Source organism: Shewanella gelidii, assembly GCF_014647855.1.
GTDB lineage: Bacteria > Pseudomonadota > Gammaproteobacteria > Enterobacterales > Shewanellaceae > Shewanella > Shewanella gelidii.
Genome location: NZ_BMPZ01000002.1, coordinates 173,014 through 230,684, shown reverse-complemented (window position 1 = coordinate 230,684; position 57,671 = coordinate 173,014). Strand labels below are relative to the sequence as shown.

General features: G+C 43.8%; 51 protein-coding genes (2 of these 51 only partly in view). 23 read left to right on the top strand and 28 right to left on the bottom strand.

Annotation, left to right across the window (positions count from 1 at the left end; all coding sequences use genetic code 11):
• The 3 genes from phoR to IEY18_RS04595 all read right to left on the bottom strand — a co-directional run.
• Positions 1–621: the 5' end (the start) of a phosphate regulon sensor histidine kinase PhoR gene (phoR, locus tag IEY18_RS04605; RefSeq protein WP_188918301.1), read on the bottom strand. Its footprint begins 714 nt before the window's first position; the window shows 621 of its 1,335 coding nt (coding positions 1–621); it begins with the start codon at positions 619–621; its stop codon lies beyond the left edge, outside the window.
• Between the two features lie 58 nt (positions 622–679).
• Complete coding sequence (gene phoB / locus IEY18_RS04600) at positions 680–1,369, bottom strand: phosphate regulon transcriptional regulator PhoB (protein WP_188918299.1); 690 nt, start codon at positions 1,367–1,369, stop codon at positions 680–682.
• A gap of 185 nt (positions 1,370–1,554) precedes the next feature.
• Positions 1,555–2,481 (bottom strand): porin, encoded by a 927-nt coding sequence (locus tag IEY18_RS04595; protein WP_188918297.1) that lies wholly within the window; start codon positions 2,479–2,481, stop codon positions 1,555–1,557.
• Between the two features lie 282 nt (positions 2,482–2,763).
• Between IEY18_RS04595 and rdgC the strand changes: the two genes are divergently transcribed.
• The 6 genes from rdgC (at position 2,764) to IEY18_RS04565 (ending at position 10,799) form a co-directional block, all read left to right on the top strand.
• Entirely contained in the window at positions 2,764–3,675 is a 912-nt protein-coding gene (gene rdgC, locus IEY18_RS04590; RefSeq protein ID WP_188918295.1) for a recombination-associated protein RdgC, read from the top strand.
• Between the two features lie 362 nt (positions 3,676–4,037).
• Positions 4,038–6,212, top strand: coding sequence for a tetratricopeptide repeat protein (locus tag IEY18_RS04585; RefSeq protein WP_188918293.1), 2,175 nt, complete (start codon positions 4,038–4,040; stop codon positions 6,210–6,212).
• 269 nt (positions 6,213–6,481) lie between these two features.
• Entirely contained in the window at positions 6,482–8,038 is a 1,557-nt protein-coding gene (locus IEY18_RS04580; protein ID WP_188918291.1) for a GGDEF domain-containing protein, read from the top strand.
• Positions 8,039–8,217: 179 nt separating this feature from the next.
• Positions 8,218–9,567: a nucleotide 5'-monophosphate nucleosidase PpnN gene (gene ppnN / locus IEY18_RS04575; protein WP_188918289.1), complete on the top strand. Its 1,350-nt coding sequence runs from the start codon at positions 8,218–8,220 to the stop codon at positions 9,565–9,567.
• Positions 9,564–10,328, top strand: a complete 765-nt coding sequence (gene xni, locus IEY18_RS04570) for a flap endonuclease Xni (RefSeq protein ID WP_188918287.1) — start codon at positions 9,564–9,566, stop codon at positions 10,326–10,328. The genes ppnN and xni overlap by 4 nt, the downstream gene beginning before the upstream one ends.
• An 84-nt stretch (positions 10,329–10,412) precedes the next feature.
• Positions 10,413–10,799 carry a DUF3192 domain-containing protein gene (locus IEY18_RS04565; protein WP_188918284.1) on the top strand — a complete coding sequence of 129 codons (387 nt, stop codon included), beginning with the start codon at positions 10,413–10,415 and terminating at the stop codon, positions 10,797–10,799.
• A gap of 75 nt (positions 10,800–10,874) precedes the next feature.
• Here the strand turns inward: IEY18_RS04565 and IEY18_RS04560 are convergent, their stop codons facing one another.
• On the bottom strand, positions 10,875–13,739 hold the full coding sequence (locus IEY18_RS04560) for an alpha/beta hydrolase family protein (protein WP_188918282.1): 2,865 nt from the start codon (positions 13,737–13,739) through the stop codon (positions 10,875–10,877).
• 290 nt (positions 13,740–14,029) lie between these two features.
• Here IEY18_RS04560 and IEY18_RS04555 point away from each other — a divergent pair, with 290 nt between their 5' ends.
• Positions 14,030–15,040, top strand: coding sequence for an isocitrate dehydrogenase (locus IEY18_RS04555; protein ID WP_188918279.1), 1,011 nt, complete (start codon positions 14,030–14,032; stop codon positions 15,038–15,040).
• Between the two features lie 114 nt (positions 15,041–15,154).
• Here IEY18_RS04555 and rlmM read toward each other — a convergent pair whose 3' ends face one another.
• From rlmM to IEY18_RS04535, 4 genes are all read right to left on the bottom strand, one after another.
• The gene (gene rlmM / locus IEY18_RS04550) at positions 15,155–16,243 is read right to left on the bottom strand and encodes a 23S rRNA (cytidine(2498)-2'-O)-methyltransferase RlmM (RefSeq protein WP_188918277.1); all 1,089 of its coding nucleotides are present in this window, start codon (positions 16,241–16,243) and stop codon (positions 15,155–15,157) included.
• A gap of 131 nt (positions 16,244–16,374) precedes the next feature.
• Positions 16,375–16,755: a DUF423 domain-containing protein gene (locus IEY18_RS04545; protein WP_188918275.1), complete on the bottom strand. Its 381-nt coding sequence runs from the start codon at positions 16,753–16,755 to the stop codon at positions 16,375–16,377.
• A complete protein-coding gene (locus IEY18_RS04540; protein ID WP_229779734.1) occupies positions 16,748–17,395 on the bottom strand; it encodes an alpha/beta fold hydrolase in 648 nt (215 codons plus the stop codon). The genes IEY18_RS04545 and IEY18_RS04540 overlap by 8 nt, the downstream gene beginning before the upstream one ends.
• A 45-nt stretch (positions 17,396–17,440) precedes the next feature.
• Complete coding sequence (locus IEY18_RS04535) at positions 17,441–18,352, bottom strand: transcriptional regulator GcvA (RefSeq protein ID WP_188918273.1); 912 nt, start codon at positions 18,350–18,352, stop codon at positions 17,441–17,443.
• A 180-nt stretch (positions 18,353–18,532) separates the two neighbouring features.
• Here IEY18_RS04535 and IEY18_RS04530 point away from each other — a divergent pair, with 180 nt between their 5' ends.
• Positions 18,533–18,763, top strand: a complete 231-nt coding sequence (locus IEY18_RS04530) for a hypothetical protein (RefSeq protein WP_188918271.1) — start codon at positions 18,533–18,535, stop codon at positions 18,761–18,763.
• Between the two features lie 317 nt (positions 18,764–19,080).
• Here the strand turns inward: IEY18_RS04530 and thiI are convergent, their stop codons facing one another.
• The 3 genes from thiI to pomA form a co-directional block, all read right to left on the bottom strand.
• Complete coding sequence (thiI, locus tag IEY18_RS04525) at positions 19,081–20,535, bottom strand: tRNA uracil 4-sulfurtransferase ThiI (RefSeq protein WP_188918269.1); 1,455 nt, start codon at positions 20,533–20,535, stop codon at positions 19,081–19,083.
• Positions 20,536–21,245: 710 nt separating this feature from the next.
• Positions 21,246–22,175 carry a flagellar motor protein MotB gene (locus IEY18_RS04520; protein ID WP_188918267.1) on the bottom strand — a complete coding sequence of 310 codons (930 nt, stop codon included), beginning with the start codon at positions 22,173–22,175 and terminating at the stop codon, positions 21,246–21,248.
• Positions 22,176–22,178: 3 nt separating this feature from the next.
• Complete coding sequence (pomA, locus tag IEY18_RS04515) at positions 22,179–22,946, bottom strand: flagellar motor protein PomA (protein WP_188918265.1); 768 nt, start codon at positions 22,944–22,946, stop codon at positions 22,179–22,181.
• A 305-nt stretch (positions 22,947–23,251) separates the two neighbouring features.
• Between pomA and xseB the strand changes: the two genes are divergently transcribed.
• The 3 genes from xseB to dxs all read left to right on the top strand — a co-directional run bounded on the left by xseB (position 23,252) and on the right by dxs (position 26,557).
• A complete protein-coding gene (xseB, locus tag IEY18_RS04510; RefSeq protein WP_188918262.1) occupies positions 23,252–23,500 on the top strand; it encodes an exodeoxyribonuclease VII small subunit in 249 nt (82 codons plus the stop codon).
• A 261-nt stretch (positions 23,501–23,761) separates the two neighbouring features.
• Complete coding sequence (gene ispA, locus IEY18_RS04505) at positions 23,762–24,643, top strand: (2E,6E)-farnesyl diphosphate synthase (protein WP_188918260.1); 882 nt, start codon at positions 23,762–23,764, stop codon at positions 24,641–24,643.
• 21 nt (positions 24,644–24,664) lie between these two features.
• The gene (dxs, locus tag IEY18_RS04500) at positions 24,665–26,557 is read left to right on the top strand and encodes a 1-deoxy-D-xylulose-5-phosphate synthase (RefSeq protein ID WP_188918258.1); all 1,893 of its coding nucleotides are present in this window, start codon (positions 24,665–24,667) and stop codon (positions 26,555–26,557) included.
• 79 nt (positions 26,558–26,636) lie between these two features.
• Here the strand turns inward: dxs and grpE are convergent, their stop codons facing one another.
• Entirely contained in the window at positions 26,637–27,245 is a 609-nt protein-coding gene (grpE, locus tag IEY18_RS04495; RefSeq protein ID WP_188918256.1) for a nucleotide exchange factor GrpE, read from the bottom strand.
• A 91-nt stretch (positions 27,246–27,336) separates the two neighbouring features.
• On the opposite strand from grpE, the gene nadK reads away from it, so the two are divergent.
• The 6 genes from nadK (at position 27,337) to IEY18_RS04465 (ending at position 36,483) form a co-directional block, all read left to right on the top strand.
• A complete protein-coding gene (gene nadK / locus IEY18_RS04490) occupies positions 27,337–28,215 on the top strand; it encodes an NAD(+) kinase (protein ID WP_188918254.1) in 879 nt (292 codons plus the stop codon).
• Positions 28,216–28,830: 615 nt separating this feature from the next.
• Positions 28,831–30,474, top strand: coding sequence for an L-lactate permease (locus IEY18_RS04485; protein WP_188918252.1), 1,644 nt, complete (start codon positions 28,831–28,833; stop codon positions 30,472–30,474).
• An 87-nt stretch (positions 30,475–30,561) separates the two neighbouring features.
• Positions 30,562–33,366 carry an FAD-binding and (Fe-S)-binding domain-containing protein gene (locus IEY18_RS04480; RefSeq protein WP_188918250.1) on the top strand — a complete coding sequence of 935 codons (2,805 nt, stop codon included), beginning with the start codon at positions 30,562–30,564 and terminating at the stop codon, positions 33,364–33,366.
• A 410-nt stretch (positions 33,367–33,776) separates the two neighbouring features.
• The gene (locus IEY18_RS04475) at positions 33,777–34,520 is read left to right on the top strand and encodes a (Fe-S)-binding protein (protein WP_188918248.1); all 744 of its coding nucleotides are present in this window, start codon (positions 33,777–33,779) and stop codon (positions 34,518–34,520) included.
• 12 nt (positions 34,521–34,532) lie between these two features.
• Positions 34,533–35,912 (top strand): lactate utilization protein B, encoded by a 1,380-nt coding sequence (locus IEY18_RS04470; RefSeq protein ID WP_188918246.1) that lies wholly within the window; start codon positions 34,533–34,535, stop codon positions 35,910–35,912.
• 1 nt (position 35,913) lies between these two features.
• A complete protein-coding gene (locus IEY18_RS04465) occupies positions 35,914–36,483 on the top strand; it encodes a LutC/YkgG family protein (RefSeq protein ID WP_188918244.1) in 570 nt (189 codons plus the stop codon).
• Between the two features lie 85 nt (positions 36,484–36,568).
• Here the strand turns inward: IEY18_RS04465 and IEY18_RS04460 are convergent, their stop codons facing one another.
• The 4 genes from IEY18_RS04460 to IEY18_RS04445 form a co-directional block, all read right to left on the bottom strand.
• Positions 36,569–37,672 (bottom strand): energy transducer TonB, encoded by a 1,104-nt coding sequence (locus IEY18_RS04460; protein ID WP_188918242.1) that lies wholly within the window; start codon positions 37,670–37,672, stop codon positions 36,569–36,571.
• 134 nt (positions 37,673–37,806) lie between these two features.
• Positions 37,807–38,253, bottom strand: a complete 447-nt coding sequence (locus IEY18_RS04455; RefSeq protein WP_188918239.1) for a bacteriohemerythrin — start codon at positions 38,251–38,253, stop codon at positions 37,807–37,809.
• A 96-nt stretch (positions 38,254–38,349) separates the two neighbouring features.
• Positions 38,350–39,669 (bottom strand): DEAD/DEAH box helicase, encoded by a 1,320-nt coding sequence (locus tag IEY18_RS04450; protein WP_188918237.1) that lies wholly within the window; start codon positions 39,667–39,669, stop codon positions 38,350–38,352.
• Positions 39,670–39,794: 125 nt separating this feature from the next.
• Positions 39,795–42,827 (bottom strand): EAL domain-containing protein, encoded by a 3,033-nt coding sequence (locus IEY18_RS04445; protein ID WP_188918235.1) that lies wholly within the window; start codon positions 42,825–42,827, stop codon positions 39,795–39,797.
• 677 nt (positions 42,828–43,504) lie between these two features.
• On the opposite strand from IEY18_RS04445, the gene yiaY reads away from it, so the two are divergent.
• Positions 43,505–44,653: an L-threonine dehydrogenase gene (gene yiaY / locus IEY18_RS04440; RefSeq protein ID WP_188918233.1), complete on the top strand. Its 1,149-nt coding sequence runs from the start codon at positions 43,505–43,507 to the stop codon at positions 44,651–44,653.
• A 441-nt stretch (positions 44,654–45,094) separates the two neighbouring features.
• A complete protein-coding gene (locus tag IEY18_RS04435; protein ID WP_188918231.1) occupies positions 45,095–45,460 on the top strand; it encodes a cytoplasmic protein in 366 nt (121 codons plus the stop codon).
• A 136-nt stretch (positions 45,461–45,596) separates the two neighbouring features.
• On the opposite strand, the gene IEY18_RS04430 is transcribed toward IEY18_RS04435, so the two are convergent.
• The 9 genes from IEY18_RS04430 to IEY18_RS04390 form a co-directional block, all read right to left on the bottom strand.
• Positions 45,597–45,965, bottom strand: a complete 369-nt coding sequence (locus IEY18_RS04430) for an acyl-CoA thioesterase (RefSeq protein ID WP_188918229.1) — start codon at positions 45,963–45,965, stop codon at positions 45,597–45,599.
• A 267-nt stretch (positions 45,966–46,232) separates the two neighbouring features.
• Positions 46,233–46,640 (bottom strand): hypothetical protein, encoded by a 408-nt coding sequence (locus IEY18_RS04425; RefSeq protein ID WP_188918227.1) that lies wholly within the window; start codon positions 46,638–46,640, stop codon positions 46,233–46,235.
• 177 nt (positions 46,641–46,817) lie between these two features.
• Positions 46,818–47,492 (bottom strand): hypothetical protein, encoded by a 675-nt coding sequence (locus IEY18_RS04420; protein WP_188918225.1) that lies wholly within the window; start codon positions 47,490–47,492, stop codon positions 46,818–46,820.
• A gap of 125 nt (positions 47,493–47,617) precedes the next feature.
• Positions 47,618–47,761: a hypothetical protein gene (locus IEY18_RS04415; protein WP_188918223.1), complete on the bottom strand. Its 144-nt coding sequence runs from the start codon at positions 47,759–47,761 to the stop codon at positions 47,618–47,620.
• A 377-nt stretch (positions 47,762–48,138) separates the two neighbouring features.
• Positions 48,139–49,155: a low-specificity L-threonine aldolase gene (gene ltaE, locus IEY18_RS04410; protein ID WP_188918221.1), complete on the bottom strand. Its 1,017-nt coding sequence runs from the start codon at positions 49,153–49,155 to the stop codon at positions 48,139–48,141.
• 84 nt (positions 49,156–49,239) lie between these two features.
• Positions 49,240–50,067: a mechanosensitive ion channel family protein gene (locus IEY18_RS04405; protein WP_188918220.1), complete on the bottom strand. Its 828-nt coding sequence runs from the start codon at positions 50,065–50,067 to the stop codon at positions 49,240–49,242.
• A 23-nt stretch (positions 50,068–50,090) separates the two neighbouring features.
• The gene (locus IEY18_RS04400; RefSeq protein ID WP_188918218.1) at positions 50,091–50,642 is read right to left on the bottom strand and encodes an OmpA family protein; all 552 of its coding nucleotides are present in this window, start codon (positions 50,640–50,642) and stop codon (positions 50,091–50,093) included.
• Positions 50,643–51,065: 423 nt separating this feature from the next.
• On the bottom strand, positions 51,066–51,524 hold the full coding sequence (locus IEY18_RS04395) for a DUF924 family protein (protein WP_188918217.1): 459 nt from the start codon (positions 51,522–51,524) through the stop codon (positions 51,066–51,068).
• A 208-nt stretch (positions 51,525–51,732) separates the two neighbouring features.
• Complete coding sequence (locus tag IEY18_RS04390; RefSeq protein ID WP_188918215.1) at positions 51,733–52,293, bottom strand: DUF4136 domain-containing protein; 561 nt, start codon at positions 52,291–52,293, stop codon at positions 51,733–51,735.
• A 242-nt stretch (positions 52,294–52,535) separates the two neighbouring features.
• Here IEY18_RS04390 and yciH point away from each other — a divergent pair, with 242 nt between their 5' ends.
• Genes yciH through ruvX form a run of 3 tightly spaced genes read left to right on the top strand, consistent with a single transcriptional unit; the run spans position 52,536 to position 53,941 of the window.
• Positions 52,536–52,865: a stress response translation initiation inhibitor YciH gene (yciH, locus tag IEY18_RS04385; protein ID WP_188918213.1), complete on the top strand. Its 330-nt coding sequence runs from the start codon at positions 52,536–52,538 to the stop codon at positions 52,863–52,865.
• Between the two features lie 24 nt (positions 52,866–52,889).
• On the top strand, positions 52,890–53,465 hold the full coding sequence (locus IEY18_RS04380; RefSeq protein ID WP_188918211.1) for a YqgE/AlgH family protein: 576 nt from the start codon (positions 52,890–52,892) through the stop codon (positions 53,463–53,465).
• A 56-nt stretch (positions 53,466–53,521) separates the two neighbouring features.
• Positions 53,522–53,941: a Holliday junction resolvase RuvX gene (gene ruvX / locus IEY18_RS04375; RefSeq protein WP_188918209.1), complete on the top strand. Its 420-nt coding sequence runs from the start codon at positions 53,522–53,524 to the stop codon at positions 53,939–53,941.
• 135 nt (positions 53,942–54,076) lie between these two features.
• Here the strand turns inward: ruvX and hemH are convergent, their stop codons facing one another.
• The 3 genes from hemH to IEY18_RS04360 form a co-directional block, all read right to left on the bottom strand.
• The gene (gene hemH / locus IEY18_RS04370) at positions 54,077–55,090 is read right to left on the bottom strand and encodes a ferrochelatase (RefSeq protein WP_188918206.1); all 1,014 of its coding nucleotides are present in this window, start codon (positions 55,088–55,090) and stop codon (positions 54,077–54,079) included.
• 314 nt (positions 55,091–55,404) lie between these two features.
• Positions 55,405–56,517 carry a PilT/PilU family type 4a pilus ATPase gene (locus tag IEY18_RS04365; protein ID WP_188918204.1) on the bottom strand — a complete coding sequence of 371 codons (1,113 nt, stop codon included), beginning with the start codon at positions 56,515–56,517 and terminating at the stop codon, positions 55,405–55,407.
• Between the two features lie 9 nt (positions 56,518–56,526).
• The gene (locus IEY18_RS04360; protein ID WP_188918202.1) at positions 56,527–57,564 is read right to left on the bottom strand and encodes a type IV pilus twitching motility protein PilT; all 1,038 of its coding nucleotides are present in this window, start codon (positions 57,562–57,564) and stop codon (positions 56,527–56,529) included.
• Positions 57,565–57,599: 35 nt separating this feature from the next.
• Between IEY18_RS04360 and IEY18_RS04355 the strand changes: the two genes are divergently transcribed.
• A protein-coding gene (locus tag IEY18_RS04355; RefSeq protein ID WP_188918200.1) for a YggS family pyridoxal phosphate-dependent enzyme crosses the window boundary here: on the top strand, positions 57,600–57,671 show its beginning. The gene runs 618 nt beyond the window's last position; the window shows 72 of its 690 coding nt (coding positions 1–72); its start codon is at positions 57,600–57,602; the stop codon falls past the right edge of the window.

Here is a 57,671-nt window from a genome sequence, read left to right as displayed (position 1 = left end):
TTTGCGCATCCCTTCCAATTGTTGAATTCGCGTCACATCTCGAGCGATGAGCAAGGTCTGCCGATCGCCATAGGGCATCAGCCGAATTTCTAATACGTGCAGTTCAGATACCGGCGAAACTAACTCTAAAGGCTCTTGATAGTCAGCACCTTTTAGGTACGCAGAAAAATCAGGGTGGCGGATCAGGTTATCGATACGTTGACCATTATCCTGCGGCCAAACTAAACCAAGAAGTAATTGAGCGAGGCGATTACACCAGACAATATTGTATTCCGAATCTAGAACCACGGCCGCGTCAGGTAAAGCTTCAGCCCCTTGTCGAAAGCGACCTAAGAGACGGGCAAGCTGGCCGACTTTTTTACGGTTTTTACCTTGCAGGCGATAAATCCCGTTAAAAATACCTTCCCAGCTCCCCTGCCCTTGTGGTGGCGTCAGGCGTTTATCTCGCCACAGCCAAAAATTCAACCTTGCAAGCTGCCTGTAGTGCCAAAGAATTAAGAAAATACAGCCGAAAAATAATGTCCAAGCAACTTCGTCGACTAAAAAGCCAACCCCTAGACAACAGAGCAAATATAGGAACAGTCGCGTGTAAAGCCTATACGCAGAATATGAGTCAAACATTTTGTATCCAAAAAGGTGTGAAAAACATCAGCCACCGAATGCGGCTGATGAACAGCACCTATACTCGTGTCGAGAAGCGATAACCGGCGCCGCGCACGGTTTGAATATGCCGATCATGACCTGTAGCTTCAACCGCCTTTCTTAAACGACGAATATGTACATCCACAGTACGATCCTCAACATAAACATTGGTGCCCCAAACATTATCAAGTAACTGTTCGCGACTGTAAACACGCTCAGGATGTGTCATAAAGAAATGTAGCAAGCGAAACTCTGTTGGCCCCATTTCAAGAACACTCTCACCCACACTGACTCGATGGCTAACGGGATCTAACATTAACCCTTGTACATCAATTGTTTCTTCCAATCGTGTCGGCGCACTTCGACGAATAACCGCCTTAATTCGAGCAACTAACTCTTTGGGTGAAAAAGGTTTGGTCATATAATCATCGGCGCCAACTTCAAGCCCTTTGACTTTATCCTCTTCCTCACCACGTGCTGTGAGCATAATGATTGGAATTTGGCGGGTAAATTCATCTTGTTTCATTCTTTTCGCAAGCTGAATCCCACTCCCTCCAGGGAACATCCAGTCAAGCAAAACGAGGTCTGGATACGGTTCATTGAGCAGCGTCAACGCTGAGTCAAAATCTTCAGCTGCACAAGTTGAAAACCCGTGCTGTTCAAGTACAAAAGTTAACATCTCTCGGATTGCTAACTCATCTTCGACAATCATTATCCGTGCGGTCATATGCGGTTACTTGTTAATGAATTCAACACTACCATTATTGGACATTTTTATTACAGAATTATGATCATGATAACCCAAGCTATCAACTGATGCGTTCAAGAAAATAAATTTACCAACAAAATGGTACGAAAAAGGAGGCAAAACGCCTCCTTTATTATTTCAATTCTAAATGGCTATCGGGTCATTTAGAATTTGTGTTCGATACCAACGCCAACGAACTTATCATCGTCTTGCGCGCCTTCTTCAGAACGGCTGGTATAGAATGCAAATAATTTCGTTGGCTTGCCTAGCTTGTAATCAGCACCAACTGACCATGAGTCACCTTTATCTTCCATATCTTGGAATTGGCCTTTAAGAACGACAGCGTCAATTTTATATGCTGCACTCACTAGGAAACCGTTAATGCTGTCGCCACCAGAAACTTTTTCTTGAGTTTGGTACATGCCGCCTAGTTTTACACCAGCAACTTTACCTTGAACCGTTGCACGAACAATGTCATAACCAGCAACTTCAGAATCCATCGCTACAGCGGCATAAATGCTCGTTTTCTTTAGCTTCTTATCGCCGTACATCGCAGCAATACTATAACCAGCATCGCCAGATTGCTTTGCATTTGCTTCAGCTGCGTAAGTTACACCAAGCTTCACGCCACTCATTGAAGGTGTCACGTAAGTGAAAGTTTGCTCAAGGCGGTTATCACCTTTAAATAAGCTTTTTAAGTCACCCGCTAAATCACCAAACTGGTCAACTTTACCTTGAGACAGCTTCAACACTGTATCTTGACGACCAACAGAAGCCGCACCGAAGTTACCTTTTAAACCAACATACTGGCTACGAGCTTTGAAGTTTTCTTTCGCATCATCGCTTGTGTCAACTTCATATTCGATTTTGTAAAAAGCTTCTAAATCATTACCGAGGTCAAATGCACCTTTCACACCAAGGCGAGAAGCATTGCTTTGAATTGTTGTTTCTGACTCACCAGCGACATCATTCGACTGTGCTGTTACATTAAGCTTGCCGTAAACTGTAATAGGATCAGCAGCATAAGCAGAAGATAGAGTAACTGTAGCTAATGCAGAAGCTAGTAGAGACTTGCAAAAAACATTCATCATTTAATCCTTTCGACGTATTGTTCGTCTTAGTTGTTGGTTCGGAACGATGCGAAGTTTGCATGGGAAATATTGCAGAATTATTTCACTCATTCATAAACCAATCACTACCGCGAAGAATAAGCGTTTTTTGGACACAAAAAACCTTTTAAATCAAAGATTACAGCCTGCAAAAAACCTATGTTACAGTTTCATGAATTGTACTCATTGATTTCAAATGCAGGCGGTTTACCTTCGCCCTTGGATACCGTAAACTGCCGTTTTTAATTTTGAAGGGCAGCCAACATGTGGTTTAAGAACCTTACGATTTACCGTTTCAACAAACCTTTCTCTGTGGATACCGAATCCCTTGAAGCTGCACTCGAAGCGTTTCAATTCTCGCCTTGCTCAAGCCAAGATATTAGTAAGTTTGGTTTTTCCAATGCACTTGGAAAAATTGGCCTGTCTTTAGTGCATAGTGCTGATAATCGCCATCTAATTTGTGCCACCAAAGAAGAGAAAATTCTGCCGGCACAAGTCATCAAAGAAGCAATGGAAGATAAAGTTCAGCAAATTGAAGATGAAGAGAATCGCAAACTCACCAAAAAAGAAAAAGATAGTATTAAAGATGAAATTACTACGACACTTTTGCCTCGCGCATTTTCACGTCGCAGTCAAATTCGAGCGCTCATCATCCCTGAAATTGATATGATTTTGGTCGACAGTACCAGTGCGGCAAAATCGGAAGAGTTACTTGCCCTACTGCGTAAAGCGCTTGGCAGCCTTCCTGTTATTCCATTGAGCTATCAAACCCCCATCGAAACAACATTAACACAATGGTTGATCGCTGGTGCGGCAACTCAACCGTTTGACATGCAAGATGAAGCCGAGCTAAAGGCAGATTCAGATGAAGGCGGTATCGTTAAATTCAAGCAGCAAGATCTGACCGAGCAAGAAGTACTGGCTCACCTCGAAACCGGAAAACAGGTTCATAAACTGGCTGCACAATTTGGACAAACCATCGCACTCCTTTTGCAATCCGATGCGACGGTGAAAAGACTCAAATTTGCCGAGGAGTTTAGAGCAACTAACGATGAAGTGGGTAACGAGGATCCTTTAGCTCGCCTTGATGCTGACTTTGCATTGATGTGTAGCGAGTTAATCGCCTTAATCAATGGACTCGTATGTGTATTTGGTGATATTGAGAGCAACGACTAATTCGCAGTCAAAAATAAAAGCGGTTTGCTATCTCGAGTAAACCGCTTCTTTAAAAACTATCATTTTCGTCGTTAAAACGTACCTTGGCACGCAATCGCCTCACTGCCAAAAAGACAAAACGATTACTCTTAGAAACCCCCGGATAAGCACTAGACTTCCAAGCTATTCACGTAATATCACAAATAACTTAGCCGATTGTGACTCCCGTCCACCAAACAAAACGAGAACGTTATTTAACACCTTGTCATATCTGCTATTATTTGATGGCGTCATGTATATTAACAACGATACAATCGTGCGAAGTTGATTTGCGCTCAGAATAATATCAGTGATTGGTCGCTTTATAATCCAAGGACGAATAAATGTTCAGGTACATTAATATTTCACTGTTGGCATTACTCTTTTTCATGACCAATGCCATAGCGAATCCTGAAGATCAAATTGCTGAAGAAGTGGCGATTCAAGAGTCTCCAGTGGCGTTTTACGACCGTATGATCCACTCCATTTCCTTTCCAATTGCATTTGAAAATCATGAACAATTTAATACGATTGCGAATGAGCTAAGCTATGCACCTGATGTATTGCAACATAAGCTCTTTGTTCTAGCACGCCTAAGTATGAATCATCTGGTCAGAAGAAAATATAAGACAGCCAATACAAAAGATTTGATTCAACAACTAAATATCATTGCAAACAACACCTATGATTTGGCAACAGTCGCGATGCTTAATGGCCGGTATGTTGGCAAAATAGAAAACAACTACGAAAAGGCGATCTCCCATTACAATCAAGCTCTGGGCCAGATCCAGGCTGAGCATGAACTCAAAGCACTGATACTGAAGCATACCATTCACCGTCATTTAGGTATGTTATACATGCTCACTCGGCAACGAGCTCCAGCGCTGAAGCATTTCACCACCTATCGTGACTATGCATACCAACTTCGCGACAATTACCTTATCACTGCAGCAGAAGCTGAGCTCGGCAAGTATTACAACAAAACCGGTCAACTTGCGTTAGCGTTACAGCATTTCAGTGAAGCCTTTCGCTTGGCAAGTTTAACCCAATACCCAAAACAAAAAGCACATTTACAATTGCGACTCGCACAGGTCTACCGCGATCTTGCTCAGTGGCCAGAAGCCATGGAATACGGACAAATGGCGGCAGATAGTTTTCGTACCTTAGAAAGTGAAACTTATGTGTCCAAGTCAATGACGGTTTTGGCAATGGTGCATGCTGAGCAAGGACTATGGCGGCAAGCCATCGACTATTACCTGAATGCACAACAAATTGACGCCAAGCTTGGCAATGTTATCGCGCAAGGGCTCAACTTTCACAACCTTGGCGAATCTCACTCTAAAATTGGCGATATACCAACAGCGCTACAATACTTATTAAAAGCAAACAAAATCTTTAAAGAACGTAACGTCAAACACTATTTGGTCAGTAATGAACTTTTAATCGCTGAAGTCGCAAAGCTAGAGCAAAATTGGGATTTGGTAAAACAGCACGCACAACTTGCTCTTGATATTGCCTTAGAAAAGTCGCTAGCCGAAGAACAAGTACAAGCATTACAGTTTAAGGCCGATGCATATACCGCGCTGCAGGAACATCAGAATGCGATTGAACCCTTGACTCAAATTGTCACGATTCTTTCGCAACAAGGTAAACAACCGCAAGCGCCCAGTAACTATTCCCCCTCGATTTTGGCCGAGCAAAAACTAAAGCTCGACTTAAACGTGATGAAAGGAAAATTAAATAAAGCAAAAGAGCAGCAAGATCTAAAAAGTGCAGCCGTTGCCATTCTCTTAATTATTGGCATTATTTTAGCGATGGTCACATTCCAGCTTTACCAAAGAGCGAGGGAAGCCAGCCAAAACTTAGATAAGAGTAAAGCGACCCAGCAATTAGAGCCTGGCACGGGCCATCCGGGTTATTTGGCCTTTTTAACAGCGCTCGACAACCCTCAGGGTATTAGCGCAACAGCTCTCTTCCAACTAGAAAGTTTGCTCGACTTGGATATTTGCGAAGGCCAAAGTGCAAGTAATGAGAAAAATAGCCATATTGCACAAAGCATTGAGTCAGAATTAAGCGCCAAGTGCTTTGTCATTCGTCCAGGATTATTTGCACTCAACTTATATGGCGAATCACCAACAGAAAAGCTGCTTGAAAAACTGCAAGCGGTTTTGATTGCTCAACAAGTCCAAACACCTGTAGCTTTAGGCTTATTGAAGCTTCCTATTTTTACCAACCTAGATATCAAAGTAGAGCCCGAGTTGCATTTAGAAGCGTTGCAACTTGCCCTTGCTGGTGCAAGTAGCCTTCATCAGAACAAAGCCGATAAAACTCAAAGTTATTATGTTTCATTTCGGACGCTCGATTTTGCGCCATCTGCAGTTTTCTCTCGCCCACTCTATATTCACCTTGAGCAAGCGATTATCCGAGGCCTGATTCGAGTCGACACCAATGGCAATAAAACCTCGATTGTTTGGCAAAAAAACCATAAAAAAATAAAACACAATTTCGAAATAAATTAAATCATTTCAGTACTCTGCCGATAAAGATAGAGACAGCCCGCTATCAGTGTGAAAAACCTAATAGCAACTCACGGTTATCCGTGAAAAGAGAGCGGACGTCGATTTCAGATGACGCGTAATTCTTGTGCAATTGCTACCGAGTGTTATATAAGAACATTTGCACATCAATAAGTTTGAGATACCATTAGCTGTGGCATATATTTTAAGTCAGAACACAGCCTGTCGTGATGGCTAATCAATCAATAAAGTTTAGTAGGAAAGCATCCATCATGAAGGATACAAGCGCGGCGGTTTCACAAATCAGTCTACTAAAGCAGAAGCTCCAAACTGCGCGGACGGCGTTGGCTGAACTTGATGAAGATCGCAATGCAAAACTTCAAACTTTATTGCAATTTATCGGAAATTTAAGCTTAGCTTGTAAAGGTCAAAACCTAGAGTTAGACAATAAACTGGCAAAGTTACGTCACAATCTTAACACCTTTGAACGCATCGACGATGCGATGCTCGATCTCATTGAGTTAGAACGGCTCCTGAAAAGCCAATATAATCATGTATCAACGCAACTTGAAGATAACCGAAACAGTTTAACTAAACTGGTTCGCCAAATTCAGCGTGTAGATTCTGCGCCCGAAAAACAGAAAAAAGAGATCGCATATTTCAAAAAAGAGCTGAACAAGCCTTTTCATACCGTCTGGGAGTTCATCCCTAAAGTTGAACAGTTAATTGGCTTCTATGAAACCGTCTTACAGAACAAAATAGGGCCGGAGTCAAAGCTAAAAGTTTTACCCAAGCACACACAGATGGCTCATGAACTGGCGCAAATGATTTCAGAAATTGAATTTCGTAAAGATCAGCGAGAACAAGTCCTAGCGATCAAATCTTTACTTACGGAAGGACTCAGTCTCGACGGCTTGCTTGAAGCTTATCAAAACATTTTGAGCCTCATGTTAGATAATATCGCACGCGAAAAAAGTGCTTCGCAAGAGTTCTTATTTGCACTCAATGATGCGTTGAGTGCGGTCCGCGAAGTCGTGAGTGACTCATTTAATCAAACCCAAAGAAGTCATCAGCTCAAAACACAGCTAAACAATGAAATTAACACCCGTGTTGATACGGTCGGTGAAGTCATTGTGGATACCCACGATATTCATAGTTTAAAAATGCAAGTGACTGAGCACTTGGCATCCATTCGGGCGGTGCTTGCCCGTAAAGAAGCCCTGGAGCAAAGAGAGCAAGCCATTTTGCGTAAATCCATGGGACAAATGCAAAAAGAGCTAAATGAACTCAGTAACGAAGCAACCAGCTATAAAGAAAAATTGTTTGAGCAACAAAAAATTAATTTACTCGACAACCTTACACAATTGCCAAACCGAACCGCTTTAGAAGAAAGAATGGAGCAAGAGTTTAGGAATTATCAACGGCACAAGCAGCCACTTTGGGTTGCCGTCGCTGACATCGATCATTTTAAATCAATCAATGATAACTTTGGTCACACGACCGGAGATAAAGCCCTGCAAGTCATTGCTATGGCTTTAAAAAATTCATTGCGGGATTCTGAATTTATCGCCCGTTATGGCGGTGAAGAATTTGTAATGTTAATCCCAGATGTCAATGCTGCCGATACAGCACAACTTTTAAACAGAGTAAGAGAGAAAGTAAAAAGCATTCCCTTTATGTTTAAAAATCAGAGAATTACAGTTACAGTATCTATAGGTGCTGCGCAAATTCTAGATAGTGAACTCATTCAAGAAACATTTGAAAGAGCAGACGCAGCGTTGTACAGAGCGAAACATCAAAGTAGAGACAGAGTCATCATTGATGCTTAATTCGAGACTGACACGTAGTACCGTGAATTCGAATCATTAATCACACTAGCGGGGCCACCGCACCAATTTCAATTAACTCACCCATCGATGGCCCTTCTATATCGTGAACTGACTTCCCTTCCACGTCAGTCATCGTCAATTCAAAAGCCAGACTCTCGTTTCAACTTATAGGAGTGTCTATGATCGTTAAAATTGCCCCACGCGGCAGTATGGTTCAACTTTCACAACTTGAAGTTGATCGACTTAAACAAAGTTCCAAAAGTGAAATCTTTCAGCTCTACAGAAATTGCTCATTAGCGGTTCTGGCCTCAGGGCTGCATAGCGATGACTCCAAGGCCCTATTTGAGCAATTCAGCAACTTTAATATTCGAATATTACAGCGAGAGCGCGGCGTTAAAATTGAGCTCCAAAATCCCCCTGAAAAAGCCTTTGTAGACGGCGAAATTATTGCAGGTATTCAGGAACATCTATTTGCAGTACTACGCGATATTATTTATGTGAGTGATAAATACGAAAGCATTAAACATATTAATTTAACCAACTCAAATCACATCACCAATGTCGTATTCGACATTTTAAGAAATGCTCAAGCTTTACCTTTGCTCGATCCCAATATAGTTGTCTGCTGGGGCGGCCATAGTATTAATGCCATTGAATACCAATACACCAAAGATGTTGGCTATCAACTTGGATTGCGCAACTTGGATATCTGCACAGGCTGTGGCCCTGGAGCGATGGCAGGACCAATGAAGGGGGCCACCATAGGCCATGCTAAGCAGCGCATCAGTAATGCGCGCTACATCGGTTTAACTGAGCCAAGTATCATCGCCGCAGAGCCACCGAACCAAATTGTTAATGAACTGGTCATCATGCCGGATATTGAAAAGCGTCTTGAGGCTTTCGTGAGGATGGGTCATGGGATTGTGATTTTCCCAGGTGGTGCTGGTACAGCCGAAGAGTTGCTATTTATTTTGGGCATACTTCTGCATGAAAAGAATAAAAATATTCCTTTTCCACTCATCTTAACCGGGCCAAAAGAAAGCGCTGACTATTTTTACAAAATCGATGAGTTTATTGCTGCAACTCTCGGCGAAGAAGCGCAGGGCAAGTATCAAATCATTATCAATGACCCAGAGCAAGTCGCAAGGACAATGCGCCACGGTATCACGGAAGTGAAGACCTACCGCCGCAAAACGGGTGATGCTTATCAATACCAATGGCAACTAAAAATTGAACCTGAATTTCAGCTACCATTCGATCCAAGCCATGAAATGATGAGCCAGCTAGACCTTAGATTCCAAAATAATAAAGCGTTACTTGCAGCAAACTTGCGTCGTGCTTTTTCTGGTATAGTTGCGGGGAATGTAAAAGCGGAAACCATCAAACTCATTGAGAACAAAGGACCATTTGAATTAACAGGTGACCCTAAATTGATGCAAATGATGGATACCTTGCTTGATGCCTTTGTTAAACAACAAAGAATGAAGCTACCAGGATCGGCCTATGTGCCATGTTATCGGATTAAATGAATAAATTCCTAATCATTGATGGGCTCAACATCGTGCGGCGTATGCATGCCGCACAGCCCAATGAACAAGATACAACAGGGCTCGACACGCGAGTATTATCGGCTTGCCAGAAGTTATTGAAATTCCATCAACCGACCCACGCAGCCATTGTCTGGGATGGCGATGCAGTCTCTTGGCGTAAGAAGCTGTATGAAGATTACAAAAAGGGGCGTAAACCTATGCCGCAAGCTCTGAGCACTGCGTTACCCCAAATCAAAGCACTCTTAGATGAGCATCATTTAAAATCAATTGAAGCAGAGGCGGAAGCGGACGATGTGATTGCGACTTTGGCGACCAAATTGGCCAACACCGCTGGCGAAGCTGTTATCGTTTCAACGGATAAGGGCTTCACGCAGCTTCTACATCCTAGCATCAGTCGCTGGGACTACTTCAATCAATGTCCGATCACAATCGAAGAACAAGAAAACAAACTTAGCGTTCACCGTAGCCAGTTTATTGATTATCTCGCACTTGCCGGTGATAGCGGCAATAAAATACCAGGCATCAATGGCATTGGTCCAAAATCTGCTGCGCAGCTTTTAAAAACCTTTAGCTCACTCTCCGCGCTATATAAGTCATTACACACTCTAGGTGCAAAACAAGCGAAAAAGCTTGAAGAAGGTCGTGATATGGCGCGCTTGAGCTACAAACTCGTACAACTCCAAACCCAGTTACCACTGCGACTTCATCTAAGTCAATTTCGCTTACCAACTAAAGCATAATATTGTGTTACTTTGTTTGGGTTTCACCACCAAATAAAACACGCTATGCTGAGTGAAATGAATCATTCAGAGAATAACGAAACCATGAAATCAAAAGCCCCAATGGTCATCGGTGGCATTTTTGTGTCTTACCTTGTATTCGTTGCCGTTATTATGTTTGTTTACGAACCGACGCCGGAACAAATGGATTGGGACGATAGGCAGGCTTATAACCAAGGAAAACTATCTGAAATTAGCTTAGGCCAAAGCTTAGAGCAAGTTCGAACCCTGTTAGGAACTGCCGACTTTAGCGAAGCAAAAACCAGTGAAAACGCGAATTTGAACGTACTTTTTTATCGTACTCACCGTAGTAAATCAGATGGTAAAACAACTAAAGATGAATGCACGCCACTGCTATTCAAAAATAATCAGCTCATTGCCTGGGGTGAAGATACTTACCAGCAATATTTATCCGCTAAATTTATTCAATAAGCGTATAAGCGATTTACAATTTTAGAATAAAAAGGCCAGCAAATGCTGGCCTTTTTATTTGAACGTCACGGTTATCTAGTTTTGTTTTAGCTCTTGATAAGCTTCCCCTTTCAATAACCAAGCCGGAGCAGGCTCCCCCTTCAAATAGTGGCCAAAATACTCCTGCATTCGCACCGTATAATCGAGCTTATTGGGATACTTTTTCAAATGATGCGGTTCATCTTCATATTGCAAAAAGACCACATCCTTACCGGCACGACGCATTGCCAAATACAACTCAACACCTTGCTCCCAAGGCACTGCATCATCTCTATCTCCAAACATAATCATCATTGGCGTTTTAATTCGCTCAGCATAGAATACTGGCGAGTTTTCAATGTATTTATGTGGTGCTTTCATCAAAGACTCACCAATTCGGCTTTGACCGGTTTCATATTGGAATTGCCTCGCAAGACCAGTACCATGACGAATTCCACTATATGCACTGGTCATATTTGAAACCGGCGCCCCAGTGACGGCAGCTTTAAACATATGCGTCTGTGTCACAGCAAAAGCGGTTTGATAACCGCCCCAAGAGTGGCCTTGTATACCTATAGCATTGGCCTTCGCAACGCCCATATCAATAATGTGTTGCACACCTGAAGTCAAAGCTTGTACGGCGCTTGGCCCTGGGTAACCAACTTCAAAACGAATATCCGGTAAGAAAATCGCGTAGCCATTGTCAGCATACCAAGCAAAATTAGGTCGATGATTGACCTTCATTTGTGGAAACGAGTGCAGCCTGTCACTCATAAATCGATAAAAATAGACAAGCACTGGATAACGCTGACCCGCCACATAGTTACTGGGCTTAATCAAAACTCCATCAAGTGCTTTGCCATCACCGTTGGTCCAAGAAACTAATTCCGCCTTGCCCCAACCCAACTTGTCTTTTTGCTGATCCAAATCAGTTTGCTGGCTCGCATTTTGAGGTGTATTTACGCCTGCCGTGTACAGATCTGGGTATTGGTCATAGGCTTCTTTGGAGTACAAAATGGTGTTTGATTTTTTGGCGCGAGCAAGTAATTTAAGCTTGTAACTACCTTGCATCAAAGGTTTGACCCCTGACTTACCTACCTTAGCCTGATAGAAACCATCGCCTTTAGTTTTGGTGTTATAGCCATGAAGCAAAACGGGCTCGCCCGCTTTAAAGACTTGCGGTGAATCGTCCTCGATTAACCCGGTAACACGATATTGAATACCTTGTTGACGTCCCGCTCCGCTCGTCAGCATTTGCGCTGGCGCATTGGCGTGTGTTGAAAATTGCCATACATCATATTTATCGTAGGCAAATACCCCTTTATCCTCAGCTAACCAAGGTCCAAAGCCATAACCCGGCGCAGCGGAAGGGTAATCATGATCTTCATTAGCAAAGCTCACACCTGCACCAGAACTGAGAACTCGCCGATCTTGTGTTGCCACATCGTAAAGGTAAACTTGACCCTGCTGAAAATAGACCAAATATTTTTGCTGCGGCGATAACTGCGGCACTGAACGACTGGGTTGCTGATAAAGCACTTGCGTTTTCACACCAGTCTTTAAGTCGACCAAATAGTAGTCTCGGTAAAAACCGGCCCAAGTAATCATTTTTTGATAAGGCAAGTCTGAGCTGGCTAACATCAAGCGCTTGTTTTCATTAAATTGAACATCTGGCACAAGCTCATCAGCAAGCTGGACTAACGCATTTGACGCTAAATGCCAAACAGCCAGATATGTATGTTTTTGCTGTTTCTCATACTCTTTGATTTCGTTTGGCTTAATACGAGGGTCATTCCCATGCCATACTCTTAAATTTCTTTGGGCAGCAATTTTATCTAAATCATACAAGTCCATCGCTTGCTCAATTTTAGGCAATTTTGTTTGCTGCTGTACACTCGGCACACGCCCGAAAAAAAGCCGCTGGCTATCTTTGGAGAACCTTAGCTCACTATAACGGTTGTAATGCCAGCGCTCATCGACGGGTGCATATTGGCTTTTGTCTTTCTTTAAATCATGCAGCACCAACTGGTATTCTCGACCATAGGGTTGTTCTGCAGCTTTTCCGTGGGTGTACGCGAGCCACTGGCCACTTTTTGATAAAGCAATCTTGCCAAACTGCTGATCCCGAAAAAGAAACATCGCATCAGTACTGGCATCTGCGAGAAGAATCAATCGCAGCTCATGCCGACTATTTTCAATATCATTGATGGCAATCGCAAGATGGGTGTTGCCTCCACTCAGCGCATACTCAGTAACGTGTTGAAATGCTGTTTCTTTGCCTGTTGCGAGCTCGATAAGGCTGAGAGCGGTCCCTTTGTCAAAATCATCGACTGTTGGCTTTTTGCTATCCGCTGAATTAATTTCGCTCGCCCTATGACTTGCATACTCTGCGCTCGCCAGCTTCGCTCGGCTTTTCATTTGAGAGCTTGTGATCTCTACAAGGTTTTCTGACGATTTTACATCGCTCTCTTTTGCCTCAGCTTCTTTGCTTTCCGCCTCAAACCAGACAACTAGGTGACTATCTTTCTCTGTAAACTGATACGACTTCACGCGCTCATACTGCAATTGTTCACCCGTTTGTGTATCGAGAACAACAAGGCCATTCTTCAGTTTCTTTTTGTCGTTCTTGCTCGCAGTTTCTTTCTCAAGCAAAGTCGGAACCCTGTCAAAAGCAACATAACGCCCCATTGGGCTAATTACAGGTTTTTGAGCTTGAGCGAGGTCAAACTGCTTTTCCGAGCCAACGAGACGAACCAAGCCTCGGGGATCACCGCGATCTGGAGCTACCGTCACAGCAAGTACTTTTCCAGAATCAGAAAGCACAGGTTTCTTCGCGGACTCAAATTGCATGATATCGGTAACGCTCATACTTGCCGGCGCTTCCCCATAACTAGGCGCTGCAATGATTGCTCCTGCGAGCATTGATAGAAATAATCCAAAGGGTTTCAAAAGTGACCTCATTATTATCGTTATATTTACGCGTTAGACTAAAGATATTCTACATGATGAACTGCCGCCAATCATGGTGATAGCAAGTCATTATTGCAAGTTTAACCGCCCCAACTAATGTGAGCAAAATCACTAAAACCTGTAAAAACGCTATAAAAACATATAGAATGTCGTCGACAAAATTCCGAGTTTTCTAATTTATGTTACCGCGTCCCAAGCTAGGTTAAACAGTGCAGTAACGGTCAACCGTGGAAGGACTCTCCATGCCAAAAAGAACAATTACAGTCATCCCAGGAGATGGGATTGGACCCAGCATTATTGATTCAGCGCTTAAGATTCTCGATAAAGCAGGCTGCGACTTTGAATACGAATTCGCAGATGCTGGCTTAACAGCCCTAGAAAAGCACGGCGAACTGCTTCCTCAGCAAACGCTCGACTTAATCGAAAAGAATCGTATCACTTTAAAAGGTCCACTCACCACACCTGTCGGTGAAGGATTCACATCCATTAACGTTTCATTACGGAAACAATTTAGCTTATACGCCAATATCCGTCCTGTCTTATCGTTTAAAGGAACCCAAGCCAGATACGATAACATTGATATTATTACTGTTCGAGAAAATACCGAAGGTATGTACTCCGGACTTGGACAAACAGTATCCGATGACGGCGCCACAGCTGAAGCAACCAGTATTATTACTCGACAAGGTGCAGATCAAATCACCACTTTTGCTTACGAGTTGGCCCGAAAAGAAAACCGTAAAAAAGTCACTATTGTCCACAAAGCAAATATCATGAAGTCGACTTCTGGATTGTTTCTGAAGGTCGCCAGAGAAGTGGCGACTCGCTACCCTGATATTGAAACGGAAGAAATGATTGTGGATGCCACATGCATGAAGCTGGTCATGAACCCCGAAAACTTTGATGTGATCGTGACAACCAACTTATTTGGCGACATTCTCTCAGATCTTTGTGCAGGTTTGGTTGGGGGGCTCGGCATGGCACCTGGCGCAAACGTGGGTCAAGACGCAGCTATATTTGAGGCTGTCCATGGCAGTGCACCAGATATCGCAGGTAAAAATCTAGCCAACCCAACAAGTGTCGTTCTTGCATCTATTCAAATGCTTGAATACTTAGGCATGGCAGATAAGGCTGAAGCTATCAGAGCCGCAATATCGGAAGTTATTGAACAAGGTGACCGCACCACCCGTGACTTAGGCGGCTCACATGGCACCACTGATTTCACTCAAGCGGTTCTTGAACGTTTAGGCTAACGACATCCCTCTTTCACTTACAGCAGAACAATAAAAAGGCTCTATTGAATCCGCAATAGAGCCTTTTTCATGTCTTGTACAGCAGAGCAACAATTAGGTCAGCAACGACATGGTTTAATAGGACGCACCACGGCTAGGGTGTAACCAAAGGTGCACTGTCACCTCGTCTCGATCATGATAGAGGTGCTTACAATTCAACTGAAAATCATGAATATCATGATCCTTTAGAATTTCCGCCATAGTCGACAAAATCTGGCTCACTTCTTTATAACGGCTCTTCATCGGAAGTTTCAAATTAAAAATTGCTTCTTTAAACCAACCATTAATTGCCCATGCTTCGACTAATTCTGCCACGCGAGAAGGTTTTTCAACCATATCGCAAACTAACCAATAGATATTTTTACGTGGCGGTTCAAACCGAAATCCATCAGCGCGATAGTGTTTCACCTGACCAGTTTGCATTAAATCATCATTCATTGGGCCATTATCAACCGCCGCAACAAACATACCACGGCGCACGAGTTGATAAGTCCACCCACCTGGACAAGCCCCAAGGTCGACAGCATTCATCCCACTATGCAAACGCTGTTCATGGGCCTCTTTGGGGATAAAATGAATAAACGCTTCATCTAATTTCAGCGTCGAGCGACTCGGCGCTTCAGCAACCATTTTTAAACGTGGGATCCCCATTGGGTAGGGAGAACTATTATTACTATTGGAATACCCAACATAGGCCGTACCAGACGCAACAAAGCAAACGTGAACAATTGGGCGTTTCGGGTTTTCTTTCGCTAGCAAGATGCCAGATTTTTTCAACCCTTGGCGCAGCGGTACGGTAAACTTACGACAAAATGTTGTAAGTTCTTTGGCTTCATTGGTATCCGGCGTTTCAACGCGTAATTCCCCACCCTTAGTGACCGCCTGTAAAGCGTCAACAATTGGCGTCACACGGTCTTGCTCAGGCAAACCTTTGAGCACTGATGTTGCTGCAAACATTTGCCGTGCAAATATTAAGGAGTCAATAGAGAGCTCTTTCGCCATTTTGTCTGCGTCACCATCAGTGAAGCACTCGAAAATAACATACGCATCATTGTTATTGGTCTTTACAAAACCACCAACATTAAGTTCAGCGGCACGTTGTTGAATTTCGGCAGCACAGTCTTTTTCGTAACCGGCGCGGCAGAACAGGAATAAGTTTTTCATGGGAATCGTTGCACTATGTTGCAGAGCCTATTGAGGCCAAATATTCATTGGCCGCAAGTATACGCGCTATTTGTACTAAACTGCAGCCTATAATTAGCAAAGAAGTATAGAACTTCAACAGACAACAGGCTTTATTCAGGGACTCTGCTTCGCCATACCGCTAGCGCAAATAACAACCATCCCAGCATTAGACACCCCCCACCCATTGGCGTAATGGGACCAACCCACTTCTGACCAGTCAGCACATATAAATATAAGGAGCCGGAAAACAGACAAGTACCTATCATGAAGAAATAAGCCGACCAATTCAGTGCCCGAGACTTCAGCCAATGACCAGAAATCGCAACCGCAATAAGCGCAAACGTATGATAAAACTGATATTCAACAGCAATGTTGAAGATAGCGACCATTTCTGAAGACACTATATTTTTTAAACCATGGGAACCGAATGCTCCCAAGCTCACTGCGAAAAATCCACTCAGCAAAGCCAGTAGTAAATACCCTTTACGCATCAAGTTCTCCAATAAATTGAATACAGGCAGAGATTGCCTGAGACATATTACCTGCCAATGTTGCCCCAGAAACCTTTCTCGGTTTAAAACTATGATCGCCATCGTTAAGCCACTCAAATTGCACTCGAGATGGAATTGGCCAAGCACGAATCTGGTCACGAGTCCCAAATTTGTCTCGATCACCTTGAACGATAAGCATCGGTGCATGATTTTGCTCTATTGGCTCGATCCTCGGTTCACTTTCAGGTTTAGGGGCAAATGGATACCCAAGACAAATGACAGCATCTACGGTCGTATCTGCTGCAAGTATTGCCGCCATCCGTCCGCCCATAGATTTTCCCATGAGCACCACTCGCTTTGGCTGCAACTCAGCTTTCAAAGCTTGCAGCTGCGCATCAAAATGCGCGACTAATTTGGGCGCTCTATCAGGTGGCCTGCGCTTGCCATCCTTTGCATTGGCTTGCATATAGGGGAAGTTAAATCGTACGACTTGAAAGCCAGCTTTAGATAGCCCCGAGGCCATCGTAGTCATAAATTCGTGGTGCATATTTGCACCTGCGCCGTGGGCAAATACCACAACCGTATCACCGCAGCCATCAATCAAGCATTGGGACAACAAAGTACTGGGAACAAAAGACACAACTCATCCTTAAAAACAATCAACCCAATTGTGACCGATGCCGAATTAGCTCAACATCAACTCACTGCGTGACTCTTCGGCAAACATCTCTAGCATCCACTCTCGGAACGCAACAATTTTGCCCACTTCAGCTTGGTTTTGCTGACACACGAGATAATAAGCATCCTTGCTGACGAGCACCTCTTGGAAAGGACATACAAGTCGGCCGGCAATAATATCGGGTCGAGCGAGAACGCTGTAACCCAAAGCGATACCTTGGCCGTGTGCAGCTGCCTGCAACACCAAGGATGAATGACTAAAAATAGGCCCTTGATTGACGTTAATGTCATTAATGCCACATTGTTTAAACCATGCTTGCCAATCTTGGCGACTCATATCATGAAGAAGGGTGTGATTCTTTAAATCACTCGGCTTCTCTAAGGGCTTATTACCATTCAATAGGATCGGAGAACAGACGGGGATCAAAACTTCATTACGCAGCTTATCCGCACGAACATCCGGCCAATTCCCTCGACCATAATAAATGGCAACATCGACGTCGTCAGTCAGTGAGCTATCTTCGGTATCGACCGCTTTGATCCGCACATCAATCTCCGGGTTCTTCTCACTAAATTTCGCCAAACGAGGAACCAACCACTGAATGGCAAAACTTGGAGACATACTCACCGTAAGCGAACCGATCGCGCTACGGGCTAATAAACGATCGGTTGACTCTGCAAGCTGAACAAAAATGTCCTTAATATCGAGAAAATAACTCTGCCCTTCCTCGGTCAACAGTAGAGAACGGTTCTTTCGCCGAAATAATTTCAGACCTAAATAGTCTTCAAGCGACTTTATTTGATGGCTAACTGCGGCCTGTGTCACAAATAATTCTTCTGCTGCCCGAGTAAAACTTAGGTGTCGGGCTGCAGCTTCGAACGCCTTAACCGCATTCAGCGGGGGTAAACGTCTTGACATAGTGATCTCGATCTTGATTTTGGATTAGTTTTTCTAATCACTATTAATACATTTTATCGTTTGTAATTACCAGTGATTTTGATTAAATTTCCAACCATCGAAGCAAAATAGTTAGACAGTCTCTACGAAGTGAACGGGAATGTCTGACAAGAGAGTAATGTCAGCCCGGAGGCGACCATCATGTTTAACTTAAAATCAGTCATTGCAGCCCTTGTTTTATCAGGCACAGCAGTAACGGCTAGTGCTGATGAAATAGTTATCGACACCAGCGACTTACATGAAACAATAAGCGCAGAACTTGCGATAAGCATGCAAGAAATGCAGCAACAGCTTGTTGAGGATATCGACGCAATTCTTATTGCTGAGTATACCCAAGAAGACGCACTAACTGAAACCGAATTAGCAGATTAATCATTCATATGAGAAAAGCCACGTCTAGTTGACGTGGCTTTTTTTTGTCTTTTTTCCAGTAGACCGTTTTATTCAAATCCAACCTGACAAATCACGAATTCTCGACAAAAAAACTTATCGTTAAAGGCAGTTTTCGAAACCCCAAAGCCAATATAAAAAACTGACTTAATCCATGTTTTGCGCATAAAAAAGCAGTTTGATGCGGGCATCAAACTGCTTAACTGACTATATATTCACCAAGGCTCAGGTTAAAAAGGAGGCATTTAAGCTCAAATGATAGCTTTAACCTTCATCGACTCCGCTCAAAATAAAAGCGCTTAAGGTCGATATACTTTTACATTTTGATAGCCCTGCTCTTGCAAATATAAGGCTTGCAACTTACTCATTACACCTCGATCGCAATAGAGAAGATAGGTTTTTGACACATCAAAATCTGCAAACTGAGTAGCCAATTTGAAGAATGGAACAACCTTCACTTCTACACCATCAATGACTAACGGGCTTGCTTCTTCCTCTTCAGGTGGACGAATATCAACCACGACCTCATTCTGTTCCACACTCGCAACCGACTCTGTTTCAGTCACTTTTGCATCCATAGCTGTCGCGATCTCCCTAATGTCAATGATCTCAGCTTGGCTAACGACTTTATCAATTAAATCTTCAGAGAATTTCTCTTCTTCCGCTTCAATTTTAGAAAGCACCGCCTTTACCGTTGGTTTCTGAGAAATGACACCACAATACTCAGGCATCGTCTTGGCAAAGTCTTCTGTTCCAATTTGACGCGCTTCATTGATAATATCCTGCTTATCCATAGCAATGAGTGGACGCATAATCAACAGCTCGGTACAGCGGTCGATAACATTCAAATTGGTTAAGGTTTGACTTGAAACTTGGCCTAAGCTTTCCCCTGTTACAATGGCTTGAATTCCCATTTTTTCAGCAATTTTCGCAGCTGCACGCATCATGACACGTTTCAAAATGACGCCCATTTGCCCATTATCAATTCGTTCGAGAATCTCTTCAACAACAGGCTCAAAAGGAACACTAATGAATTTCACCTTATGCGAACTCCCATAGGTGTTCCATAGGTGATAAGCCACTTGCTTGACGCCAATCTCATGCTGAGCGCCACCTAAATTGAAGAAGCAATAATGGGTACGAGCGCCTTTTTTGATAAATTGATAGCTAGAAACACCTGAATCAAAGCCACCAGAGATGAGAGAAAGTACGTCCTCTTGGGTTGCCATCGGGAACCCGCCAAGGCCAGGCAAACGCTTTTCAACTAAATACAACTTATCACGATCGATTTCGATATTAATGGTCAAATCAGGGTTCTTTAATTTAACCCCTTTGGCTTCGGTAAACTGATTCAGTCCACCACCCACATAGCGTTCAACTTCAACAGATTTAAACTCATGCTGACCACTACGTTTTACACGAACACAAAATGTTTTATCTTTTAACTGCTCTGCAAAAGTTTTCTGTGCTTGCTGATAAATATCATCGACCGTTTCAAATGTGTATTCATTCACTTGCAGCGAGTGTGCAATACCAGGGATACAGGTTAAAGCCTTAGCAACGTCATCACCAATCGCAGGTTTTTCACTTGGGATCATCACTAATATCCGATCCCATTGGCGTTGAACTTTGACATCCTCGTCGATTCTTTTCAGCACATTGCGAATATTCGTTTCGAGCATTTTGGTAAAACGCATTCTTACCGGCTTGCTCTTCATCATGATTTCTGGGTACAGCTTTACAATAAACTTCATTCAATTTCCGAGGACAAAAAAGGGGCTAAACACAATAATGGCGGGATTATAACCGCAATTTCATCGAAATGCAGTGCTTGCTACGAATGCGGCCATTACTCGTCGATAAACCGCGAGCATTCAAGCGACTTATTATAGCAGTACACCATCAAAACCGAGGTGCCCGACCTCCTGACAACGAAGCATTTTTACGGTTCTAGCAGAGTTGCTCGCGATGAAAGACTACCAAGCGTATGACAATATTTTGAATCGAAAAAACAATGGGCAGGGTTTGGTTTTGAATGGCTATAATCCTATACCTTGGCAAAATAGCTGTTCATCAGTAAATAAGCGGAACAAAGCAATGCGTTTAGAACCGCTGCACAACAAACAAAGCATTAAACGTACTTAATTTCTTGGCGCAGCAGAGGCGCCAAAGCACACACGGCCAACGACAACTGAGTTTCGCTTAGGATTAATGGACGAGGAAAACAAAGCCCAACAGCACCATCCTCAAGCTTTGACAGAAGCGAAGTAGCATCACCTTTAAGGCAGGGCAGATTGGGAACTCGCACCTAGATATAGAAAGCAAACATTCTCGCGAACCATAGCTAGAAATGGTTTCGTAGTAGCCGCTGAATCCAGCAAGTCCCTACTCAACAAAAAGGGAGCTTTCGCTCCCTTTATTCTATCTCTGTCATCACAACAAAGCTGATGTTTTACGGCGAGCACTATTCAACCACAAGTACTTCATCTGATTCTAACGCTTTACCCTGCTCAATTGCGATTTCAACTCGACGGTTACGTGAGCGGTTGGTGCCAGAATCATTCGGCACTAACGGAGCTGACGAGGCCATACCAACCACTTTCATACGTTGCTGATCAAACCCTTTCACTTTGACTAATTCATGGGCAACTGCGACCGCGCGCTTACTCGATAAATCCCAATTTGAGCTATATAGCTCATTACTGATCTGCATATCATCGGTATGGCCCGAAACCGTGACAATACCTGGGACATCTTTTAGTAATTCGCCAACAGAGCGGATCACAGGCCTAAATCTAGGTTGCAAAAAACCAGAGCCCGATGAAAATGAGCCTTTCTCACGAATACGGATAATGATTTGCTGACCAAGGGACTCAATCTCAATAGCCCCATCTAAGATCTCTTTGTTGAGCTCTTGGGCCATTTTTTTCACTTGGTCGTTAATATTGTCTTGGGCCGCTGCTGCAGCTTGGCTTTTACGCGCTTCGGCTTGCTCCTGTGCAGTCGCCGAAGCCTCTCCCCCGCGTTGCTCGCCACGTTGCTGTTGTACGCCGCCAGAATCACTATCTTCTCCGGCTTGATACTCCAGCATCGGCTGGGTCATTTCATTAGTTTGTTGGTTAATAATTTCAATGGGAGTCGGTTCTGGACGACCCGGGCGAAACTCAAGTGCGATGACCGAAGTACCTTTAGGAATATCTTTAACGTTGACTTTGTTTTGAACACCAAATGCATACTTCATTGAGCCCGCAATCTGTTTAAACTTCATGACATCCATTTCAGAGAAAGCAAGAAGCAATACAAAGAAGCACATTAGCAACGACATCAAGTCGGCAAAGGTGGCGAGCCATAGCGGCGCGCCAGGTGGTGGACAATCACACTTTTCTTTAGCCATAGTCTATTCCCCGTCGGTGGTATCGACTTTCCGTTGGCCTTCAGCAATGTAATTTTTAAGGAATCCATCAATTACGCGAGGGTTTTGCCCGTCTTGAATCGCGAGCACGGCATCCATGATGAGATTACGATTCATCATTTCTTCATTCATCCGCAGCTCAAGTTTATCGGAAATTGGAATCGCCACCATATTTGCGACAACCGCACCATAAAGTGTTGTTAATAGTGCAACAGCCATCGAAGGACCAATAGACTTAGGGTCATCCATGTTAGAAAGCATCGCAACCAAACCAACCAGTGTACCAATCATTCCCATCGCCGGTGCGACATCACCGAGCGCCTTAAAGATCCCCACTCCGGTTTTATGACGCTCTTCTGTAAGCGCTATATCCTTTTCTAAAGCATCTCGCACCACATCGCCGTCATGCCCATCAACGAGCATATCCACCGCTTTTTGCATGAAGCTATTGGTAATTTGTGCTTCTTCTAACGCAAGAAAACCACCTTTACGAGCAGCATCGGCCATCGTCACTGATTGCTCAATTAAATCTTCAGGCTTATCAATCTTGAAAATAAACGCCTTCATGACGATTTTGATCGAACCCAGAAACTGTTTGAGGTTGTATTTCATCAATACCACAAACAAGGAGCCTATCAATACAATCAAAATTGAGGGTACATCGATAAAAATCGCGATGCCGCCACTGGTCGCCATAGCTCCAAGTACGAAGCCAAAAGCACCAATTAGTCCTATTAGGGTCGCTAAATCCACACTATCTCCTCAAATGCTATTCGATTGCATTCACATCAAACAATCTTTCACTTGCCGATATCGGTTAAATTGTCGGTCATAAAACAAACAACGCCTCCGATAATGGAATCATTACAATTCCTTAATAAACGCAGCTCTTATTTTCCTTTATCGGACAAGCTCATGGCAAGTTTAGCTGCAATTTAATTTTATTGGAAAAATTCACCCAACAAAGCGTGCTTTCGAGCAAAAATCCACGCACTTTGTTTGACCCGAGTGTAGAGCTGAGATACCTTGTAAACCGCGTAATCCAAGGAAAAGTAAACGTGGCCAAAAAACCAGAAAATCTTAGTTTTGAAGAATCCATCGCAGAACTAGAAAATATTGTCATCCTTCTTGAACAAGGCGATGTATCGTTAGACGATGCCTTAAAACAATTTGAACGTGGAATTAAACTTGTTCGCAGTAGTCAACACAAGTTGGAAAATGCCCAGCAAAAAGTCAGCATTTTAATGCAAGCTGACGATGAGGCTACCCTTGAACCATTTGCTAGCGAAACACAAAGTAAAGATTAACGATTCAAATTGAGGTTGCCTTGTTTGTTTGAACCAATTCATGAGAACACATCCCACTTCTCCAATTGCCAAACAACATTCTCAGTTATGTTCACTTGATGCATCAAGAGACAAACCGAGATGAGCATCAATCGATGATGGCAACCTAAAAAATTGATCGGGATTCGCAAAAGATTTGTATAACACTAAAAGCACTAATGAATATTGGCTGTCCCATTCAATCGCTTTTAGGAACAATTTAGTCATAGTAGGTAGTTAGGCGTGCTCAAAACTGCAATAAGTCAATATCAACAACGCGTAGATCACCAGCTAGGTCATCAGATTGATGCGCTAGAAGATATCGAACCTAAATTAAAGGCTGCCATGAAGCATGGGGCTTTAATTGGCGGCAAACGAATCCGGCCATTTTTGGTGTATGCCATCGGTGACATGCTTAAAGTGCCATTGGAGAGTTTAGACCCTTGTGCGGCAGCGATTGAATGTATTCACGCTTACTCATTGATCCATGATGACTTGCCAGCAATGGATGATGATGCCTTGAGAAGAGGCCAGCCAACAGTCCATATTGCCTATGATGAAGCGACGGCCATTTTGGCTGGAGACGCGTTGCAAACTATGGCGTTTGAGATTTTATCAAAGCCCATTGTTGGGATTAATGCCGCCCAGCAAATTGCGATGATAGCAACGTTAGCAAAAGCTTCTGGATATAGTGGAATGTGCGGTGGCCAGTCCATTGATTTAAATGCGACCGATAAACAAATTGATTTACAAAGTTTGATTCAGCTACATAGCTTAAAAACCGGAGCATTGATTGTTGCGGCTGTTGAGCTTGCTATTATTGCAGGCAAAATTGACGCAAACGAGAAACAAGCACTCATAGACTTCGCCAAAGCAATTGGGCTGGCATTTCAAGTTCAAGATGACATTTTAGATATCACAGGTAGTACTGAAGAGATTGGAAAGCCGCAAGGCTCTGACCTAGAAGCAAATAAAAGTACGTACCCACAATTACTTGGATTAACTGGCGCACAAGAAACTGCCGAAAATCTTATCCAAGATGCACTATCAGCGCTGGCTAAATTGCCATACAATAGCCAGTTAATTGAAGAATTCGCCCGTTTTATTATTGAGCGAAGATTATAAGAAGAGACGAAGTACTGCGTTATGAGTCCGGACATTTCTCAATACCCGGTATTAGCCAAGGCTAATACCCCACAAGAGCTTAAGCAATTACCTCAGGCATTATTGCCTCAGGTTGCCGATGAGCTAAGACAGTTTTTATTACAATCTGTTGGTATTTCTAGCGGCCATTTTGCGTCAGGACTAGGCACGGTTGAGCTTACTGTCGCACTGCACTATGTCTATAACACGCCATTCGATCGACTCATTTGGGACGTAGGCCATCAGGCTTATCCTCACAAGATTCTGACCGGCCGACGCGATAAAATGCATACCATTCGTCAAAAAGATGGTTTGCACCCCTTCCCTTGGCGTGAAGAAAGCGAATACGACACCTTCAGTGTGGGCCATTCCGGCACTTCGATTAGTGCAGCATTAGCAATGGCTGTCGCAGCGGAGAAAGAGCAAGCCGGTCGCAAGGTTGTATCAGTCATTGGTGACGGCGCGATGACTGGCGGTATGGTATTTGAAGCCATGAACCATGCAGGCGATCTTCACAATGACATGCTTGTTGTACTCAACGACAACGAAATGTCTATTTCTGAAAACGTGGGCGCACTGAATAACCATCTTGCACAACTGATGTCTGGGCGTTTATATACCACCATCAGAGAGAGCAGCAAAAAAGTGCTTGAAGGTATGCCGGTCATCAAAGAGATGGCAAAGCGAACCGAAGAGCATCTCAAAGGGATGGTCGTTCCAGGCACTATTTTTGAAGAGCTTGGGTTTAACTACATTGGACCCATTGATGGCCATGACGTGGACGCGCTGGTTGAAACGTTAAAAAACATGCGTGGATTAGGCGGCCCTCAAATTTTACATATCATGACCAAAAAAGGTCGTGGTTATGAACCTGCAGAAAAGGATCCAATTGGTTGGCATGCCGTGCCCACTTTCGATCCATCAAAATTTCAAAAGCCGGCAACAAAACCGTCCAGCCCAACCTTCTCTCAAGTGTTCGGTAAATGGTTATGTGATGTCGCAGAAAAAGATGAAAAGGTTCTAGGAATTACACCGGCTATGCGAGAAGGTTCGGGCATGGTTGAATTTTCTAAACGGTTCCCATCACAATATTTTGATGCAGCAATTGCGGAGCAACACGCCGTAACCTTAGGCGCTGGCTTTGCGTGTGAAGGTTTCAAGCCTGTCGTTGCAATATACTCAACCTTCTTGCAGCGGGGCTATGATCAACTCATTCACGATGTAGCCTTACAACGCTTACCCGTACTATTTGCGATTGACCGTGGTGGTATCGTTGGTCCTGATGGCCCGACTCACCAAGGCGCATTTGATATGAGCTTCATGCGCTGTATTCCTAATTTAGTCATTATGGCGCCTTCAGATGAAAACGAATGTCGCCAAATGTTGTATACCGGTTATTGCTATCAAGACGGTCCGACAGCGGTACGCTACCCCCGTGGTAGTGCGACGGGAGCGGTGCAAGTCGAGGACATGACGGCGCTTGAAATTGGCAAAGGCGTGCTCAAACGTCAAAGACAAAGCAAAACTGCCGCTCAAAGTCCAAGTGTAGTGATTTTTAACTTTGGTACGACACTCTCGGCAGCGCTAGAAGCGGCAGAGGCGATAGATGCTAGCGTAGCTGATATGCGTTTTGTTAAGCCGCTTGATAATGAACTCATCTGTCAACTAGCCCAAGCGCACGACTATGTGATTACCGTCGAAGAAAATGCCATCATGGGTGGTGCTGGCTCTGGTGTTGTTGAGTTACTTCAACAAAAGAAAATCCTCAAGCCAGTACTGCAAATTGGCCTCCCCGATAGCTTTATTAAACATGGGTCTCCAGAAGAGATCACTCATGAGCTGCAATTAGATGCCGAAGGTATCCAAGCTCAAATAGAAGCATATATCGCGAGTTAGTTGTCGGCTTACTATAAAAAAAGGACTGCATATGCAGTCCTTTTTTTATATCTTATTTAATCGTAGCAACCGCGGCAGCTTATGCCTGCGTATCCACGCTGTCACCACCTTGAGAAACCATAACCATTGCAGGGCGTAACAAGCGTTCATTCAAAATAAAGCCTTTTTGCATCACCATCATCACAGTATTTGCGGGAAACTCCGCGCTAGGTTGCATACCAATGGCTTGGTGCTTATCTGGGTCAAATGCTTCCCCTTGCGGGTTTACTTCTTTGACACCAAACTTTTCAACCGCACTGAGCAGAGTCTTTTGTGTGAGTTCGACACCTTCACAAATTGCTTTAGCTGCTTCATCTTCCAAATTTGCAGTCTGCTGAACGGCTCGTTCCATATTGTCGATAACAGGAAGCAGTTCATTAACGAACTTTTCTAATGCGAACTTGCGAGCTTTCTCAACATCTAGTGCAGCACGACGACGCATATTTTCGACTTCGGCAGCAGCGCGAACAACAGAGTCTTTTTGCTCGTCAACTTTCGCTTTCTCTTCTGCGAGTGCTTGCTCTAATTCTTCGATACGAAAATTAGCCTGGGTGATCTCGTCAATTAAATCTGCCTCTTCATTTGAAGCTTCAACTTCAATAGCGTCTTCCACTTTTTCTAATTCTTCTTTGTTCTGCTCGTCACTCATGTTCACTCCAACTAAAAATGCTTTGTTTCTGCATACACTGGGCATATTATGGGGATCAAATTTCTTGTTTCAAGCCTAAACGCAGACAAATATGACGACAAAGTTCAAGACCATCGGATTGATTGGCAAACCACACCATCAAGGAACCAGCCAAACTCTTAAACGCTTGCATCATTGGCTAAGCATGCAAGGGTACACAATCCTTATTGAAGAACGGGTTGCGGCAGATGTTCAATCGGATGTTGAAGTCGTGGATCTGTTAGAACTCGGTGAACGTTGTGATTTAGCGATTGTCATCGGTGGTGATGGCAATATGCTCGGAGCTGCCAGAGTGCTCGCTCGATTTGATATTTGTGTTATAGGCGTCAACCGTGGCAACTTAGGCTTTTTGACCGACTTGCCCCCCGACACATTTGAAGAGATGCTCGCTAAAGTGCTTGATGGTGAGTTCGATACCGAAGAGCGATTTCTACTCGAAGCTGAAGTGCATCGCCATGGTCAAATCAAATCTAGCAACTCTGCGGTCAACGAAGCGGTTCTCCATCCCGGTAAAATTGCCCACATGATTGAGTTTGAAGTCTATATTGACGACCAATTTATGTATAGCCAACGTGCTGACGGCATGATTGTATCGACACCAACAGGCTCAACAGCCTACTCTCTCTCTGCTGGTGGTGCGATATTAACACCGAACTTACAAGCTCTCATTCTCGTCCCCATGTTTCCGCATACCCTAAGTTGCCGCCCTATCGTTGTCGACGCGGCTAGCACTATTAAACTTGTGGTATCCCCCGACAATGGAGAGAATCTTGAAGTCAGTTGCGACGGCCATGTGAATCTTGCGATATTGCCAGGAGACGAGATAATCATCCGTAGAAGCCGTGAAAATTTACGTCTAATCCACCCCAAAGGGCACAATTATTTCCATGTATTAAGGAATAAATTGGGCTGGGGAAGCAAATTGTTCTAACCCTATTTACTGAAACTTTCACGACATGTTTTTCGGGTAAACTACGGGAAAACGCACTTTGCGAGCCCGATCACCTTTGCTCACAAAAAAAGCGACGAGTGATATGAATCACATTTGATTTTTAAAGGTTTTTTTTAAAAAACCTTTAAAAACAACAACTTAAGAAAGATTCATTCCAATTTGGAATCGACACCATACCCGACCAGTGACACGCATCACATTAGCATTTGCGCATCGACATACGGTTCAAAATCACTTATGTAATTTTTAGATCAGTTTCGCACACTCAAAACACTTTTATAGAGCTTTAGCTCTATTTAATATGTTAAATTTAACATTTTTTTAACATTCTCGATAATAAAATTTTATGGTTGCGGAAAACCCTTAGTGATAGCAATCACAGTTCCAGTGATCGACTCAGAGATAGCGGTCTCAAGGGCTAAAATTCATTTCTGACATCTGCTACAAGATGATCTAGATCATATTAGATCTGCTCGAAATAACGTTTATTACTCGCACTACCTTTAACAAGTAACAAAAAGACCTAACATTTGATTTGGCCATTGGTAGTAAATCGAATAACACGAAGCAACCAAAAATATATAAGAGGCTAGCATGACCTTTATCCAACTACTCGCAAGCTTAACGCCGGTGATCAGCGTAATGCTATTTTTAGTATTACTTAAGATGCCAGCATCCCGGGCAATGCCCATTTCAGCAGTCATTACAGGCTTAGCAGCTGTATTCGTATGGCAAATGGACACCAGTTTCCTCGCAGCATCTGTTGTTGAGGGCTTATTGGCAGCCATTACACCATTAACCATCATCTTCGGTGCGGTGTTCTTACTTAACACTCTTAAATTCTCTGGCGCGATGGATACCATCCGTGCTGGTTTCACGAACATCAGTTCTGATGCCCGTGTGCAAGTTATCATTATTAGCTGGTTATTCGGTGCTTTCATCGAAGGTTCAGCTGGTTTCGGTACTCCTGCAGCAATCGGTGCACCTCTACTAGTACTTCTAGGTATTCCACCAGTCGCAGCTGCTGTTGTAGCGCTTATTGCTGACTCGGCTTGTGTATCTTTCGGTGCTATTGGTCTTCCAGTACTATTCGGTATGGAGCAAGGTCTAACAACTGGTGGCGTAAACATGGCTGCTGCTCAAATTGCTGAGCACGGCGGAAACTTTGCTGAGTACGCACAGTTCATCGCAATGCACATGATTACTATCGATATGGTCACTGGTACGCTCATCCCATTAGTAATGGTTTGTGTATTAACTGGTTTCTTCGGTCGTAACAAGTCTTTCGCTGAAGGCTTCGCAATTGCACCTTTCGCAATCTTTGCTGGTCTAGCGTTCACTGTTCCTGCATTCATGATTAACTACATTGCAGGTCCTGAGTTCCCATCTGTAATTGGTGCACTAATCGGTATGGCTGTTGTTATTCCAGTCGCTAAGAAAGGCATCATGCTTCCAAGCGAGCCTTGGAATGACTTCGCAGAAAACGACGGTCAAACTAAGAAAGCTGACACAACTGAAGTTAGATTCTCACAAGTTGCTGCATGGACTCCATACATCGTAATGGCTGCTCTACTTGTACTATCTCGCGTAGTTGCTCCATTCAAGTCTTTCCTAACAAGCTTCAGCATCAAGTGGACTGGCCTATTAGGTACTGAACTTAAAGCTGGTTTCCACACGCTTTATGCTCCAGGCGCATTCTTCGTCATCGTTTGTATCTTAGGTTTCTTCCTATTCAAGATGAACGGAAAAGCGATCAAGGACTCAGTTACTGTATCTTTGAAGTCTATGATCCCAACTGTAATTTCATTAGGTGCGTCAGTACCAATGGTTAAGATTTTCTTGAACTCTGGCACAAACGAAGCAGGTCTAGCTTCTATGCCTGTAGCGCTTGCTGATACCTTAGCAGGTTCTATGGGTGCAATCTGGACTTGGATCGCTCCAGTAGTTGGTATCTTCGGTGCCTTCCTATCTGGTAGTGCTACATTCTCCAACATGATGTTCTCTGGTCTACAATTCAGTGTAGCTGAAACAAGTGGCCAGGCTCCTGCTCTGATTCTTGCTCTTCAAGGTATCGGTGCTAACGCTGGTAACATGATGTGTGTGATGAACGTTGTAGCCGCAGCAACAGTTGTTGGTATGGCTGGCCGTGAATCAGAAATTATCCGTAAGACAATGCCTGTAGCCCTTAGCTATGCAATGGTTGCTGGTACAATCGCCTTCGTTTGGGGAGGCTACTAAGTAGTAAAATACTGAAAAACAGAAGCCGCTTAAGCCGCTTAGGCGGCTTTTGTTGATCAAAATAATAGCGAGCAAAGAGAGATTCCAATGTCGATAAATTATGAAGCTGTAGTAAGAGACTTACGTAAGGCCCTAGGTGAGAAACCTGTAACCGACGAATATGTTCGTCGTTTCGCATGGTCTACCGACGCCAGTTACTTTAGAATTGTCCCAGAAGTTGTTGTTCACGCAGAAGATGTACAGCAAGTAAAGCAAACACTTGAAGTTGCACGTGCCCATGGCGCTCCAGTAACTTTCCGTGCTGCAGGTACGAGTCTTGCTGGCCAAGCAATTGGTGAAGGCATTCTTCTTATCTTAGGTCATGATGGTTTCAGAAAGATTGAAGTCAGTGATGACGCAATGAAAGTTACTCTAGGTGCAGCGGTAATTGGTACTGATGCAAACGCAGTCCTAGCACCATTGAACAGAAAAATCGGTCCGGATCCAGCAACTATTGCTTCTGCAATGGTCGGTGGTATTGTGGCTAACAACGCATCTGGTATGTGTTGTGGTACAGCTGAAAACAGCTACCAAACAATTGATTCAGCAAAACTGATGTTTGTTGATGGTACTTACCTTGATTCAGGCTGTGAGAAATCTCGTGCAGCATTCCAAAAATCTCACGGTAAGCTACTAGACGGCTTGGCAGAACTTTCGCACAAGACACGTCACAACCAAGCATTAGCTGACAGAATTCGTAAAAAGTTTGCCATTAAGAACACTACTGGTTATGGCATTAACTCACTTGTAGACTTCACAGAGCCTTTCGATATTCTTAACCACCTTATGGTTGGTATGGAAGGTACTCTTGCATTTATTGAAGAAGTTACATATCACACAGTAAACGAAGCTCGTTTTAAAGCTTCTGCAATGGCTGTATTCCACAACATGGAAGATGCAGCACGCGCAATCCCAATTATTAACGGCGAAAGCGTTGCAGCAGCAGAACTTCTAGATTGGCCTTCAATCAAGGCTGTAACTGGTAAGCCAGGTATGCCTGACTACCTAGGTGAGCTTCCTGAGCTATCAGCAATCCTATTGATTGAGTCTCGTGCAGATGACCCAGAAACTCTAGAAGCATACACACAAGAAATTTGTGGCAAGCTATCTGAATTTGACTTCCTACGTCCAGTTGAATTTACGACTGACCCAGCTGTATTCGGAAAATACTGGGCAATGCGTAAAGGTCTATTCCCGATTGTTGCTGGTGAGCGTCCAAAAGGCACTTCTGTTATTATTGAAGATGTTGCATTTGAACTTGAGCATCTTGCTGCAGCAGCGAGCGACATTACCGATCTAATGCATAAGTATGGTTACCCAGAAGGCTGTATTTACGGTCACGCATTAGCAGGTAACTTCCACTTCATCATTACTCCTGCATTCTCTAGCCAAGCTGACATCGATAACTTCCATAAGTTCATGGATGAAATCGCTGAGATGGTTATCAACAAGTACGACGGCTCAATGAAAGCAGAGCACGGTACAGGTCGTGCGGTTGCTCCATACGTTGAAATGGAATGGGGTACTGAAGCTTACGACTTGATGAAAGAGATCAAAGAGCTATTTGATCCAGAAGGCATCTTAAACCCAGGCGTTATCTTAAACGACGATCCAAAAATCCACGTTAAAGCGATTAAGCCTTGTCCAGTTGTTGATGACTTCGTTGACCGTTGTCTTGACTGTGGTTTCTGTGAAAAGACTTGTCCTACATCAGCACTTAACTTCACGCCACGTCAACGTATCTCGACGCTACGTGAAATCGCTCGTCTAGAGCAAGCTGGTGAGCAAGCTGCAGCAGACAAACTACGCGCTGACGGTAAGTACGACATCGTTGATACATGTGCTGCATGTCAGCTATGTACTATCGCATGTCCAGTTGACAACAAGATGGGTCAACTAGCACGTAAACTACGTGGTCCAAACATCACTGCTGGCCAGCAGAAGTTCCTTGATTTCCAAGCGAACAACTTCGGTGCAGTAAACGGTGTTATCAGCACTGGTTTCGATATGTTGAACGTTATCCACAAAGTAGCGGGCGACAATCTAACTGGCGGCATGATGAAGATCGCTCAGAAATTCAGCAGTGAAGTTCCATACTGGAACCCTAACTTCGCGAAAGGCGGCAAGCTTCCTAAGATGCCAGCTCCTAAAGCGGGTCAGAAGACTGTTGTTTACTTCCCAGCGTGTGGTGGCCGTACCTTCGGTGCAACCCCTATCGATACAGACAAGCGTTCTCTACCAGAAGTTGTAGTTACACTTCTAGAGCGTGCTGGTTACAACGTAGTTACGACTGAGAAGACTCGTGACCTTTGTTGTGGTCAAATGTGGGAATCTAAGGGTGACTTCAAGAACGCTGACGCAAAACGTCAAGAACTTATCAACGCTGTTGCTAAGTTAACTGACGGCGGCGAGCTTCCAGTTATCGTTGATGCACTTTCTTGTACTAAGCGTACATTAGGTGGCAACCCGAACGTGAAGATTGTTGACCTTGTTGAGTTCATGCACGATGAAATCCTGCCGAACCTACGTATCAACAAGAAGTCGAACGTTGCACTTCACCTTGGTTGTAGTGCTCGTACTATGCAGATGGAGCCGAAGATGCAAGCTATCGCTGATGCGTGTAGTGAGCAAGTCATTAAGCCTGCTGGTATCGAGTGTTGTGGTTACGCTGGTGAGAAAGGTTTGTACAAGCCTGAAATCAACGAAGTTGCACTACGTAACATCAAGAAGCTTATCCCTGCTGAAACCAAAGAAGGTTACTACGCTAACCGTATGTGTGAAGTAGGTTTAACCAACCACAGTGGTATTGCATATCGTCACCTTGCATACCTACTAGAAGAATGTACTCGCTAAATTTTAGCTAGTTCAATCCTCTTTAAAAGCCCCTGCTAGCAATAGCAGGGGCTTTTATCTGTGAACTGCTTCACAGATATAAAACCACACACCTCGCGCTCAATTATTCGACAAAGCAACCAATAAAAACGTTTAAAAACAGCCGCATGCAACCTTCTCAAAAATGAGAAAGTCTCCCTCATCATTCCCATTAATAGCTCTATTTTTAACCATCCCTACGGCTTATATTTAGTTAACCAACAAGGCATCAAGCAGACAAATTTGGCTCGTTAAGTACTCTCTTTACCCGTCTTAATCAAATTGATGGCAAGGGCCTGCCCTTTGATTAGCACAGGTTTCAACTAGGCTTAGTGAACCGCTTTTACGTCACAAGATGTCGAGCAATGTCAGCCAACACAAGGGACAACCTAATGAAAATAGCCCTGTTTATACCATGCTTAGTGAACCAAATGGTTCCTGAAGTGGCCATCGCCACTCTAGAACTGTTAGAGAAACTTGGACACGAAGTCGTCCTCCCAAAAGGTCAAACCTGTTGTGGTCAGCCTATGACCAACTCAGGATGCTTTGACGAAGCAAAAAAGACCACTCTGAAACTTCTCAACGCCTTTAAAGGCGTCGAGTGTGATGCCATCGTTTGTCCAGCAGCTTCATGCCTGGTTGCTGCCAAAGAGAATTTCCACGAATTCGACAATAGCATCGAAGCCCAAAAGGTCATTGACAAACTCTACGAACTTACAGAGTTCCTACATGATGTCGCACCCATTGAGAGCTTTACTCGCGCCTTCCCCCACAAAATCAGCTTACAACTTAGTTGTCACGGCATTCGTATGCTCGATCTTGCTTCCCCAAGTGAAGAGATGGGTCCTAAATACAACAAGATGGAAGCCATTCTAGAACGTATCAAAGGCATCGAAATTGTTTACCCAGAACGCAAAGATGAATGTTGTGGATTTGGGGGAACTTTTGCTTTAGACGAAGGCTCTGTATCCGGAAAAATGGGCAAAGATAAAGCCTACTATCATGCTGCAACCGGTGCTGCTTACGCTGTGGGATTCGACCCATCTTGCTTGCTTCATCTAGACGGCACCATTCGCAAGCAAAAATTGCCAATCGAAACTCGCCATATTGCGCAAATCATTAACGCAGCACTTTAGGGAGATACCGCTATGTCTACAACAAAGGGCTCACAGGTTCATGCCCATAAAGCCGATATTTTTTGTAAAGACGAAACCAAGGTCGATTGGCATTCAAAAGCACTTTGGTTTGTCAGAGAGAAGCGTGACCGTGCCGCAGGCTCTATCCCAGAGTGGGAAGAAATTCGCGAATTAGGCTCACAAGTAAAAACCCACGCTTTAAGCCATCTTGGACACTATTTAGAAGAGTTCGAGAAGAACTGTCTTGCCAATGGTATTCAAGTTCACTGGGCTCGTGACGGTGAAGAGCATAACCAGATTGCTCACAGCATTTTGGCAAAACACAAAGTTAAGAAGCTCGTAAAGTCGAAGTCGATGTTGACTGAAGAGTGTCACATGAACCCTTACCTCGAAAAACGTGGTATTGAAGTCATTGATACCGATTTAGGTGAACGCATTATCCAGTTAGCCGAGCAGCCGCCTTCGCATATTGTATTGCCTGCAATCCATATGAAGAAAGAAGAAGTCGGCGAATTGTTCGCAGAGAAAATCGGCTCTGAAAAAGGTGCATCGGACCCAACCTACCTGACCCGTGCAGCTCGAGCCCACTTACGTGAGCACTTTTTGACTGCTGATGCGGCGATGACAGGTGTCAACATGGCAGTGGCATCAACCGGGAGCATTGTTGTTTGTACCAATGAAGGTAACGCGGATATGGGCGTTAACCTTCCTAAGCTGCAATTGCACTCTATGGGCATTGATAAGATTGTTCCAAACATGGATGGCGCGTCGGTATTGCTTCGCATGCTAGCCCGCAATGCCACGGGCCAGCCTATCACCACTTATAGTTCTTTCTATCGTGGCCCACAGCATGATGGCGAAATGCACGTCATTATTGTCGACCGCGGCCGCACGGACATGTTGAAAGACAAAATTATTGGCGAATCACTCAAATGTATCCGCTGTGGTGGCTGCCTCAACACCTGCCCAGTTTATCGTCGCTCCGGTGGCCATAGCTATAACTATACAATTCCGGGCCCTATTGGTATTGCGGTTGGCGCTCAAGATGACGACACCAACTCTATTCCTTGGGCTTGTACCCTCTGTGGTAGCTGTACATCAGTGTGTCCGACTAAGGTCCCCCTAGATCAGATTATCTTCCGTCACCGTCGCCTTAAAGCTGAATCAGGGCAACTTCCATACGGAAAAAGCTCATATATGCCACTAGTGGGCAAATTTATGGCGAGCGAAACCATGCTGAATTGTTCAATGGGTGTCGCAAGAACCGCACTACGCATTCTCCCAGGCAGTCTCATGAAACCTTTCTCTGGAGCATGGGGTAAGTACAGAGAATTACCAGCAGGCGCCTCTTCAAGCTTTGAAGCTTGGTACAAGAAGAACAGGAGTAACTAAGATGTCTAGTAAACAGCATATTCTGAATTCATTGAAAAAAGTGGCGGTGGAGCCTGTTCCAATGCCTGAGATCAACATTGTGCCAAGAACCGAAGATTTGGTCGGCCAATTTGAAACGAACCTCAAGGCTTGTGCCGGTATTCTTCGCAGAGAAGGTGGTCTAGAAGCATTACAGAGCTTCGTTGATGATTTAATGAAAGAAGGTAAACAGATTATTTCGTTTATCGATGGCATTGAGTCTAATCGTGAAATCCCAGCAACGCCACACGAATTGCGCGACATTGACTTCGCCATCATCCCTGGAGATTGGGGCGTTGCAGAAAACGGCGCAATTTGGGTCTGTTGCGATAAACTGGGTCACCGTATCACACCATTTATTTGTGAAAATCTAATTTTGACAATTGAAGAAAGCAAGATTGTGCCAAATATGCACGAAGTCTCTGACAAAGTCTCATTAGAAAGCGGCAACCTTGGCGTCTACATCGCGGGGCCATCAAAAACCGCGGATATCGAACAAGCGTTAGTTGTGGGTGCACACGGTGCATGCAGCTTAAACGTTTACCTACTCTAACTCGCTATTAGAGAACACAGCAAAGGCCGCGGCATCGACACCCGGCCTTTTTTATCAAGCTAATATTTAGTTTATTAAATACCCGCTACTTTGTCGCAAAAGAATAATCCAGTCTTACTTTTGACTTTGTTTTCACAGGTTTTCCATTTTCAAATTTTGGCGCATAGCGCCACTCACTTAGCGCCTTGATACTGGCATTGCCAAACTTACGCCCCCCTTTGACAGACAATATCTCAGGGTTAGTCACAAAGCCTTGCTCATCAATAGTAAATGAAAGCTCTACAGAACCTTCCTTATGTTTCTTAATATACTGCTTTGGCCAAACAGGCGGCTTTCGATACAAAGGGATCTGCTCTTGGGTATTAGCCCAAGGTTTCATCCGACCAATTGCGACGCAATGCTGAGTGGATTTTTCGACTTCACCTTCTTTAGAATACAACGCCACCAATTTGGCGTGTGCAGCTAATTCATACGGATGATCATATGTAAGCGTATCGAATTGCTCTACAACGGTTTCAAATAGAGCAATAGCTTCACTTTCCTGAGCATTTGCAAATTGAATTAAGCCTGCATTAAAAGTCGCTTCTAATCGTATTTTTGAATTTTCAGGGAGCTGCTGCTGATATACTTTTAACGCAGCAAGCACGCCATCACTAACGGACTTATCATATTGAGGCGTTTGTTTCAGCCGATGAAAGGCTGCCATTTTCACATCGGCCAGTAACAACTTTTGTTCAGGAGCGGCCTCCAGAATATCAATTGCTCGATAGAACATGGATTTTGCTTCTTTATCATCGCGAGTGCTTTCAGCCCCGCCCAGCAAAGGGTCAACCAACTCAACGGCGTCGTCACCGAGTCTTACCTCGCGATTTTTAACGACTTGGCTAAACAACTCATAAGCTAGAGTATTATCCGCTTCTGAGATTTGGGGCTGTTCAAGTAATGCATTTGCCCAATTCATCGCTAAATTCGCAGCATTCTCGCTTTTCGAACCATAAATAGCCGCACCAAGCTCATAGGCTGTAGCAGCAGAAGAAACCATTAATGCGGGATCTTGTTTCTTTATTGCAGTCAAATAGGCTTGATAAGATGTATCAAATGCTTGTTGGTTCTGGCTATCTGCCGCACATATAAATGAACTTGCACCAATAATGATGGGTGCAACCCATGTGATACGAAGGTTAAACATTCAAATTCCTTTTAAAAATTACGAAAAAACACACAGAAAAATAAACCGTAACAAGCCCACCAGCCTGATAACCGATGCGCTTATCGAATAGAGATTGATGTCCCTAACAGAAATTCAGTTGAAGGGCTCTCTGACTATGATTCTGACTCAAGCAACTTTTTAACTGCGTATTCAGGAGAGTTTTTTGCCGGTTGGTAATTCCGAATATATGCGCTCAACTTTCGATCCACAGTTTGCGTATGTTCCACAAACCAGTGTACTAAAAAGCTCACAAAATCCTGTAGGTTTTCTATCGCATCATCCAATTGGCTACGCTTGTTATGTAGCTGCTTAATCAGCTGGCGGTGTAACTCACTATGGCTGGCGAGGTCAGGGTAATGCGTCAAGTACATGAGGTTTTCTTCACTCAAAAAGTGAAATTCAGCATATAAAACCACTTCGTCAGCCAGTTTTAAAATGGCTGACTTACCCATATGTTGCGCGGTGATCAGTTTATTGACACAGGCCAACAGGTTTTTATGCTCTAGATCGATAGCAGCTAAATCAACATTGTATTTATCTTGCCAAGGGTAAGTATGCATATAACACTCCCATTTAGGACTTTTCTTATCTCTAAGTACAGCAAAGAAAAAGAAAAATAGATAATTCTAAATGGTATTTTTGCGTATAACCTCTAATTATTTTTTAGCCCACTTCGGGCTATTGCGTTTTGGCTTTTGAGCAGCAGAATCACGGCCATGGGGCTTAGATTGACTAGCACTGCTGCGCTTATTTTTTGAAGAGCGAAGTTTACCGTCCCTCGCAACCTTTTTCTTTGGCTTTAACGGTTCAGGTTGAGCACGATATCTTGCTGGCAGCGGAGCACCGGCTTCATAGCCCGCAACCACCTTCTGAGGGAGTTTTTTCTCAATTAATCCTTCAATTTCACTTAACTGAACTACATCACTGGGACTAACAAAGGAGATAGCCTGCCCAGCGAGACCAGCCCTGCCAGTTCGGCCAATGCGATGCACATAGTCTTCGGCCGCATCGGGCAATTCGAAATTAATGACCAATGGCAAAGCTTGAATATCCAATCCACGGGCAGCCACATCGGTGGCAACCATGACTCGTATAGCCCCGCTTTTAAAGTCCTCTAACGCTTTATTTCGTGCACCTTGGGTTTTGTCACCGTGGAATACAGCCGCTTTAATGCCGTCCAGCTTAAGCTCTTTTAACAAAAATTCAGCACTCTCTTTGGTACTGACAAATACCAACACCTGCTGCCAATTATGACGACCCACAAGCTCAGATAGCATTTCAGCTTTGCGGCGCTGATCAACCAAGTACACTGACTGGGAAATTTTCTCAGCTGTTGTTTGCGTTGTGACATTAATCCACTCAGGAGCCAACAGCATCTTATTCGCTAATTTGCGAACGTTATCGTGATATGTTGCCGAATAAAGCTGAGTTTGGTGCTGTGTAGCCACCAAAGATTTAACTCGCTCAATATCTTTCACAAAGCCTAAGTCGAGCATACGATCAGCTTCATCGATGACCAGATGAGTCACCGTCTCTAGGTTTAAACCATGCTGTCCAATCAAGTCAAACAGACGCCCAGGCGTCGCGACTAAGATATCAACCCCTTGTTGTACCGCTTTACGTTGTGGGTTTATATTTGCCCCACCATACACAGCTACGGTTTTAACCGGTAAAAATTCACTATAACGACCAATATTTTCTGCCACTTGAATCGCAAGTTCTCGCGTGGGTGTCATCACCAAAGCTCTCAATACTGAGCCTTGCTCTGCCGAATAGTTTTGCTCAAATAAGCGTTGCAGGATGGGAAGTGAAAATGCTGCGGTTTTACCTGTGCCAGTTTCAGCACAAGCCATTAAATCTTTATTTGCAAGCGCATGGGGGATTACAGCTTGCTGAACTTTTGTCAGCTGTGTATAGCCACATGCCGCAACGGCTTGCTGCAATGGCAGCGCAAGATCTAATGTTTCAAACTTCATGATTCATCCTAAAAGGCGATAGATAAATGGGCAGGACGGCGGAGTCTAGCAAACATCAAATCAACTCAACAGCGATCCAAACCATTATTGATACTTTTTATCAAATTCTTCTGCTGCTGGCTCTATCACTTCGCTTGCAACACTGAATCTTGAACTAAGTACTTTTGTTCAAAATCTTGCTCAGGTAGAGGACGTGAGAACAAATAGCCCTGCCCATAGTCACAGCCTGCTTGGCGCAATATATCGCATTGCTCTTGGGTTTCAACGCCTTCAGCAATAACTTTCATTCCGAGTTTATGCGCCATCACAATAATGGCTTCACACAAAGTAACGTCATTATCATCAGAGGTCAGATTGCGAGTAAAAGACTGATCAATTTTCAAATAATCAATATCAAACTTTTTTAAGTAAGCCAGAGATGAGTAACCTGTTCCAAAGTCATCAAGCGACACTTGAATTCCTGCATCACGGTAACTCAACAATTTTTCAGAAACCCCCATGCTTGCATCAAGCAATAAGCCCTCTGTGATTTCAATACAAACCCCGTTTCCAGTTAACTTGAGATCAGATAAGACCTTCATCCACTCACTAAAATCTGCACCTTCATCTCGAAACTGAATAGGTGATTTATTGATGCTAATTTGAATGCCTTGGCCATGCTGCTCTAACCAAGCCGCCGCTTGTTTTGCCGATTGTTCAAACACCCAATTCCCAATTTCAATAATCAAGCCGGTATCTTCTGCCACAGGGATAAACTCCGCAGGAGAAACCGTACCACGCTCAGGGTGATGCCAACGGATCAGCGCTTCCGCCTTGTACACGGCAAGATTTGTGAGATCAACAATGGGCTGGTAGTAGACTTCAAACTCTTGCGCAGCGACGGCTTGGCGCAAATCCTGAATCAAACGCATACGATACTTTGCCGACTCTTGCATTGACGGGGTAAAGTAGTTAAAACGATTACGCCCCATATCCTTTGCGGCATACATTGCTTGATCAGCGTTTTTCAACAAGCTTTCTGTGGTGTGAGCGTCATCCGGGTACAAGGTGATTCCAATACTGGCACTAACATAGGTCGTTTCATCCACCAACATATACGGGTCAGCAAGGGTTTTTAGTATTTTATTGGCGACACGATCAACCGACTTGGCATTTGAGATCCCAGTAAGCACCACGGTAAATTCATCTCCTCCTAACCGAGCCACTATATCCGTTTCTCGCACACACAACTTCAGGCGCTCAGCAGCCTCAACTAACAACAGATCACCAATATCATGACCTAAGGTGTCATTCACTTCCTTAAAGCCATCCAAATCTAAAAATAGTAAAGCAAAATGGTTCGCTGCACGGTCTGTGCGCTTTATTTCAGAGTTCAATGAGTCGAGTAACATGCGGCGATTCGGTAATCCTGTGAGCGCATCATAATTTGCCTGTTGCCAGATAAGCTGTTCACTATTCTTTTTGTCGGTAATATCCGAAAATAGTGCAACCCAGCGATTGTTCTCTCGCTCCTCGGAAGGAATTGAGTTGATCGTTAACCAAACCACCTGCTCTTCACCATTGCGATTGCGGATCCAAATTTCGCCTTGCCAGCGTTGGCATTGCCTCAGCAAGACAGCCATTCGCTTATAAAAACCTCGGCCATTGCGGCCACTTTTCAGTGCAGAGATATGCTGACCGATAATGTTGTCATTGCAAAAACCTGTGATTTCGCAAAAGGCCTGGTTCACGGTGATCACTCGCCCAGTATCATCCATGACACTCATCGCCTCACTGCTATTGTTATATACAGAAGCCGCCAGTCGCATGGATTCTTGAGCTCGTTTTGTTTCAGTAATATCACCATGAACACCACACATCCTAGTTGGGCGGCCATCTTTATCAAAACTCACAACCTTGCCAGAGTCATGGATCCAGCGAATACCGCCATTGAACGTTTGCAGCCGATATTCTGCATGGTAATGGTCAGTGTCCCCTTTCAAATGCGCTCGCAATGCCCGAATAACTGCAGGCTTATCTTGCTGTTCAATTTGTTCAAACCACAATCTATCGTTACGCTCCAAACTATCGGAGTCACAGCCAAGCATTTCTGTACATTTTGCATTGCGTTCAATTCGGTGTGCCGCAATATCCCAATCCCACAGCCCGAGTTCGCTACTGTTCAGAACAAGTTCAAGTTGTTCTTGCTTATCTAGCCTTAGCTTTTCAGCCTGCTGCAACGAGGTCATATCCATTAACGTAGCAATGACTAAATCGGCTTTACCAGCAACTCGCCGACAAGTCACAGTCAAATGCACAGGAACGATATCGCCGTTCTTGGTGAGATAGCGTTTATCGAGTTCATACTGCTCAATATCACCATCGATTAAAGATTGGTATTGCTTTGCATCTATTTGCGAATCATCAGGGTGAGTTAAGGTTGTCCAATCTCGATTTAATAGCTCTGCTTCAGTAAAACACAGCATTTTGCACACGTATGGATTGACACGGATCCAACGTTTGTCCACGGATGAAATCGCAATGCCAATATTGCCCTTATCAAATTGGTCCCGAAATAAAATGTCTTCTTGCAATTTGGCTTGAATATCTCGCTCTTTTTCATTATTCCGACTCAGTGACAACGCTAAAAGGGTACTAAAGAGCATCAGGAATGGCATAACCAACATACTCAGCGTGACAGTCAATTGTACCCTGCCCCAAGCCAAGCCATATAGACTCAACAAATATAGAACTTGAACAATCAGGCTCATTAACAACATTTCAAACCAATTAAAATCGGCCAAAATACGTTTACGCTGCAAGCGCCAAAACATGCCAACAGCAAGTGCAATGGCATAAGGAACAATGAGCGAAATTGTAAATGGATCAGCCGTCCAATAATTGAATATTGCCAAAGTAGCCAGTGATAATATTGCTGTGGCTCCTGAGAAAAACAAACCCACTAAACTCAATACAATTGGATTCAAATCAATGATCAAATCAGCTTGTAACTGCACAGGTATGAGTGAAATAAACCCGCTTCCCACACCGATCACCAACCCCATGAGTAATCGCTGAGATCCCCATGTCATGGTTGCACGAGTCAAATCGTGCAAGTAAAAAATGGTGAAAACCAGAGCGATATTTTGCACCAAAGGAAAAACGATTCCCTGTGTCATAGGGTTATTTACACCTTGTAGAAGAACGAGAAAGAAATGCGCTAACTCCATTGAGTGTAGCAAAGAATTTGCGTAATAAGATCAAACGAATAGACCGATGTGTATGCTGCAAAATGATATTGCTCTTGAGAGTAATCCTGACTTGAACAGTGAGCGTTAGCGTTGAATGCTCCGGTCTCTGTATCCTTGCAACATCTCAACGCACCTTATTCCTCCCCCTGATGACAGTACAATGGAGAAATTACCACTTAAAACCTGACAAATTCCGTAATAAAACTAGACTTTAGTAGTATAAATTTGATTTGGTGGATTGAAAAACACCGATCTAACACTAGCAAGAAAACCAAAGATAAAAACTCACCAAGCGACTGTTTTTAAGAGTAAAAATAAAGAAAAATCGATTTTAACCCCCAATAATCATGCAGCACCAAACATAGATGAACGATGAACCTTATACCTCATTATTGGTAACATATAAGTAATAAAAAAACCAAAATACTGCAATAAAAGTTCACAATAAGAGTGCGCAAGCTCAAACTTTGATATCACAACAGGTTAATCAAACCCAAAGCAAGATCTAGATCACACATCAAGCCTGACACTGTTGGTAACTTGGCGGCAAATCTTATGAAAATTTCAATTCTAATTTAAACATTAAACTTAAGTAGGTAATGATAATGGCTGCTAAATTTTTTATTCCGGCTGTAAACGTTTTAGGTCAAAATGCGGTAGATGATGCAATTGGCGATGTCAAAGCACTAGGATTTACACGGGGGCTAATTGTCACCGATAAACCTTTAGTTGAAATCGGGCTTGTTGGTGATGTTGCTGAAAAACTAAGTGCACAAGGCATAGCCACCGCTATCTTTGATGGGGTACAACCCAACCCAACGGTAGGCAATGTTGAAGCAGGCCTAAAGTTACTCAAAGAAAACGATTGTGATTTTGTTATCTCTCTTGGTGGTGGCTCACCACATGACTGCGCGAAAGGTATTGCTTTAGTCGCGACCAATGGGGGCAGCATTAAAGACTATGAAGGTGTTGACGTGTCGGCAAAACCACAAATGCCACTTGTCGCAATCAACACCACAGCAGGCACGGCTAGTGAAATGACTCGTTTTTGTATTATTACTGACGAAAGTCGCCATATTAAAATGGCCATTGTCGACAAAAACACCACCCCTATCCTGTCCGTAAATGATCCAGAGCTGATGCTGAAAAAACCAGCTGGACTCACCGCCGCAACAGGTATGGATGCACTGACCCATGCCATTGAAGCTTATGTTTCAATTGCTGCGAACCCAATAACTGATGCTTGTGCTATCAAGGCGATAGAGCTGATTCAACAAAACCTGCGTGAAGCGGTAGACAATGGCCAAAGTATCGAAGCTCGCGATCAAATGGCTTATGCACAATTCCTCGCTGGTATGGCGTTTAACAATGCAAGCTTAGGTTATGTTCATGCGATGGCCCATCAACTTGGTGGCTTCTATGATCTGCCACATGGCGTTTGCAACGCACTCTTACTGCCATATGTTCAAGAGTACAATGCACAAGTCTCAGCAGCGCGTTTAAAAGATGTAGCCGTCGCTATGGGAGTCGATGTCACTGCGATGAACGACGATGAGGGTGCACAAGCAGCAATCGCTGCTATCAAGCAACTATCAGTTGATGTGTGTATTCCAGAGAACCTCACTAAACTTGGTGTGAAGGCTCAGGATATTCCAACATTGGCAGAAAACGCGCTCAAAGATGCATGCGGATTTACCAATCCAAAGCAAGCAACCCACGAAGAAATCTGTCAAATCTTCACTAAAGCGCTTTAAGAGGGGAAGCTGGGCATATACTTAAAGAATATTAATTAACGAATTAAATATTTTTAGTGTAAGATCCCAGCGTTCGCTTTTTCCCTGCAAAGTTTAAGCTAACTAGAAAGCCTACTCGAAAGAGTAGGCTTTTGAATTTCTATACATCTGCTTATTTTTGACCGCAATATCAACTTACACAACTTTCAACCACAACAAACAATGAACCCGAGCAAATTGATTAAGTAACGAGCAATTTGCACCATTTCTCAAAAATGCGAAGCAAAAGTGAGAGCTGGCACATGGTTATTGGGTTTTGTCTCATGCTACAAAGAAGCATAGGCTTAACTAATGTCGTAGGAATTCCTAGTAAAGCCTCAACAGTTTGTAGCTTTAAAGTTTGACCAATTTTAATTTAACTGCCTATGATGGCAGTAATATTTCAAGGCGGGACACTAAACTATGACAGCGATTACCCACGTTTGTAACTACACCGTAAGATGCCCTCACTACAAAGATCCTGAACATGAAGTGACATGGAAAAACCATGTTGAAATCAACAAATCCTGCGAAATCGCACTAAATAGAATTACAAAATGGCATGGTCAACACGCCATCGAACTGATCGAACTTAACGGGCTTGCGATTCGAAAAGCCGAAGGTGTAGACACTTATTTCTCAGTTAGAAGTGATCGCCTCAAAGACGATGGCCACATATTAGTGACCTTCAAGATTCTCATGGATGATTGCGACGACAACACATGTCTAGAAGATATTGTGAGTTATCTAGCGGAAGATTATGAGAAGCGACTCGCTAAGCTAAAATAGCCCACTCAGCGCCTACAGAAAGCAGTGTTGGTAACAGCACTGCTTTTTTATTGCTTAGGCTTGACTCGTAAACACGTTAAGGAAAAAAGAAGCGAAATACTAACCCCAGGGCAAGTTGAGGTAGTATTTCGCTTTGTTAAGCAGCATTGGCTCGAATGCCATGAGCGACAGGCTGACCGTCTTCATTCACATGGACAAACACAATTTTGTCGATTACCACTACGGGAATTTGTGTCATTTTATTGCGAACTTCACAACGAACCGTTATCGAGCTATGCCCTAAACTAATAAGCTCAAGACCAAACTCCACAACATCCCCCTGCCTTGCTGGGCTCACGAAGTTAACTTCAGAGATCAGCTTTGTGACATGGCGTTTGCTGTTGAGTTGGCACGCAGCAAATATTGCAGCTTCTTCATCAATCCAGCTCAATAACTGCCCACCAAATAATGAATTAGCAGGGTTTAAATGCTCTGGCTTGACCAACCTTCGACTGTAATATTTCATTCTGCGATTCCTTAAGCTTGCAACACATTACTAGCAACACAACCTTTACCCCTAAATAGGTAGCAAGTGTGATGCCAAATAATTATTTCATTTTATTACAGACACTTAAAAGCAGTGCAAAACAAACCGCATGGTCGCTTGCGCTAATTCAGGGAGCGGTATGCACCAATGTGTAGCAAAGGGTTTGATTGAAATCGTCTAAGTTTCTATGCAACTCAACCGGCATAGTTTAATAGCTAAGCCATTTGACACAGATTGTTCGTCCTGTCATGGGGCTGCCTTTATATAACCTTTATATTGCGCGATGACTCGCGGGCCAACTAAGATAACAATAAGTGCGAGTATAAATAGATTGCCTTTAGAAACGTTGAATATTTGATTAATTTCACTGATAGGTGAACCCCTGACGAAGTAACCAAAGCCATACTCAAACAGTAATGTGAAACTTACCCAAATAATCCCCAGTCCTATATACGATGAACCTTGCTTCCATTTATAAAAACCTATTGTCATATAAATGATTAACAAGATCAGAATAGATAGCAAAACTCCACTCAAAACCAAAGCAAGTGTTTCACTTAAATAAACATTGAATAGTTTCTCTCGAATAAGCCCGTTCGCGATCGCAGCTATCACCATCACCAACCATATTGCTATCGCTTTAACTAAATACATAGACTGCACTTATTCCACGTAACATTTTTCGCGCACATGTCGTACACAAGAATCAAACTCATCAAAAGCTTATGTTTACCTAAAACACGAAACTGCTGAACTGCCGAATAGCAATATTCGCCCCAACAATCTAATCGTCATCCGCCAATGTGCCAATGCAACTTGGCAGCAAAAACACTAATTAAACTGAGGTTGAATAAAGTGCTCAAGAGTTGCGCGCCCCTGTTGGTAAAAGGCATCAAATTCATCTGGTTTACAGCGCTTATAATCTTGATAGAAAATCAGGGTATCCCCCTTGCCTTCTACGGAAACTTTTGGATTGGACTCAAAAAACTTGATCACCTTTGGCGTAAAGATTTCTCTAACCTTTTCTTCATCCTCTGCGTGTAATAGATATTTATCAGAAAAGGATGGGAATGATTCAAAATCTATATCTTCATTTCCAAAATACTGGCTAATTTTATGAATGGTGCTTTCAGGCATCAATATAAACTGTGGTAGATCAAGTCCCTGGCATCGTATCGACAGCACGGTTTGTCTATAATTCTTGGAGTTTTTACCTGAGCCTTGAATGTAGCAATAGCCAAACATAGAGACAGCATCTCCCCGATGTGTACCCCACATTTCATTGATCACCTCGCGGCAGCTTCCTATGGAAAACAAATTGAAATCTGCATGGTGATCCTGAGTCGATTCTCGGCCTTCCTTTGAAAAGGTAAATCCTAACTTTCTAGCAACCAATCCAAGTTTTTCTGAGCGCTTCTTCTCATAGTAGTAACGGCAGCCAATCGAGACGGCAATAATTAAGGCCGACCAGAACAAAACCTCTTGTATGGTCATGTCCATATTCATTTTACACTCCTTTGTACAGACAACAGTAAAGTGCCACCCGCATGACTCACAGCAATCATAAACTCGCGGTGGTAAAAGCCTTAGAATATTAACAAAAAGTAGGTGTTACTTATATAAAAAATCTATTAATTCAGCCATTTGATTGAGTGCGCTACCCATATTTTTTCGATTGCAAACTGACCTACTGACTCATCCCTACAGCCAACAGGCGCATCAAGTCGATAATCATCCACCCCATTATCAGAAAGTGCAGGTAACGCTGAATCCATTGCAAACAAGGGCGCCTTGTTACTCCGGCAATCAAACCCACAATAGCCAACAATGAAACAGCAAGCCGAAGGTTGTGAAGTTTGTGAACTCGAAGTCAGAGACGACCCCTTTTTGCGACTAAAAAAGTCATGTTGCATAGCAAACGCTCAAGGGTCAAATAATGGAAAACGATTGCAGTATCAAGCTTCTGAATCAACAACGTGACCGATAAAGTCATCAACAAAATAACCGATAAACATCAATTCATAGCCGGGAAAAAAGATTTCAGCTTCCGCTTCTTTGTCGCAGTCACAAGGCGCGGCTCTAGGTATGAAAACTCTGTAAATTGAAATCGAAAACCACCCACCAGCAAAGGGCGATACAAGCGAAATTTTAGCTAGCTGGTCGCTAAGCAGGATTTAAAGCCATCAACTATAGTGCGAATATCCCGCCGATGAATATCTTTGTGCAGCACTAAGCGAATGTCTCGCCCGGGATATATTTTTATGCCTTGCGCTAACAGTGCATCGGCCATTGTCTGTGGCTCATGCTGATCATCAAGTCGCACAAATACCATGTTGGTCTGCACTCGAGACAGTTCAACAGATAAACCAGCCACTTGACTTAACTCAGTTGCAAGTAATTGCGCATGATAATGATCATCCGCTAAGCGATCGACTTGTTGGGTTAACGCTAACTCACCAGCTGCTGCAATCACCCCAGCCTGACGCATCCCACCACCGAGCATTTTTCGCCAGCGCTTGGCCTTTTCAATAAATTGCTCATCTCCAAGCAAGATCGAACCCACAGGAGCACATAAGCCTTTAGAAAGACAAATGGATACGGAATCAAAATATTGGCAAATATCAGCCAAACTCACATTCTGTGCAACAGCAGCATTTGCTACGCGTGCCCCATCAAGATGGGTACGCAGGCGATGTTTAAAAGCAAGCTTTTGGGCACTTGCTAAATACGACGTTGATAAGACTTTGCCACCAATCGTATTCTCTAAACTCAGCAGCTTAGTTTGGGCAAAGTGGATGTCTTTTGGCTTAATCGCACTTTGAATATCGGCCAACAAAATGCTGCCGTCACTTTGATTGGTCAAGGGCTGAGGTTGAATGCTACCGAGTACGGCCGCCCCACCGCCTTCAAACATGTAGTTGTGTGCTTGTTGGCCGCAGATGTATTCATCACCACGCCCACAATGCGTCATTAAAGCAATAAGATTGGCTTGGGTTCCAGAAGCAACAAAAAGCGCATTTTCAAACCCGCACATATCTGCAGCAAGCGCTTGAAGGCGGTTAACGCTTGGGTCATCCCCATAAACATCATCCCCGACATCAGCCCTTGCCATTGCGGCGCGCATAGCGGGGGTGGGCAAAGTGACGGTGTCGCTTCTGAGATCAATCATTTTACTTCCTAATTCCTACGTGATTGCCAATAAAAAAGGCCGGCAAAACCGACCTTTTATTGCTTAGGGCAAACCCTATCAAAGTTAGCTCGCTTGAGCTAATTCTTTTACATGCAGATCCATTTGTGGATAAGGAATACCAATCCCAGCCGCATCAAGTGCATTTTTAATTTGCTCTAACAGTTCAAAATATGCACCCCAATAGTCCGGCGTATTAACCCAAGGACGGACAACAAAATTCACCGAAGAGTCAGCAAGTTCAGATAAACCTATCGTGTATCCTGGCTCTTTCAACACGTACTGATTCTCTTCCACCACTTTCGCGAGAATTGCTTTGGTTTGTGCAATATCAGCATCATAAGAAACGCCAATCACCAAATCGACACGGCGTTGTCCCATGGTCGAGTAGTTAACTATGGTGCCATCCATCATTGCCGAATTGGGTGCAATAATAACTTTGTTATCTGGTGTACGTAGTTTAGTTGAAAAGATCGTGATTTCATCAACAATGCCAGCGGTACCAGCCGCTTCAACATAATCCCCCACACGACAAGGGCGGAACATCACCATAAGCACACCAGCTGCGAAATTAGACAATGAGCCTTGCAATGCTAAACCAACGGCTAAACCGGCGGCACCAATTACAGCAACCAGTGATGCCGTTTGGATCCCTAACTGACCAAGTGTGGCGATAATAGTAAAGACAAATACTAAGCCCCACAGAATATTTGAAACAAACGAGCTCACTGTCGGATCAACTTTACGACTATCCATCATCTTAAACGACAGTTTCTTCATTACATTGGCGATATATTTACCTATGATAAAGATAACGATTGCATAAACAATCTTCAGGCCGTAGGTCATGATCAAGTCTGGCGCCTGATCTAATAAACCTTGAATATTTTCCATTATTTTCTCCCTTAAAACACACTTTACTTATTTATAAAAAAGTCGACGCGACGGTCATAGGCTCGCATTTCACTATCCTTAAGGTACTTTGCGTCTTGACTCCCTCGTCCCTGAACTTCTATCCGACTGGCAACAACGCCATAATCTTCTACTAAGAGTTGCTTAATATTATGCGCACGTGCTAGCGACAACTGCGCGTTATAATTTGTTTCACCGCTTATATCGGCATAGCCAACCAAATATATATTATGCTGATATTGTTGAATAAACCGACTTAGCCTAAGTAGTTTTTCAACTTGGTCATAACTGACTTCGTCACTATTCAAGGCATAGTACAATGAGTCGATCGTCACTTGCTGACAGCCCTGTGGATAAAGATTGCCATTCAAGTCTGCAATACATAAATTTTCAACGGCAACTTCGTTATCACAACCATTGGCATAGACAACAAACCCTTTTGGAGTTCCAGCACATGCATCTTTCAGATCCGGAACCCCGTCGGCATCCGAGTCTTGCCACGCAAAAGCGCCTGAGCTCAACATTAAAACCACAAATCCAATGAAAAAAAGTCTCATTTCAGCCCTCAACAATCATAAACACCAATATGATATAGATTAGCTTATCAAGCAGAAGTAGAGATGAGTCACAGTTTATAGGTTTGTGAAGATAAGTAACAGTAGAGGATGTTGATATTATCTATTTTTAAGAAATCCCAGCGATAGAAGAACTTAGGTACTCCATCGAGCCAAGCCAAAACAACATTGCCATTGGCATCAGGTGCATGGGCTTAGGTGAATATGCTCCGATGTTTGTTGAACGGCACGCCTCGGGATAACGGACAACCGGAGCGGCCATCGACATGGAAATGTACAGCGTCCCAAAGAGGCAGTGAAATAGAGTGGGAGAAAAATGGGGGCGGCACCCGAGAAGAACGATTCTTAACGCGTGCCTTTGGGGATCTGTTACCGAACTATCAATACATCTATCTAAGCAGCTCTCTAGGCATGAATCGATGACATACGTGCTTGATGGTACCAACCTTGCCATGTGTTCAAAGATTCTTCAGCAGCTAATGCTCTCATGCCACTTAAAAGTCGCTGTAATAAGTCTCTATCTTTCGCTTCGCTTGAGGCAAACAACGGCTCATAAAAATAGCGTCGCTGCATCACATCGAGCTGTGTATCAAACCCCTGCTCAACACCGTAAAGGCATAGGCGTTTTGCTTTCTGGTTCAATTTGTAGCAATCCGAGTCTTCAAGCAAATTGGCAAGCTGTCCCATAAGAATGATCAAAGCTAAACGCCCCGGGGGTGTTTTTTGCCACGAATCAAGCATACCCGCTTTACACTGGGCCAATACTGCATGCCAATACGCACGGGTGTCCATAGACACGGATTCTAACGCTGGTGCTTTACCATCACTACATTCTGCAAACCATGATTCGAGAAACTGCTGCATTTACAACCTCCTTTTGAGTACAACAAAAGGTTAACATTCGGTTATAAAAACAACTGCTGGACTTTGGTCTAATTCAGCGACAGCTAAAGTCCTACGGGCAATCGAGCCCCATATTCAGCACCATTGGAAATAAAAAAGCGATAGAATAAATTCTATCGCGATTCCATTAAAATGCCTCTGCGACCTTCACTATTCACTCGGAAATCGCTTACTTCACTTTCGGTTGAGGAGGGAAATTCGCCAGAATTTGTGCGACCGATTGATTAATAATCTCGGTTCTTTCCTCAGGACTCTTGTTATCCCGAATCGTATCCGCCAGCGAGCCACGCCATATCAGCTTCTTGGATTGATTATCGATAATATCTACAATCAAAGTGCCCACTTCATATTCCCTGACGGTAGTTTGCGTGTGCACTCGCGTGCCCCAATTCCAACCAGGGCGATAGTATGGGTTATAGCCAAAGTCTGTATTAAACGTATCGACATCAACCTTTTTATCAACCTTCGTTAAATAGTTCACTAATATGTCCGCCGACTCATTGGAGACAGGTGTAATGCCTTTCGCTTGTAGTTCACGCTCGACTGCGTTTTTTACACGTTGCTCCATCAAACCATTGAGATGATAGTTCTCATCTGTATCTGATTTATTCACCCAAGCGTACGATTTGAATTGCTTAAAATTGACCTGAGGATCGTAATCCCAAGAGGTTTTTACAGAGCTACAAGCAGCAAGCATGCTTGCGAGCGCAAGGATCAGAAATTTTTTCATGGTGTGTCCCTCAAAGTTCAAAATTAATCAATGAACCAACGTGATTACATCAATACAGCTTACCTAGCTCAGCGACTAACCTCAATGAAATTACTTGAGATTCAAACCTTTGTTCAGCTAGATTTCAGCTAGAATATTTAATAGTCATCTCACGAAGACCAAACAATTTTGCCAAATCCATGCCGCCTTGCAGACGATTTTGGTAAACTCTTCCTATTGAACTAAAAATAGCAGTCCTGATCATGAGAATAGACCCAAATGTTTCGCTAGTTTTTAGCACTGATGGTGGCAGAATCACCGAGAAAAAAGCCCAAGAGAAAGCACCGGAAGGAGACGGCATTGTCCGTATTCACCGCGATACGAAAGGGCGTAAAGGCAAAGGCGTATCAATTATTCGCGGCCTAGGCTTGGACGCTAAAGCGCTTAAAGCACTCGCCCAAAAAGTGAAGAAACAATGCGGCTGTGGCGGCACAGTCAAAGGCTTTGATGTTGAGATTCAAACCGATGATAGAGACAAGATAAAAGCGATTCTTGAAAAAATGAAATATACAGTGAAACTCGCTGGCGGCTAAAACAAATATAGATGGGAGCGCACCATGCAGAGTTTAGAAGGTCACTTCTTAATTGCGATGCCTAGCCTGAAAGACACATATTTTGAAAGAACGGTCGTGTACCTTTGCGAGCACGACAGTAAAGGGGCAATGGGTTTAATTATCAACCGTCCGGTTGGTATTAAAGTCAATGAGCTACTTGAGCAAATCGCCGAAGAAAATGAGACCGAGCACGCTCCAGAGTTCTCTGAAGATACTGAGCAAGTAGAAGTTATCATGGGTGGCCCAGTTACCCCGGATCGTGGCTACGTATTACATACACCACAATCATACTGGAGCAATAGCCATTTGGTTTCAGACTCATTAATGTTGACTTCTTCAAGAGACATTTTGAGTGCGATTGGTACCGAAAAAGGCCCTGAGAATTATATCGTTGCTCTTGGGCACTCGGGCTGGAGTCAAGGACAGCTTGAACAGGAGATCGCCGATAATACTTGGTTAACTATCCCCGCAAGTCAAGCACTCTTATTTGATCAAGACTATGACAACCTGTGGGAAAAGGCGACCCAAACCCTCGGTTTTGACGTCTGGCAAATTTCGTCGCAAACGGGTCATGCTTAACTGCATTGGCTCGCTCTAGCGACAGACACATTTAATTTTTGGAATTCTGACTTTTTATGACAACTCAGACTGTGCTTGGCTTTGATTTTGGCACCAAGAGCATTGGCATCGCCATTGGCCAACAAGTAACGGGGAGTGCTAACCCACTGACATCAATTAAAGCAACGGATGGAATTCCTAACTGGGATGACATCGGTGCCCTCATTCAAGAGTGGCAACCCGATCTAGTGGTCGTCGGCCTGCCTTTGAACATGGATGGCACAGAGCAAGAGATGACCCAAAGAGCGCGAAAGTTTGCCAATCGTATCAATGGCCGCTTCGGTGTAAAAGTCGCGACCCAAGATGAGCGACTAACAACTGCCGATGCTAAAGCAAGGCTGTTTGAATTGGGCGGCTACAAAGCTTTAGATAAAGGACAAATCGATGCAGTATCGGCAGTCTTGATTATCGAAAGCTACTTTGAAAGCCTGTATTAAACAGCTCAATAACGGTGCTGTTGGCTCCATGTTAGCCCTTGAAAACTTGTTTACATTACTCATAAAAAATAAAAAGGGGCTTTACGTATGTAAAGCCCCTTTTTATCAATCAGAAAAACGAGTTGCGCCCACTCACTACAAATACGGTTTAACTAAGTTCGCCATCATATCAATATGCTTCGGGTTGTCATTTAACGCAGCGATATAGCGATACTTTTGACCACCGGCTTCTTCAAACACCTCTCGGTTTTCTTCCGCAATCTCTTCTAACGTTTCTAAACAATCGGCGCTAAACGCAGGGCAAACAACGGCAACATCATCATCGCCTTTTGCAGGCATAGCTTCTAACGTCGCATCAGTATACGGCTGTAGCCATTTCGCCTTCCCAAACCGAGATTGAAAACTCGTCACATAATCCGACTCTTTTAACCCAAGTTTCTGCGCCACGAGTTTAGTGGTCTTCATACAAAAACAATAGTAAGGATCACCCAACAACAAATTACGCTCTGGCATGCCATGATAAGACAAGAGTAACTTTTTAGGTTGGCCATGTTTATCAAAGTCTTGCTGAATTGAATCCGCCAATGCATCAATGAAATCAGGGTTGTCATGATAGGTATGAATAAAGTGCAACGACGGAATATAGCGCCACTTAGATAGTGCTTTCGCAATCGCGTCAAACACCGAGCCAGTTGTCGTGGCTGAGTATTGAGGATAAAGCGGCAGGATCACAAACTTGTCGACACCTTGAGCTTGCATTTGTTTCATCACTGGCTCAATTGCGGGCTGGCCGTAGCGCATCGCAAGACCAACCGGGACGTCATAGCCTTGGGCAGACAGGCGCTCCCCGAGCGCTTTGGCTTGCTTCTTACTAATATCCATTAATGGTGAACCATTTTCGGTCCAAATTTGTTGATACAACGCGGCTGACTTTGCTGGGCGCACGCGCAAAATAATCCCATGTAAGATCATCAACCATATCAGCCGTGGGATCTCTACTACACGGGGATCAGCCAAAAACTCTGCAAGATAAGTCCGCACCGCCGCGGTCGTCGGTGCTTCTGGTGTGCCTAAATTAACCAGCAATACACCCGTTTTATTGCGGGTCTGATGCCCGACTTCTTTAGATAGACCAGAATATTTAGCCAAAACAGCCTCTTAAAACATTAAAATTTCTTGGCAATAGGAGGGTCAATTATTCATTGAACACGCCCTTTTGTACATAGCCAAAATGGAAATAAGCACTCACAATTCATGCGATTTGCTTAAGGAATCGCCAAGTCAACACATCCGGTGCAACTCGGGGTCAGTTTTACGAATAAGCCCACTCATTTGATCAAAAAAGTGGTACCAACTTTCGTTGATACCACTATCTTTTGATTACAGCCAAATATAAAACCGGTCTGATGACAATGATGACGGGCGCGTCAATCCAAATTCGCTGATGACACCTTGGTTTTAGGTTAGTCCAAGTCTAACGTCACGCCTTCCATAAAACCGGGGCTCGCAGCCTCTGAACCTTGCAGTTTAATCATCAATCGCAAGTCATTTGGTGAATCCGCATGATGCAGCGCATCGGCATAACTGATTTCACCTTCGGTATACAGTGCCAAAAGTGCCTGGTCAAACGTTTGCATTCCCTGCTCTGTCGACTTAGAAATCGTCTCTTTCAGCAGGTGCAGCTCATTTTTGGCAATCAAGCTTGCCACACGCGGGGTATTGATGAGGATTTCAATTGCAGCACGACGCCCTGTACCATCGGTTTTCGGAACCAATTGTTGCGCCACAATACCACGAAGGTTTAAGGATAAATCGAATAGTAACTGGTGATGCTTACTCTCTGGCACTAAATGCATAATACGATCTAACGCTTGGTTTGCGTTGTTCGCGTGCAAAGTAGCCATACATAAGTGACCCGTTTCAGCAAATGACAGTGCAAATTCCATCGTTTCTTGAGTTCGGATCTCACCAATAAGAATCACGTCTGGCGCTTGACGTAACGAGCTTTTCAGCGCTGCATCAAAAGAGTCTGTATCAATCCCAACTTCACGTTGCGTGATAATACTCCGGCGATGCTCATGGACAAATTCAACCGGATCTTCAATGGTCAGAATATGGCCTCGTGCATGGGCATTTCGATAACCAACAAGTGCGGCCAACGATGTTGATTTACCGGTTCCGGTTCCCCCCACCATAATGATAAGACCACGCTTGCTCATCACCAAATCTTTAAGAATTGGCGGCAAATACAGTGACTCAACCGATGGGATTTCTGTTTCAATCCGACGCATCACACAACCTGGCGACTCGCGTTGCCAAAATGCGCTCACACGAAAGCGACCCAGATCCTTGGCAGCAAAAGCAAAGTTACACTCTTTTGTTTCGTGAAACTCGGTCTTTTGCGCTTCAGTCATTAAAGATTCAACAAAATCTAATGACTGCGCGGGCGTAAACGAATGTTCCGCAAGTGGCTTCAACTCACCATCAATTTTGGCGCTAGGCGGAAAGCCTGCCGTGATGAATAAATCCGAAGCCTTACGCTCAATAATCGTCTTTAAAAAGGGGCGTACGTCCATGATCAGTCCTTAGAAAGTCGCTTGCTTATTAGAGCTTTTCGACATGGCATCTTCACGGGTAATCAGTCCGCGATTCACGAGTGTCTGTAAGCTTTGTTCAAGGGTTTGCATTCCATGCGCCATACCGGTTTGAATCGCAGAGTACATTTGCGCAACTTTATCTTCACGAATCAAGTTTTTAATCGCCGGCGTACCTATCATAATTTCATGGGCTGCAACTCGGCCACCGCCCACTTTTTTGATGAGCGTTTGCGAAATAACCGCCTGTAATGATTCAGACAACATGGTTCGCACCATGTCTTTTTCACCTGCTGGGAATACGTCGACGACACGGTCAATGGTTTTTGCAGCAGAGGTCGTATGCAAGGTACCAAAGACTAAGTGACCGGTTTCTGCTGCGGTCATCGCGAGTCGAATGGTCTCAAGGTCACGCATCTCACCCACGAGAATCACATCGGGATCTTCACGCAAAGCACTACGCAATGCGGCATTAAAGCTATGGGTATGCTTATGAACTTCCCGTTGGTTAATCAAACACTGCTTGTTCTTGTGTACGAATTCGATCGGGTCTTCAATAGTTAAAATATGATCGTGGCGATTTTCATTAATAAAATCCACCATACCAGCAAGTGTTGTACTCTTACCTGAACCCGTAGGCCCGGTCACAAGTACTAAACCACGGGGCAAACTCGATATTTTCTTGAAAATTTCTGGTGCACCAAGTTGCTCTAACGACAGGATTTCGCTTGGAATGGTACGGAATACTGCAGCTGCACCACGGGACTGGTTAAAGGCATTCACACGAAAACGAGCTAAGTTAGGCACTTCAAATGAAAAATCGATTTCTAGATGTTCTTCATAGTCCTTACGCTGCTTATCGTTCATGATGTCATAGACAAGACTATGCACACCTTGGTGATCCAGTGCAGGCAGGTTAATCTTCCTGACTTCGCCATCTACCCTGATCATCGGAGATAAACCTGCTGAAAGGTGTAGATCCGAGGCGTTGTGCTTTACACTAAAGGCCAGTAACTCTGTGATTTCCATAGTTTGGGATATCCATATAAGCAATTAATTACATCATGACAACAATAGCAGACAGACTCTCTCTCGCCCAGTCTCGGATTGTACTTGCGGCTGAAAAATGTGCGCGA

Excerpts from the sequence above, each read along its gene's own strand:
- phoB (WP_188918299.1), bottom strand. The coding sequence starts at position 1,369 with ATGACCGCACGGATAATGATTGTCGAAGATGAGTTAGCAATCCGAGAG.
- IEY18_RS04595 (WP_188918297.1), bottom strand. The coding sequence starts at position 2,481 with ATGATGAATGTTTTTTGCAAGTCTCTACTAGCTTCTGCATTAGCTACA.
- rdgC (WP_188918295.1), top strand. The coding sequence starts at position 2,764 with ATGTGGTTTAAGAACCTTACGATTTACCGTTTCAACAAACCTTTCTCT.
- IEY18_RS04585 (WP_188918293.1), top strand. The coding sequence starts at position 4,038 with ATGTTCAGGTACATTAATATTTCACTGTTGGCATTACTCTTTTTCATG.
- IEY18_RS04580 (WP_188918291.1), top strand. The coding sequence starts at position 6,482 with ATGAAGGATACAAGCGCGGCGGTTTCACAAATCAGTCTACTAAAGCAG.
- ppnN (WP_188918289.1), top strand. The coding sequence starts at position 8,218 with ATGATCGTTAAAATTGCCCCACGCGGCAGTATGGTTCAACTTTCACAA.
- xni (WP_188918287.1), top strand. The coding sequence starts at position 9,564 with ATGAATAAATTCCTAATCATTGATGGGCTCAACATCGTGCGGCGTATG.
- IEY18_RS04565 (WP_188918284.1), top strand. The coding sequence starts at position 10,413 with ATGAAATCAAAAGCCCCAATGGTCATCGGTGGCATTTTTGTGTCTTAC.
- IEY18_RS04560 (WP_188918282.1), bottom strand. The coding sequence starts at position 13,739 with ATGCTCGCAGGAGCAATCATTGCAGCGCCTAGTTATGGGGAAGCGCCG.
- IEY18_RS04555 (WP_188918279.1), top strand. The coding sequence starts at position 14,030 with ATGCCAAAAAGAACAATTACAGTCATCCCAGGAGATGGGATTGGACCC.
- rlmM (WP_188918277.1), bottom strand. The coding sequence starts at position 16,243 with ATGAAAAACTTATTCCTGTTCTGCCGCGCCGGTTACGAAAAAGACTGT.
- IEY18_RS04545 (WP_188918275.1), bottom strand. The coding sequence starts at position 16,755 with ATGCGTAAAGGGTATTTACTACTGGCTTTGCTGAGTGGATTTTTCGCA.
- IEY18_RS04535 (WP_188918273.1), bottom strand. The coding sequence starts at position 18,352 with ATGTCAAGACGTTTACCCCCGCTGAATGCGGTTAAGGCGTTCGAAGCT.
- IEY18_RS04530 (WP_188918271.1), top strand. The coding sequence starts at position 18,533 with ATGTTTAACTTAAAATCAGTCATTGCAGCCCTTGTTTTATCAGGCACA.
- thiI (WP_188918269.1), bottom strand. The coding sequence starts at position 20,535 with ATGAAGTTTATTGTAAAGCTGTACCCAGAAATCATGATGAAGAGCAAG.
- IEY18_RS04520 (WP_188918267.1), bottom strand. The coding sequence starts at position 22,175 with ATGGCTAAAGAAAAGTGTGATTGTCCACCACCTGGCGCGCCGCTATGG.
- dxs (WP_188918258.1), top strand. The coding sequence starts at position 24,665 with ATGAGTCCGGACATTTCTCAATACCCGGTATTAGCCAAGGCTAATACC.
- grpE (WP_188918256.1), bottom strand. The coding sequence starts at position 27,245 with ATGAGTGACGAGCAGAACAAAGAAGAATTAGAAAAAGTGGAAGACGCT.
- nadK (WP_188918254.1), top strand. The coding sequence starts at position 27,337 with ATGACGACAAAGTTCAAGACCATCGGATTGATTGGCAAACCACACCAT.
- IEY18_RS04485 (WP_188918252.1), top strand. The coding sequence starts at position 28,831 with ATGACCTTTATCCAACTACTCGCAAGCTTAACGCCGGTGATCAGCGTA.
- IEY18_RS04480 (WP_188918250.1), top strand. The coding sequence starts at position 30,562 with ATGTCGATAAATTATGAAGCTGTAGTAAGAGACTTACGTAAGGCCCTA.
- IEY18_RS04475 (WP_188918248.1), top strand. The coding sequence starts at position 33,777 with ATGAAAATAGCCCTGTTTATACCATGCTTAGTGAACCAAATGGTTCCT.
- IEY18_RS04470 (WP_188918246.1), top strand. The coding sequence starts at position 34,533 with ATGTCTACAACAAAGGGCTCACAGGTTCATGCCCATAAAGCCGATATT.
- IEY18_RS04465 (WP_188918244.1), top strand. The coding sequence starts at position 35,914 with ATGTCTAGTAAACAGCATATTCTGAATTCATTGAAAAAAGTGGCGGTG.
- IEY18_RS04460 (WP_188918242.1), bottom strand. The coding sequence starts at position 37,672 with ATGTTTAACCTTCGTATCACATGGGTTGCACCCATCATTATTGGTGCA.
- IEY18_RS04455 (WP_188918239.1), bottom strand. The coding sequence starts at position 38,253 with ATGCATACTTACCCTTGGCAAGATAAATACAATGTTGATTTAGCTGCT.
- IEY18_RS04450 (WP_188918237.1), bottom strand. The coding sequence starts at position 39,669 with ATGAAGTTTGAAACATTAGATCTTGCGCTGCCATTGCAGCAAGCCGTT.
- IEY18_RS04445 (WP_188918235.1), bottom strand. The coding sequence starts at position 42,827 with ATGACACAGGGAATCGTTTTTCCTTTGGTGCAAAATATCGCTCTGGTT.
- yiaY (WP_188918233.1), top strand. The coding sequence starts at position 43,505 with ATGGCTGCTAAATTTTTTATTCCGGCTGTAAACGTTTTAGGTCAAAAT.
- IEY18_RS04435 (WP_188918231.1), top strand. The coding sequence starts at position 45,095 with ATGACAGCGATTACCCACGTTTGTAACTACACCGTAAGATGCCCTCAC.
- IEY18_RS04430 (WP_188918229.1), bottom strand. The coding sequence starts at position 45,965 with ATGAAATATTACAGTCGAAGGTTGGTCAAGCCAGAGCATTTAAACCCT.
- IEY18_RS04425 (WP_188918227.1), bottom strand. The coding sequence starts at position 46,640 with ATGTATTTAGTTAAAGCGATAGCAATATGGTTGGTGATGGTGATAGCT.
- IEY18_RS04420 (WP_188918225.1), bottom strand. The coding sequence starts at position 47,492 with ATGAATATGGACATGACCATACAAGAGGTTTTGTTCTGGTCGGCCTTA.
- IEY18_RS04415 (WP_188918223.1), bottom strand. The coding sequence starts at position 47,761 with ATGGATTCAGCGTTACCTGCACTTTCTGATAATGGGGTGGATGATTAT.
- ltaE (WP_188918221.1), bottom strand. The coding sequence starts at position 49,155 with ATGATTGATCTCAGAAGCGACACCGTCACTTTGCCCACCCCCGCTATG.
- IEY18_RS04405 (WP_188918220.1), bottom strand. The coding sequence starts at position 50,067 with ATGGAAAATATTCAAGGTTTATTAGATCAGGCGCCAGACTTGATCATG.
- IEY18_RS04400 (WP_188918218.1), bottom strand. The coding sequence starts at position 50,642 with ATGAGACTTTTTTTCATTGGATTTGTGGTTTTAATGTTGAGCTCAGGC.
- IEY18_RS04395 (WP_188918217.1), bottom strand. The coding sequence starts at position 51,524 with ATGCAGCAGTTTCTCGAATCATGGTTTGCAGAATGTAGTGATGGTAAA.
- IEY18_RS04390 (WP_188918215.1), bottom strand. The coding sequence starts at position 52,293 with ATGAAAAAATTTCTGATCCTTGCGCTCGCAAGCATGCTTGCTGCTTGT.
- yciH (WP_188918213.1), top strand. The coding sequence starts at position 52,536 with ATGAGAATAGACCCAAATGTTTCGCTAGTTTTTAGCACTGATGGTGGC.
- IEY18_RS04380 (WP_188918211.1), top strand. The coding sequence starts at position 52,890 with ATGCAGAGTTTAGAAGGTCACTTCTTAATTGCGATGCCTAGCCTGAAA.
- ruvX (WP_188918209.1), top strand. The coding sequence starts at position 53,522 with ATGACAACTCAGACTGTGCTTGGCTTTGATTTTGGCACCAAGAGCATT.
- IEY18_RS04365 (WP_188918204.1), bottom strand. The coding sequence starts at position 56,517 with ATGGACGTACGCCCCTTTTTAAAGACGATTATTGAGCGTAAGGCTTCG.
- IEY18_RS04360 (WP_188918202.1), bottom strand. The coding sequence starts at position 57,564 with ATGGAAATCACAGAGTTACTGGCCTTTAGTGTAAAGCACAACGCCTCG.